The organism is Pantoea sp. X-Soil-ISGK-285, from assembly GCF_059730815.1.
Genome location: NZ_AP035938.1, coordinates 3373673 through 3431343 on the forward strand (window position 1 = coordinate 3373673; position 57671 = coordinate 3431343).

The 57671-nt window shown below is 55.0% G+C and carries 55 protein-coding genes and 1 tRNA gene (2 of these 56 running past the window's edge); 21 read left to right on the forward strand and 35 right to left on the reverse strand.

The features are described 5' to 3' along the window. Positions 1 to 365, reverse strand: the beginning of a protein-coding gene (gene epd / locus AC6I8B_RS15910) for an erythrose-4-phosphate dehydrogenase (RefSeq protein WP_010671063.1). 655 nt of this gene lie to the left of the window's left edge; the window shows 365 of its 1020 coding nt (coding positions 1-365); its start codon is at positions 363 to 365; its stop codon lies beyond the left edge, outside the window. Positions 366 to 679: 314 nt separating this feature from the next. Next, positions 680 to 2674, reverse strand: coding sequence for a transketolase (gene tkt / locus AC6I8B_RS15915; RefSeq protein ID WP_010248841.1), 1995 nt, complete (start codon positions 2672 to 2674; stop codon positions 680 to 682). Positions 2675 to 2945: 271 nt separating this feature from the next. On the opposite strand from tkt, the gene loiP reads away from it, so the two are divergent. Next, on the forward strand, positions 2946 to 3701 hold the full coding sequence (loiP, locus tag AC6I8B_RS15920) for a metalloprotease LoiP (RefSeq protein ID WP_010671064.1): 756 nt from the start codon (positions 2946 to 2948) through the stop codon (positions 3699 to 3701). Positions 3702 to 3756: 55 nt separating this feature from the next. Here the strand turns inward: loiP and AC6I8B_RS15925 are convergent, their stop codons facing one another. The 3 genes from AC6I8B_RS15925 to speA form a co-directional block, all read right to left on the reverse strand. After that, on the reverse strand, positions 3757 to 4167 hold the full coding sequence (locus AC6I8B_RS15925) for a YidB family protein (RefSeq protein WP_010248845.1): 411 nt from the start codon (positions 4165 to 4167) through the stop codon (positions 3757 to 3759). Between the two features lie 197 nt (positions 4168 to 4364). After that, on the reverse strand, positions 4365 to 5285 hold the full coding sequence (speB, locus tag AC6I8B_RS15930; RefSeq protein ID WP_010248847.1) for an agmatinase: 921 nt from the start codon (positions 5283 to 5285) through the stop codon (positions 4365 to 4367). Between the two features lie 169 nt (positions 5286 to 5454). Further along, a complete protein-coding gene (gene speA, locus AC6I8B_RS15935) occupies positions 5455 to 7431 on the reverse strand; it encodes a biosynthetic arginine decarboxylase (RefSeq protein ID WP_010248849.1) in 1977 nt (658 codons plus the stop codon). Between the two features lie 843 nt (positions 7432 to 8274). Here speA and metK point away from each other — a divergent pair. Then, positions 8275 to 9426 (forward strand): methionine adenosyltransferase, encoded by a 1152-nt coding sequence (metK, locus tag AC6I8B_RS15940; protein ID WP_010248851.1) that lies wholly within the window; start codon positions 8275 to 8277, stop codon positions 9424 to 9426. 534 nt (positions 9427 to 9960) lie between these two features. Continuing rightward, positions 9961 to 11358, forward strand: a complete 1398-nt coding sequence (locus tag AC6I8B_RS15945; RefSeq protein WP_033772546.1) for a sugar porter family MFS transporter — start codon at positions 9961 to 9963, stop codon at positions 11356 to 11358. A gap of 81 nt (positions 11359 to 11439) precedes the next feature. On the opposite strand, the gene AC6I8B_RS15950 is transcribed toward AC6I8B_RS15945, so the two are convergent. Both AC6I8B_RS15950 and AC6I8B_RS15955 read right to left on the reverse strand, forming a co-directional pair. Next, positions 11440 to 12672: an O-antigen ligase family protein gene (locus tag AC6I8B_RS15950; protein WP_157353660.1), complete on the reverse strand. Its 1233-nt coding sequence runs from the start codon at positions 12670 to 12672 to the stop codon at positions 11440 to 11442. 25 nt (positions 12673 to 12697) lie between these two features. After that, complete coding sequence (locus tag AC6I8B_RS15955) at positions 12698 to 13846, reverse strand: glycosyltransferase (protein ID WP_052061765.1); 1149 nt, start codon at positions 13844 to 13846, stop codon at positions 12698 to 12700. Between the two features lie 141 nt (positions 13847 to 13987). On the opposite strand from AC6I8B_RS15955, the gene AC6I8B_RS15960 reads away from it, so the two are divergent. From AC6I8B_RS15960 to ruvX, 6 genes are all read left to right on the forward strand, one after another. Then, positions 13988 to 14500, forward strand: a complete 513-nt coding sequence (locus tag AC6I8B_RS15960) for a SprT family zinc-dependent metalloprotease (protein WP_010671067.1) — start codon at positions 13988 to 13990, stop codon at positions 14498 to 14500. 76 nt (positions 14501 to 14576) lie between these two features. Next, on the forward strand, positions 14577 to 15281 hold the full coding sequence (gene endA, locus AC6I8B_RS15965; RefSeq protein ID WP_031594098.1) for a deoxyribonuclease I: 705 nt from the start codon (positions 14577 to 14579) through the stop codon (positions 15279 to 15281). A gap of 70 nt (positions 15282 to 15351) precedes the next feature. Continuing rightward, positions 15352 to 16083, forward strand: coding sequence for a 16S rRNA (uracil(1498)-N(3))-methyltransferase (rsmE, locus tag AC6I8B_RS15970; RefSeq protein ID WP_010248866.1), 732 nt, complete (start codon positions 15352 to 15354; stop codon positions 16081 to 16083). Between the two features lie 106 nt (positions 16084 to 16189). Then, the gene (gshB, locus tag AC6I8B_RS15975) at positions 16190 to 17134 is read left to right on the forward strand and encodes a glutathione synthase (protein WP_010248868.1); all 945 of its coding nucleotides are present in this window, start codon (positions 16190 to 16192) and stop codon (positions 17132 to 17134) included. A gap of 87 nt (positions 17135 to 17221) precedes the next feature. Then, positions 17222 to 17785, forward strand: a complete 564-nt coding sequence (locus AC6I8B_RS15980) for a YqgE/AlgH family protein (protein ID WP_010248870.1) — start codon at positions 17222 to 17224, stop codon at positions 17783 to 17785. Then, entirely contained in the window at positions 17785 to 18204 is a 420-nt protein-coding gene (gene ruvX, locus AC6I8B_RS15985) for a Holliday junction resolvase RuvX (protein ID WP_003853387.1), read from the forward strand. The genes AC6I8B_RS15980 and ruvX overlap by 1 nt, the downstream gene beginning before the upstream one ends. Positions 18205 to 18209: 5 nt before the next feature. On the opposite strand, the gene AC6I8B_RS15990 is transcribed toward ruvX, so the two are convergent. Further along, on the reverse strand, positions 18210 to 19205 hold the full coding sequence (locus AC6I8B_RS15990) for a type IV pilus twitching motility protein PilT (RefSeq protein WP_157353662.1): 996 nt from the start codon (positions 19203 to 19205) through the stop codon (positions 18210 to 18212). 14 nt (positions 19206 to 19219) lie between these two features. Here AC6I8B_RS15990 and AC6I8B_RS15995 point away from each other — a divergent pair, with 14 nt between their 5' ends. From AC6I8B_RS15995 to hemW, 4 genes are read left to right on the forward strand one after another with little or no spacing between them, the layout of a single operon-like run. Continuing rightward, positions 19220 to 19927 carry a YggS family pyridoxal phosphate-dependent enzyme gene (locus AC6I8B_RS15995; protein ID WP_010671071.1) on the forward strand — a complete coding sequence of 236 codons (708 nt, stop codon included), beginning with the start codon at positions 19220 to 19222 and terminating at the stop codon, positions 19925 to 19927. A 12-nt stretch (positions 19928 to 19939) separates the two neighbouring features. Next, positions 19940 to 20494 (forward strand): YggT family protein, encoded by a 555-nt coding sequence (locus AC6I8B_RS16000; protein WP_010248879.1) that lies wholly within the window; start codon positions 19940 to 19942, stop codon positions 20492 to 20494. Positions 20495 to 20515: 21 nt separating this feature from the next. Further along, positions 20516 to 21109, forward strand: a complete 594-nt coding sequence (locus tag AC6I8B_RS16005; protein ID WP_010671072.1) for an XTP/dITP diphosphatase — start codon at positions 20516 to 20518, stop codon at positions 21107 to 21109. Further along, positions 21102 to 22241, forward strand: coding sequence for a radical SAM family heme chaperone HemW (gene hemW / locus AC6I8B_RS16010; protein ID WP_010248883.1), 1140 nt, complete (start codon positions 21102 to 21104; stop codon positions 22239 to 22241). The genes AC6I8B_RS16005 and hemW overlap by 8 nt, the downstream gene beginning before the upstream one ends. A 36-nt stretch (positions 22242 to 22277) precedes the next feature. Here the strand turns inward: hemW and AC6I8B_RS16015 are convergent, their stop codons facing one another. From AC6I8B_RS16015 to trmB, 3 genes are all read right to left on the reverse strand, one after another. Further along, positions 22278 to 22994 (reverse strand): YggN family protein, encoded by a 717-nt coding sequence (locus AC6I8B_RS16015; RefSeq protein WP_010248885.1) that lies wholly within the window; start codon positions 22992 to 22994, stop codon positions 22278 to 22280. A 65-nt stretch (positions 22995 to 23059) separates the two neighbouring features. After that, the gene (locus AC6I8B_RS16020; RefSeq protein ID WP_003853403.1) at positions 23060 to 23386 is read right to left on the reverse strand and encodes a YggL family protein; all 327 of its coding nucleotides are present in this window, start codon (positions 23384 to 23386) and stop codon (positions 23060 to 23062) included. Next, the gene (trmB, locus tag AC6I8B_RS16025; RefSeq protein ID WP_010248887.1) at positions 23386 to 24105 is read right to left on the reverse strand and encodes a tRNA (guanosine(46)-N7)-methyltransferase TrmB; all 720 of its coding nucleotides are present in this window, start codon (positions 24103 to 24105) and stop codon (positions 23386 to 23388) included. Before trmB ends, AC6I8B_RS16020 begins: the two co-directional genes overlap by 1 nt. 154 nt (positions 24106 to 24259) lie before the next feature. Between trmB and mutY the strand changes: the two genes are divergently transcribed. The 3 genes from mutY to mltC are packed head-to-tail and all read left to right on the forward strand — an operon-like array spanning position 24260 to position 26751. Then, on the forward strand, positions 24260 to 25345 hold the full coding sequence (mutY, locus tag AC6I8B_RS16030) for an A/G-specific adenine glycosylase (protein ID WP_033758736.1): 1086 nt from the start codon (positions 24260 to 24262) through the stop codon (positions 25343 to 25345). After that, complete coding sequence (locus AC6I8B_RS16035) at positions 25345 to 25617, forward strand: oxidative damage protection protein (protein ID WP_003853409.1); 273 nt, start codon at positions 25345 to 25347, stop codon at positions 25615 to 25617. Before mutY ends, AC6I8B_RS16035 begins: the two co-directional genes overlap by 1 nt. Positions 25618 to 25671: 54 nt before the next feature. Then, positions 25672 to 26751: a membrane-bound lytic murein transglycosylase MltC gene (gene mltC / locus AC6I8B_RS16040; protein ID WP_010248892.1), complete on the forward strand. Its 1080-nt coding sequence runs from the start codon at positions 25672 to 25674 to the stop codon at positions 26749 to 26751. 1008 nt (positions 26752 to 27759) lie between these two features. Here the strand turns inward: mltC and AC6I8B_RS16045 are convergent. Beyond that, complete coding sequence (locus tag AC6I8B_RS16045) at positions 27760 to 29913, reverse strand: ornithine decarboxylase (RefSeq protein ID WP_157353664.1); 2154 nt, start codon at positions 29911 to 29913, stop codon at positions 27760 to 27762. 565 nt (positions 29914 to 30478) lie between these two features. Here AC6I8B_RS16045 and acuI point away from each other — a divergent pair. Continuing rightward, a complete protein-coding gene (gene acuI, locus AC6I8B_RS16050; RefSeq protein ID WP_157353666.1) occupies positions 30479 to 31462 on the forward strand; it encodes an acrylyl-CoA reductase (NADPH) in 984 nt (327 codons plus the stop codon). A gap of 27 nt (positions 31463 to 31489) precedes the next feature. Here acuI and AC6I8B_RS16055 read toward each other — a convergent pair whose 3' ends face one another. Continuing rightward, positions 31490 to 31987 (reverse strand): CinA family protein, encoded by a 498-nt coding sequence (locus AC6I8B_RS16055; RefSeq protein WP_010671076.1) that lies wholly within the window; start codon positions 31985 to 31987, stop codon positions 31490 to 31492. A gap of 573 nt (positions 31988 to 32560) precedes the next feature. Here AC6I8B_RS16055 and AC6I8B_RS16060 point away from each other — a divergent pair. Then, entirely contained in the window at positions 32561 to 32857 is a 297-nt protein-coding gene (locus AC6I8B_RS16060) for an Rdx family protein (RefSeq protein WP_010248912.1), read from the forward strand. 8 nt (positions 32858 to 32865) lie between these two features. Here AC6I8B_RS16060 and AC6I8B_RS16065 read toward each other — a convergent pair whose 3' ends face one another. From AC6I8B_RS16065 to AC6I8B_RS16100, 8 genes are all read right to left on the reverse strand, one after another. Beyond that, positions 32866 to 33405 (reverse strand): PadR family transcriptional regulator, encoded by a 540-nt coding sequence (locus tag AC6I8B_RS16065; protein ID WP_033758783.1) that lies wholly within the window; start codon positions 33403 to 33405, stop codon positions 32866 to 32868. A gap of 72 nt (positions 33406 to 33477) precedes the next feature. After that, entirely contained in the window at positions 33478 to 34260 is a 783-nt protein-coding gene (locus AC6I8B_RS16070) for a siderophore-interacting protein (RefSeq protein ID WP_033758782.1), read from the reverse strand. Positions 34261 to 34591: 331 nt separating this feature from the next. Continuing rightward, positions 34592 to 34786 (reverse strand): hypothetical protein, encoded by a 195-nt coding sequence (locus AC6I8B_RS16075; RefSeq protein ID WP_010671084.1) that lies wholly within the window; start codon positions 34784 to 34786, stop codon positions 34592 to 34594. Positions 34787 to 35004: 218 nt separating this feature from the next. After that, a complete protein-coding gene (locus AC6I8B_RS16080) occupies positions 35005 to 35874 on the reverse strand; it encodes a helix-turn-helix domain-containing protein (protein WP_010248922.1) in 870 nt (289 codons plus the stop codon). A gap of 218 nt (positions 35875 to 36092) precedes the next feature. Then, the gene (locus tag AC6I8B_RS16085) at positions 36093 to 36266 is read right to left on the reverse strand and encodes a DUF2474 domain-containing protein (protein WP_064689978.1); all 174 of its coding nucleotides are present in this window, start codon (positions 36264 to 36266) and stop codon (positions 36093 to 36095) included. 1 nt (position 36267) lies between these two features. Continuing rightward, positions 36268 to 37272, reverse strand: coding sequence for a cytochrome d ubiquinol oxidase subunit II (cydB, locus tag AC6I8B_RS16090; protein ID WP_010248926.1), 1005 nt, complete (start codon positions 37270 to 37272; stop codon positions 36268 to 36270). Between the two features lies 1 nt (position 37273). Continuing rightward, complete coding sequence (locus AC6I8B_RS16095; protein WP_010671087.1) at positions 37274 to 38686, reverse strand: cytochrome ubiquinol oxidase subunit I; 1413 nt, start codon at positions 38684 to 38686, stop codon at positions 37274 to 37276. Between the two features lie 781 nt (positions 38687 to 39467). Then, positions 39468 to 39848, reverse strand: a complete 381-nt coding sequence (locus AC6I8B_RS16100) for a winged helix-turn-helix transcriptional regulator (RefSeq protein ID WP_010248931.1) — start codon at positions 39846 to 39848, stop codon at positions 39468 to 39470. A 98-nt stretch (positions 39849 to 39946) separates the two neighbouring features. On the opposite strand from AC6I8B_RS16100, the gene AC6I8B_RS16105 reads away from it, so the two are divergent. Both AC6I8B_RS16105 and treF read left to right on the forward strand, forming a co-directional pair. Then, positions 39947 to 40804 (forward strand): SDR family oxidoreductase, encoded by an 858-nt coding sequence (locus tag AC6I8B_RS16105; RefSeq protein ID WP_010671088.1) that lies wholly within the window; start codon positions 39947 to 39949, stop codon positions 40802 to 40804. 351 nt (positions 40805 to 41155) lie between these two features. Then, positions 41156 to 42814: an alpha,alpha-trehalase TreF gene (gene treF, locus AC6I8B_RS16110; protein ID WP_158132144.1), complete on the forward strand. Its 1659-nt coding sequence runs from the start codon at positions 41156 to 41158 to the stop codon at positions 42812 to 42814. A gap of 80 nt (positions 42815 to 42894) precedes the next feature. On the opposite strand, the gene AC6I8B_RS16115 is transcribed toward treF, so the two are convergent. The 5 genes from AC6I8B_RS16115 to AC6I8B_RS16135 all read right to left on the reverse strand — a co-directional run bounded on the left by AC6I8B_RS16115 (position 42895) and on the right by AC6I8B_RS16135 (position 46829). Beyond that, a complete protein-coding gene (locus tag AC6I8B_RS16115; protein ID WP_033758779.1) occupies positions 42895 to 43401 on the reverse strand; it encodes a ferritin-like domain-containing protein in 507 nt (168 codons plus the stop codon). Positions 43402 to 43411: 10 nt separating this feature from the next. Then, positions 43412 to 43894 carry a YciE/YciF ferroxidase family protein gene (locus AC6I8B_RS16120; protein WP_033758778.1) on the reverse strand — a complete coding sequence of 161 codons (483 nt, stop codon included), beginning with the start codon at positions 43892 to 43894 and terminating at the stop codon, positions 43412 to 43414. A 503-nt stretch (positions 43895 to 44397) separates the two neighbouring features. Beyond that, positions 44398 to 44562, reverse strand: a complete 165-nt coding sequence (locus tag AC6I8B_RS16125) for a con-10 family general stress protein (protein ID WP_004571242.1) — start codon at positions 44560 to 44562, stop codon at positions 44398 to 44400. Positions 44563 to 45308: 746 nt separating this feature from the next. Further along, a complete protein-coding gene (locus tag AC6I8B_RS16130) occupies positions 45309 to 46274 on the reverse strand; it encodes a sensor domain-containing diguanylate cyclase (RefSeq protein ID WP_033780705.1) in 966 nt (321 codons plus the stop codon). A 479-nt stretch (positions 46275 to 46753) separates the two neighbouring features. Beyond that, a tRNA-Phe gene (locus AC6I8B_RS16135) sits at positions 46754 to 46829 on the reverse strand. A gap of 223 nt (positions 46830 to 47052) precedes the next feature. Here AC6I8B_RS16135 and AC6I8B_RS16140 point away from each other — a divergent pair. Continuing rightward, positions 47053 to 48372 (forward strand): methyl-accepting chemotaxis protein, encoded by a 1320-nt coding sequence (locus AC6I8B_RS16140; protein WP_187505894.1) that lies wholly within the window; start codon positions 47053 to 47055, stop codon positions 48370 to 48372. A 26-nt stretch (positions 48373 to 48398) separates the two neighbouring features. Here AC6I8B_RS16140 and mrdA read toward each other — a convergent pair whose 3' ends face one another. The 9 genes from mrdA to osmY all read right to left on the reverse strand — a co-directional run. Then, positions 48399 to 50270 (reverse strand): penicillin-binding protein 2, encoded by a 1872-nt coding sequence (gene mrdA, locus AC6I8B_RS16145; RefSeq protein ID WP_033772572.1) that lies wholly within the window; start codon positions 50268 to 50270, stop codon positions 48399 to 48401. A 219-nt stretch (positions 50271 to 50489) separates the two neighbouring features. Beyond that, on the reverse strand, positions 50490 to 51203 hold the full coding sequence (deoD, locus tag AC6I8B_RS16150; protein ID WP_010248951.1) for a purine-nucleoside phosphorylase: 714 nt from the start codon (positions 51201 to 51203) through the stop codon (positions 50490 to 50492). A gap of 26 nt (positions 51204 to 51229) precedes the next feature. Next, positions 51230 to 52453, reverse strand: a complete 1224-nt coding sequence (gene deoB, locus AC6I8B_RS16155) for a phosphopentomutase (protein WP_497817519.1) — start codon at positions 52451 to 52453, stop codon at positions 51230 to 51232. Positions 52454 to 52548: 95 nt separating this feature from the next. Then, complete coding sequence (deoA, locus tag AC6I8B_RS16160; protein WP_497817520.1) at positions 52549 to 53877, reverse strand: thymidine phosphorylase; 1329 nt, start codon at positions 53875 to 53877, stop codon at positions 52549 to 52551. Positions 53878 to 53939: 62 nt separating this feature from the next. Beyond that, positions 53940 to 54719, reverse strand: a complete 780-nt coding sequence (gene deoC, locus AC6I8B_RS16165; RefSeq protein ID WP_010248957.1) for a deoxyribose-phosphate aldolase — start codon at positions 54717 to 54719, stop codon at positions 53940 to 53942. Between the two features lie 248 nt (positions 54720 to 54967). Continuing rightward, positions 54968 to 55765 (reverse strand): TatD family hydrolase, encoded by a 798-nt coding sequence (locus AC6I8B_RS16170; RefSeq protein WP_010671095.1) that lies wholly within the window; start codon positions 55763 to 55765, stop codon positions 54968 to 54970. Beyond that, complete coding sequence (locus AC6I8B_RS16175) at positions 55762 to 56814, reverse strand: patatin-like phospholipase family protein (RefSeq protein WP_497817521.1); 1053 nt, start codon at positions 56812 to 56814, stop codon at positions 55762 to 55764. Before AC6I8B_RS16175 ends, AC6I8B_RS16170 begins: the two co-directional genes overlap by 4 nt. 220 nt (positions 56815 to 57034) lie before the next feature. Then, positions 57035 to 57196 (reverse strand): DUF1328 domain-containing protein, encoded by a 162-nt coding sequence (locus AC6I8B_RS16180; RefSeq protein ID WP_003848537.1) that lies wholly within the window; start codon positions 57194 to 57196, stop codon positions 57035 to 57037. A gap of 111 nt (positions 57197 to 57307) precedes the next feature. Beyond that, positions 57308 to 57671, reverse strand: partial view of a molecular chaperone OsmY gene (gene osmY, locus AC6I8B_RS16185; RefSeq protein ID WP_010671097.1) — the 3' portion only. Its footprint extends 251 nt past the window's final position; only the last 364 of its 615 coding nucleotides appear in the window; the start codon falls outside the window, past its right edge; the stop codon is at positions 57308 to 57310.

Sequence of the window (57671 nt, forward strand, 5' to 3'; positions counted from 1 at the left end):
AAGAGCACTTTTTTGGCGCCAGCCTGAAGATGCGCTTCGCCATCAGCGCGTGAGCCATAGACGCCGGTGCAGTCCAGCACCACATCCACGTCGAGTTCACGCCACGGCAGATCGGCAATGGCTGCACGGTGCAAAATGCGCAGGGTATCGCCACCCACCCACATTACATCGCGCTCCTGGCGGACATCGAAAGCAAAACGGCCATGGCTGGTATCGTATTTCAGCAGATGCGCCATACCGGTGGCTTCTGCCAGCTCGTTAATCGCGACCACGGTGATCTCTGCACGTCGGCCCGTTTCATACAGCGCGCGCAGGACGTTGCGTCCAATCCGGCCAAAACCATTTATCGCTACCCGTACCGTCATTTCTCTCCTGCCACGTCAGACTGAAAAAAACGTGCCGTTAGCCTGAGCGTTTCACTGCATTTTGTACAGGAGATTCTTACCCGGCATTGTCCGAAACCAGGGCGATTTGCCTGGCGACTGAAACGGTTCAGCTACAATAATAGAAGGAAGGAATAACAGGAATGATTGTGATCAATCTGGCTGCTTAAATTTGGATCTGCGTCACAAATTAAGGCAAAAGGCGGTTATTACTGCAGGAATAAAAAAATAAAAGGGACGAAAATCTCGTCCCTCTGTTTTTACAGCCGGGCGGGAACAGGCCCGCCTGACCGGTTTTACGCCAGCAGCGCTTTCGCTTTCGCGACGACGTTGTCGACGGTAAAGCCAAACAGTTCGAACAGCTGATCGGCAGGTGCAGATTCGCCGAAGCTGGTCATGCCCACGATAGCGCCGTTCAGGCCGGTGTATTTGAACCAGTAATCAGCGATGCCCGCTTCGATTGCGACGCGTGCGCTGACCGCTTTTGGCAACACGGATTCACGGTACTCATCACTCTGCTTGTCGAAGGCATCCGTTGATGGCATAGAGACCACGCGCACTTTGCGGCCTTCGCTGGTGAGTTTGTCCCAGGCACCGACAGCCAGCTCAACTTCGGAACCGGTGGCGATCAGGATCAGCTCAGGCGTGCCATCGCAATCTTTCAGCACGTAACCGCCGCGCGCTACGTTAGCCAGCTGTGCCGTGTCACGATCCTGCTGCGCCAGGTTCTGACGGGAGAAGATCAGCGCAGTCGGGCCATCTTTACGCTCAATGGCATATTTCCACGCCACCGCGGATTCAACCTGGTCACATGGACGCCACAGGCTCATGTTTGGCGTGGTGCGCAGGCTCGCCATCTGTTCAACCGGCTGGTGCGTCGGGCCATCTTCGCCCAGACCGATAGAGTCGTGGGTGTAGACCATGATCTGACGGATCTTCATCAGTGCCGCCATACGCGCTGCGTTACGCGCATATTCAACAAACATCAGGAAGGTCGCGGTGTAAGGCAGGAAGCCGCCGTGCAGCGCCAGGCCATTGGCGATTGCGGTCATACCGAACTCACGCACGCCGTAGTGGATGTAGTTACCCGCAGCATCTTCGTTGATCGGCTTAGAGCCAGACCAGATTGTCAGGTTGCTGGGTGCCAGATCGGCTGAGCCGCCCAGGTATTCCGGCAGAATTTTACCGAAAGCTTCAATAGCATTCTGTGAGGCTTTACGGCTGGCGATCTTCGCCGGGTTCGCCTGCAGCTGCTCAACGAACTTCTGCGACTCTTCCTGCCAGTTAGCTGGCAGTTCGTTGCTGACGCGGCGTTTAAACTCGGCAGCCAGTTCAGGATGAGCCTGTGCGTAAGCGGCGAATTTCTCATTCCATGCAGACTCTTTCGCCTGGCCCGCTTCTTTCGCGTCCCACTCAGCGTAGATATCAGAAGGAATTACGAACGGCGCGTGGGTCCAGCCCAGCTGTTTGCGGGTCAGTGCCACTTCATCATCACCCAGCGGTGCGCCGTGTGAATCATGGGTACCGGCTTTGTTCGGTGAACCAAAACCGATAACGGTTTTGCACATCAGCAGGGAAGGCTTGTCGCTGACGCTTTTCGCTTCCTCGATCGCTTTCGCAATCGCATCCGCATCGTGACCATCGACGCCGCGCACCACGTGCCAGCCATAAGCTTCAAAGCGCTTAGCGGTGTCGTCGGTGAACCAGCCATCAATGTGACCGTCGATAGAGATACCGTTGTCATCATAAAACGCCACCAGTTTGCCCAGCTTCAGCGTACCGGCCAGTGAGCAGACTTCGTGCGAGATACCTTCCATCATGCAGCCATCACCCATGAAGACATAGGTGTTGTGGTCTACGATGTCATGACCCGGACGGTTGAACTGTGCTGCCAGCGTGCGCTCAGCAATGGCAAAACCTACTGCGTTAGCGATGCCCTGCCCCAGCGGACCGGTAGTGGTTTCAACGCCCACGGTGTAGCCATATTCCGGGTGACCTGGAGTTTTTGAGTGCAGCTGACGGAAGTTTTCCAGTTCGCTCAGGGGCAGATCGTAGCCGGTCAGGTGCAACAGGCTATAGATCAGCATTGAGCCGTGACCGTTAGAGAGCACGAAACGGTCGCGGTCAGCCCACAGCGGGTTGGTTGGGTTGTGGTTCAGGTAGCCGCGCCAGAGTACTTCAGCGATGTCCGCCATGCCCATTGGGGCACCCGGATGTCCCGATTTCGCTTTCTGTACTGCATCCATACTTAACGCACGAATGGCGTTGGCAAGCTCTTTACGAGAGGGCATTTTCTACTCCAGGTCGGATTAATGCTTCGCACCTTAACTTATTGTTATTAATGAGTTACCGGGCAAAACAAGGAAAAAGTTGCCCATCAATGTACATGAGAAACGGGGCAAAAGTACATGCTGTAAAACGCTAAATGCAGCCGCTTCGTATGGCTTTTCCAGCCATATCTGCTAGCAAAGTGCAGACTGGCACGCTATAACCAAATCGTTTATTCACCTGTCTGAGTTTCAGGTGTTTGTTTTTCTTACCTTGTTATGAATGGGATACAGCATGAAAATCAAAAAAATGGTGTTAGCGCTTGGACTGACGACGCTGCTCAGTGGCTGTCAGGGTTTAGACAATAATGCGCTGATGCAGTCGGGCGCGCAGGCGTATCAGGCTTATACCCTCAGCGACGATCAGGTAAAACAGCTGAGCGATAAATCCTGTGAGCAGATGGACAAAGATAATCAGATTGCGCCTGCTAACAGTGATTATCAGCAGCGTCTGAACAAGATCGCCGCGGCGCTGGGCGATAACATCAACGGCGTACCGGCTAACTACAAGGTTTATCAGACCAAAGATGTCAACGCCTGGGCGATGGCAAATGGCTGTATTCGTGTTTACAGCGGTCTGATGGATATGATGACTGACAATGAAGTGGAAGGCGTGCTGGGTCATGAGATGGGCCACGTCGCGTTAGGTCATACGCGCAAGGCGATGCAACTGGCATATGCCACAACCGCGGCCCGCACCGCAGCCGCCTCGGTTGGCGGCGTGATTGGTTCACTGTCGCAGTCGCAGCTGGGTGAAATGGGTGAAAAACTGGTGAATGCGCAGTTCTCCCAGACGCAGGAATCACAGGCGGATGACTACTCCTACGACCTGATGAAGAAGCGCAATATCGATCCAATGGGCCTGGCCACCAGCTTTGAAAAGCTGGCGAAGATGGAACAGGGACGTCAGAGTTCGATGTTTGACTCGCATCCCGCCTCTGAAGCGCGCGCCGCGCATATTCGTGAGAGAATTGCAGCCGACGGCAAGTAATTCCGCCTCTGAGCGCGCATGCATCCGGCGTGCGCGCTTAGCCGTGCGAAGTCCGCTAGCGCTTAAATATCTGATCCACCATCGAGCCCAGATCCAGCTTGTTGTCATGCAGCGCCTGTTCATCCATGTGTCCCTGCGGCGACATTTTATCAATCAGCTGCGGCAATAGCGCGGCCAGCGTACCCGATGCCCCTTTCACATCGGTGCCGAGTTTGTCGGCCAGTGACTGCAGTTCATCCTGACCAAAAGCAGACTGAATCTCACTGTGGCCAACCGGATGGTTATCGCCGGTGCCGATCCAGGAACCAAACACCTCACCCAGCCCGCCCTGCTGGAATTTTTGCAGCAGCACTTCAATACCGCCCTGCTCCTGCACCCAATGCCAGACAGCCTGTAACTGTCCCGGCGGATGCCCTTCACTCTGGTTGCCATCCAGTGCGCCAGCCAGTTCATCAAGAAAGCCCATGATTATCTCCACTACGCCATTTTTACGCTGTAAGTTTAGTTGCAGATAGGGGTTCGCGCCTGACGGTTACCCGTCGGGGTCAGAAGGGAATCGATCGGATCATGGCAGAGAGAGGAAGATCACAGCAGCGGCGTCCGCCCGACGGACAGGACGCCGCGTTCAGCGCCTGCCGGACTGAAGCCGACAGGCAGCAGGCATCAGCCTTTGTTCACAGCCTGAACATGCAGCATATCCAGCGCCAGCGTAGCCGCTGCCAGTGCCGTCAGATCAGCATGATCGTAACCCGGTGCGACTTCCACCAGATCCATGCCGACAATGTTCATGCCCTGCAGGCCACGGATCAGCTTGGTCGCTTTATCGGTGGTCAGGCCGCCAATCACCGGCGTGCCGGTGCCAGGCGCATGCGCCGGATCCAGACAGTCGATATCGAAGGTCAGATAGACCGGCAGATCGCCGACGGTGCGTTTCACTTCGGCGAGGATATCGTCAACGCTGCGGTCATTGACCTGCGCCGCATCCAGCACGTTGAAGCCCAGGCTCTTGTCGAATTCGGTACGGATACCAATCTGCACTGAGTGCTGCGGATCGATCAGACCCTCTTTCGGCGCGGTAAAGAACATGGTGCCGTGGTCGAAGGTCGGGCCGTTGGAGTAGGTGTCGGTATGCGCATCAAAGTGCACCAGCGCCATCTTGCCGAAGTGTTTTGCATGGGCGCGCAGCAGTGGCAGTGTGACGTAGTGGTCGCCGCCAAAGGTCATCATGCGCTTGCCATTGGCCAGCAGTTTTTCAGCATGGGCCTGCAATTTGTCGGAGAGATCCTGCGAATCACCGAAGGCGTAAACCAGATCGCCGCAATCGACGACGTTCAGACGCTGACGCAGGTCGAAATCCCACGGCCAGCGGCAGCCTTCCCAGGCCAGATTGGTGGAGATCTGACGAATCGCACCCGGACCCAGGCGGCTGCCCGGACGACCCGAGGTCGCGGCATCAAACGGCACGCCGGTGATAACCCACTCGGCGTCGCTGTCGTAAGGCTGAAAATTCAGCGGAAAACGCATGAAACCAAAGGCGTTAGAAACCAGGGAGTTGTCGTACTGATTGCCAAGCGTGTTATACATAATTGCTCTCTCTATGTGCGTAAGTCGGGCCAGCCCGCAAACCATTAAGGTTGAGATGAAAAAAATCCCCTCCGCGTCGTTAGGCCCGACGAGGAAGGGATTGAGTGAGTCAGATTATCGACATAGTTAACGGCAACTGCAATATGCGATTACCGGTCGCCATAATCGATTATTCATCTTCTAAATAGGTATAGCCGTAAAGGCCGCTCTCGAACTCTTCCAGGAACTGCGCGCGCAGCTCTTCGTCGAGATCGGATGCCTGAACCTGATTGCGGAACAGCGCCATCAGCTCGTTGGGATCAAGCTGCACGTAACGCAGCATGTCCGCCACGGTGTCGCCTTCATCGGAGAGCTGCACTTCCACATCGCCATTTTCGCGTGCGTAGACATCCACCGCTTCGGTGTCACCAAACAGGTTATGCATGTTGCCCAGAATTTCCTGATAAGCGCCCACCATAAAGAAGCCCAGCATGGGTGGGTTATCAAGGTCATATTCCGGCATCGGCATGGTCGTCGCGATGCCGTCGCCATCCACGTAGTGATCGATGGTGCCATCGGAGTCACAGGTGATGTCGAGCAGCACGGCACGGCGCTCCGGCTTCTTGTTCAGGCCTTCCAGCGGCAGTACCGGGAACAGCTGATCGATACCCCACGCATCCGGCATTGACTGGAACAGCGAGAAGTTAACGTAGATCTTATCCGCCATCCGCTCCTGCAGTTCGTCGATGATTGGACGGTGTGCACGGTTGCTCGGATCGAGATGCTGCTGAATATAGTGGCAGATGCTCAGATAGAGCTGCTCAGCCCATGAACGCTGCTTGAGATCGTAGGTGCCTGACGAGTAGCCGGTATGGATATCAAACAAATCCATCTGGCTGTCATGCAGCCATTCACGAAGCGAGCGGCGGGTACTTGGCTCGTGCATCTCCTGCCAGGTTTCCCACATGCTGAGGATCGGGCGCGGCGCATCCGCATCCGGCGTTTCAGGTTCGCTGAACTCGTTGCGCTCCACCCCAATGATGTTGGAGACCAGTACCGTGTGGTGCGCGGTTACCGCACGGCCCGACTCGGTGATCACCGTCGGATGCTCCAGACCGTGCTCATCACAGGCAGCACCAATCGCCCAGATTACGTTGTTGGCGTACTCATTCAGGCCGTAGTTGACCGAGCAGTCAGACTGCGAGCGCGTTCCTTCGTAATCGACGCCCAGACCGCCGCCGACGTCGAAACATTTGATGTTGACGCCCAGCTTGGCCAGTTCGACATAGAAGCGCGCCGACTCACGCACGCCGGTGGCGATATCGCGGATGTTGGACATCTGCGAGCCCAGATGGAAATGCAGCAGCTGCAGGCTGTCGATGCGACCCGCTTCACGCATGATCTCAACCAGTTTCAGCACCTGGGTGGCTGACAGGCCAAACTTCGACTTTTCGCCGCCGCTCGACTGCCATTTACCGGAGCCCTGCGAAGCCAGACGCGCACGGATACCAAGACGCGGCACCACATTCAGACGCTCTGCTTCTTCCAGCACCAGCCGCACTTCGGTCATCTTCTCCAGCACCAGATAGACCTTGTGGCCCATCTTCTCGCCGATCAGCGCCAGACGAATATATTCGCGATCTTTATAGCCGTTACAGACGATCACCGAACGGGTCTGACCGGCGTGCGCCAGCACCGCCATCAGCTCGGCTTTTGAGCCCGCTTCCAGTCCCAGCGGTTCGCCGGAGTGGATCAGTGACTCAATCACGCGTTTGTGCTGGTTAACTTTAATCGGGTAAACCAGGAAGTAGTCGCCTTTGTAACCGTAAGATTCACGCGCACGTTTAAAGGCGGCGTTAATGGAACGCAGACGGTGTTGCAGGATCTGCGGGAAGCAGAATAAAGCAGGCAGACGCTGGCCCTGCGCTTCGCGCTCTTTGACCAGACGAGCTAAATCGACGCGCACGTCAGGACGATCCGGATCGGGACAGACACTGATGTGGCCCAGTTCGTTAACGTCGTAATAGTTGTTGCCCCACCAGGCGATGTTGTACGTACGCAACATTTTGCTCGCATCCTGATCGTTCATTGCAACCTCCTGCATGGAGCGGAGTGTACCCTGTTCGCCAGCTGACGAACCTTTGATATTCTTCATGTCGTCAGACATCGCGAACCTCAATTTTCCGTTGAAAGATGAAACTGTTAACCGGCTTTATGGCCGCTAATCTGAAAACCTGTTGCCACATTAAACGCAATGTCCTGTTCACCTGACGTTGCCGTCAGCGCGATTCACGCATGAGAGTTAAGTGTAAAACACCCGGGCCATCTCCGTTTAAACAGAGAACATTTAACTGATCTGTATTGACCATGGATAACCTGCGTCGTTCCGCTGCGCGAACGCAGAGAAGAGACAAAACCGATCGAGCAGAGATAAAGATTAGCCTGCGCCTGTGTCGGTAAAATTACCGCATCGGACATCGCGTCGGCAGGAAAGAGAAACAGATGGGAGGCAGGAGAGAGCCAGCGCAGCGCCGCAGCGCAGAGAACCGGAAGAAGAAAAAGCGTGGTTCATTACTTGTATCACCTCCGCATATGCCAGGGGCACATGGAAAACAACCTGGGTGAAAGCCAGACCAGAGTCTGACAGGCGCGACGCAAACAGTGGCGTCATCCTTGCTGCTGCTATCAAAGCAGCGGCGTTTTATACAGTTTACCGCCGTAAAATGCAAAAATATTATCGGGGAATTGCGTGTAGCGTCAGCAAATTATGCCGATAACAGAGACAGGTTAAATGCTGAAACAGAAAAAGGGCTGGTAATTGGTTTACCCTCTATCCTAAAATAGCCGTCCAGATGGTTTTCCATCTAAACAGGTTACTATCCAGGCGGTGTTGGCCTGCTGTGCTGACACAACCTCACTGCTCGCGGCTTTGCCTGAAGGGGCGTCAGGTCAGACCACCTCACTGGCGCTATGCAGTCGTACTCAAACCATATTTAAGGTAAAGAACAGAATGGCTAAACACCTTTTTACGTCCGAGTCTGTATCAGAAGGACATCCCGATAAAATCGCCGACCAGATCTCCGATGCTGTGCTGGATGCGATCCTTGAACAGGATCCTAAAGCGCGCGTGGCCTGCGAAACCTACGTTAAAACCGGTATGGTGCTGGTTGGCGGTGAAATCACCACCAGCGCCTGGGTTGATATCGAAGAGATCACCCGTAAAACCGTACGTGAAATCGGCTATGTCCATTCCGATATGGGCTTTGACGCCAACTCCTGCGCGGTATTAAGCGCGATTGGTAAACAGTCTCAGGATATCAATCAGGGCGTTGACCGTACCGATCCGCTGGAACAGGGCGCGGGCGACCAGGGCCTTATGTTCGGCTATGCCACTAACGAAACAGACGTGCTGATGCCTGCGCCGGTGACCTATGCGCACCGTCTGGTACAGCGTCAGGCTGAAGTGCGTAAAAACGGCACCCTGCCGTGGCTGCGCCCGGATGCCAAGAGCCAGGTCACTTTCCAGTATGACGATGGCAAAATCGTGGGCATCGATGCAGTTGTGCTCTCTACTCAGCACGCTGAATCCATCAGCCAGAAAGATCTGCAGGAAGCGGTGATGGAAGAGATCATCAAGCCGGTTCTGCCCGCAGAGTGGCTGAGCGCCTCGACCAAATATCATATCAACCCAACCGGTCGCTTTGTGATCGGCGGCCCGATGGGCGATTGCGGTCTGACCGGTCGTAAAATCATCGTAGACACCTACGGCGGCATGGCGCGTCACGGTGGCGGTGCGTTCTCGGGTAAAGATCCATCTAAAGTTGACCGCTCTGCAGCCTATGCGGCACGTTACGTGGCGAAAAACATCGTAGCGGCCGGCCTGGCTGACCGTTGTGAAATCCAGGTCTCCTACGCTATCGGCGTGGCTGAACCCACTTCTATCATGGTGGAAACCTTCGGCACCGAGAAAATCTCTACCGAACAGCTGACGCTGCTGGTGCGCGAGTTCTTCGACCTGCGTCCATATGGTCTGATCCAGATGCTGGATCTGCTGCACCCAATCTATAAAGAGACCGCAGCTTACGGTCACTTTGGTCGTGAACATTTCCCATGGGAAAAAACAGACAAAGCTGCCCTGCTGCGTGAAGCGGCTGGCCTGTAAGGTTACCAGCTGCTGATAAAAACCCTGCCACTGCGGCAGGGTTTTTTATTGCCTTTTCAGCCCCATTGCTAACCGGAGCAATTTTGCTCCCGCTACCCTTCTGAACGAACAGGCCAGCGCAATTTCTGGTGAGCGCGTGACGACAAAAAAACGCATCTGCCCGACATCTTCTTCTCTCTGCAGCAAATTTTCAGTTCTCAGCTACACTTCTTTTCGCTTTTTCTGACGACTAAATGTTAACGATTACAAATTGAAATGCTTTGTTTATCCGATATTTAGGAATTAACGCACGTAGTTATTCTGCTGAAAATGCGTTATTTTCAGCGTCGTCTGATAGCCAGTAAATAGAGCATTGTCAGAAACTTAATGAGTGCTATACCTCACTGGTTAATTAATCTTTCCGGGAAAAATATGCTGAATTTCAGGGTTTCAGCGTGTGTAAGCGATTACACTGATGTGATCAGGCTCACTTTTTTCCCGCAAAAGGTTTTTTAACATTGATAAAAACAATGATGGATAAACCTGGAGGCTAAAATGCCTGGCAATACACACAAAAGCAGAACTTCAAATAAGGCGATGACCTTATTTGTCTGCTTTCTGGCGGCCCTTGCGGGTCTGCTGTTCGGTCTGGATATCGGCGTTATCGCCGGTGCTCTGCCGTTTATCGCAAAGGACTTTAACGTCACCCCTCATCAGCAGGAGTGGATCGTCAGTTCCATGATGTTTGGTGCGGCGGTCGGTGCTATCGGCAGCGGCTGGATGTCATCCCGCCTGGGCCGTAAAAAAAGCCTGATGGCCGGTGCGATTCTGTTCGTTATCGGTTCACTCTGGTCGGCGATGTCGCCAAACCCGGAAATGCTGATCAGCGCCCGCGTTCTGCTGGGCCTGGCAGTCGGTATCGCCTCTTATACTGCCCCGCTTTATCTTTCTGAGATCGCTCCGGAAAAAATTCGCGGCAGTATGATTTCGCTTTATCAGCTGATGATCACCATCGGTATTCTTGGCGCTTACCTGTCCGATACGGCGTTTAGCTTTACCGGCAACTGGCGCTGGATGCTGGGCATCATCACTATTCCGGCACTGTTGCTGCTGGTCGGCGTTTTCTTCCTGCCAAACAGCCCACGCTGGCTGGCGGCGCGAGGCAACTTCCGCGATGCACAACGCGTACTGGATCGTCTGCGTGACACCAGCGAGCAGGCAAAACGTGAGCTGGAAGAGATCCGTGAAAGCCTGAAGATCAAACAGTCTGGCTGGGGTCTGTTCACCAGCAGCAGCCACTTCCGTCGTGCGGTCTATCTCGGCATCCTGCTGCAGGTGATGCAGCAGTTTACCGGCATGAACGTCATCATGTATTACGCGCCAAAAATCTTTGAAATCGCGGGCTTCACCAACACCACCCAGCAGATGTGGGGCACGGTGATTGTGGGTCTGGTTAACGTACTGGCGACCTTTATTGCCATTGGCCTGGTGGATCGCTGGGGTCGTAAACCTACCCTGATTCTGGGCTTTATGGTGATGGCAGCCGGTATGGGCGTTCTGGGTACGATGCTGCACTTCGGCATTCACTCGGCGGGCGCACAGTACTTTGCGGTAGGTATGCTGCTGATGTTCATCATCGGTTTTGCGATGTCAGCCGGTCCGTTGATCTGGGTACTCTGTTCCGAAATTCAGCCGCTGAAAGGCCGCGATTTCGGTATCACTGTCTCCACCACCACCAACTGGATCGCGAACATGATCGTAGGTGCGACCTTCCTGACGATGCTGAATACGCTGGGCAATGCGAACACCTTCTGGGTCTACGCACTGCTTAACCTGTTCTTCATTCTGCTGACGGTGATGCTGATCCCTGAGACCAAAAACGTCTCGCTGGAACACATCGAACGTAACCTGATGGCAGGTAAAAAACTGCGCGACATCGGTTCACGCGACTAACTTTACCCGGTAAAAAACGCGGTAACAAAAACGGCGGGGTTTCTCTGGAAACCCCGCCGTTTTTATTTGTTCAACGCCCCACTACGCTGTGGTTACCCGCGTTACCGGCAGGGGCCGCCGTATGCAGCAGAGCGCCAGCGCCATAATGAAAATGGTCGCGGTCTGATTATAGGGCAGCACCGAATCGGTCAGTCCGGTGGTAAATAGTGCCACCATCGGCAGCGCCACGCCACGCAGATCACACTTCTTCAGCCAGCCCGCCAGCACCGTCAGATAGAGCAGCGCCAGCGACGCCGTACCCAGCCAGCCCTGCAATGACGTCACTTCGAGGAACTCGTTGTGCATGTTGTATTTAACGTTGGTAAAGCCTTCAACATTGAGAGGATAGTGCGCAGTGATGAACTGACGCGCCTCAGTGGTGCGCGCATCCGGCGTCGCAAAACCGCCATGGTGCTCAATAAAGTTGACCGCCCCGCCCCAGATGGCGACACGTGCGCCCAGCGAGGTCGAACTGTTTGAACCAAAGTTCTCAATATCCTGCACTCCCTCTACCCAGCGGTTGCTGGTCATCAGAATCAGCACCGCCATTACGCCCACCAGCAAAGCGCTAATCCGCCAGTTAGTCAGCAGCGACAGCCGGTAGGTCTGCACCAGGAACAGCAGCCCCACTGCAATCAGCGCAATCAGAGTCACACGGGTGCCGCACAGGTAGAGCAAGGCAAAGGTCACTGCCAGCACAGCGATATCGGCCACCTTCCAGTAAGCGTGCGTCTCATAGCGGCTTAGCCAGAGCCAGGCACAATAGATAAACAGAATCATGTAGGAGGACATGGAGGCGGCTTCGGTGGTGAGCTTGATGCGGATATTCTCAGTGTAGAGATGCTCGTGGATACCAAAGCCCAGCGTAATCAGCAGGCCAAGAAGGATGAGCCCTTTTCCGACGCGTAGCGTGGTCAGGGAGACCCGATCCCCATAAACAGCCAGACTGAGCAGCACAAAGGCACCCATCAACAGCCGCTTCGCCCCCAGCAGATAGTTGCCCATATTAGTGATGGCATCGCCTGAGGGCGCGGTTTCGATCCCCTTCACGTGAATCGCCCAGAACAGCCGAATCAGGGCAAAGATAATCAGCACAGCAAACAGGGCGATATAAAAACCGTTCTCTTTAAACTCCACCCGCCTGCGCACCAGGCCATACAGCACGGACGCGACAGAGAGATAAGAGACCAGATAGAATATTTTTTGCGGCAGGCCGGTAACAAACATATTCAGCGACAGCGCCAGGCAGAGCGCAATAACTGAAAAATTAACCATTAACGTTAATCCATTGCGACTGATTTTATTCGTCATGCTTAACCTCAGTAAGGCGGTTAAACACACTCATCAGGTGCTTCATATAATTTTCCTCATAAAAACCGGTGATGCTCGCTTTAATAGCCTGATGATCGGGGAAGTAGAAATCCCCGCTCATGGCGTTGAGAATCGCGGCCAGCGCCATGCTGTCATGGGTGGGATAGAGCTGACCATTAATACCGTTCTGAATAATTTCCGCCGGGCCGCTGATACAGTCGGATGAAACACAGTAGACGCCGCGTGACATCGCCTCAAGCAGGATCAACGGGAAGCCTTCGAAGTTAGAGGTCATGACCAGGCAGGTGACCTGTCTGATATGGCGGATGACATACTCCCAGGCATTCTCCTGCCAGCCATGCCAGGTGATGCGATCCTGGATGCCGAGTTGCGTCACGTAGTGCTGACATTGCGTCAGATCTTCCCCGTCACCCACTATCTCCAGCGTCCAGGGCGCATCCAGCTGCTGCAGGGCATCAAACAGATCTTTAAGCTGTTTTTGCCGCTGATAATGGACGCGACCAATATAGAGAAACTTCAGCGCCTGGGGTCTGCCGATTACCGTGTCATTGCGTTTGATCGGGTTATAGATCACGTCAACGTCAGTGGCGCGTGCGCCCAGTTCCACCAGCTGCTCTTTAATCTGATTACTGATCGCAAAATGGTGATCGGCCCGCAGCAGATAATGGGGACGATAACGTTCACGCGGAGGCAGGTGCATCCAGCTCGACAACACGATTTTACGTCCTGAAAGCGTGATTGCCCGGCGCGTCATCAGGCAGGGAATGGTGTTGAGGGTCAGGACATGATCGGGCTGATAACGACGAAAGAAGGCGGCCATTCTCAGCGTATGAATAAGATTTTTTATTTTCTTATTCCGCAGCGTGCAGACGCTCTCAGCCAGAACAGCATTGGCGGTCCAGGCGCGGGAGTGGCTCTCCTCTCCGCTGTTGATAATAAACAGCCCTGCTTCGGTACCGGGTTCCGCATTCAGGGCCGTGATCAACTGACCGGTCACATTTTCCATCCCACCACGACCGGCCATCAGATCCGTCACCAGCACAATCCGTTGTTTCCTGACGTTATCATTATTTTTCATTGGTTTATCCATGCCCTGTGCCGTTCGCTTTTCATCCATCCACTCTGCGGTGAATGTCATTAATAGAATATTCTAAAAAAGCCCATAACAATATTTAAACCAGAAATTTTCCCCCAGCCAGAACCACACTTGTCGCTGGCGACGTTGAGTTCCTGCGCGGCGGCGATTATTCTGAGCGCCATGAAAACGCCTCGTCTCCCCATTGCCCTGCAGCAGGCCGTAATGCGCTCGCTGCGCCAGTCGCTTGAACGTGCGAATCAGGCGCTGAAAACCCGTTATCCGGAACCGAAGCTGCTCTACCAGCAGCGTGGTACGGCGGCGGGCACCGCCTGGCTGGCGTCCTGGGAAATTCGCATCAATCCTGTGCTGCTGCTGGAAAACCAGCAGGCATTTATCGATGAAGTAGTGCCGCATGAGCTGGCGCATCTGCTGGTCTGGAAGCAATTTGGTCGCGTTGCGCCGCACGGCAAAGAGTGGAAGTGGATGATGGAGCAGGTGCTGGGCGTTCCGGCACGGCGTACTCACCAGTTTGAGATCGCATCCGTGCGCAGCAACACCTTTGCCTACCGCTGTCAGTGCCAGCAGCATCAGCTGACCGTGCGCCGCCACAATCGTATACTGCGCAAAGAGAGTGAATATCGCTGCGTGCACTGTGGCAGCCTGCTGATCGCGGGTGAATTTGTCGCGTCCTGAGAAGAATCCCCATTCCGCCCTATTCCACATTCTGTTACCCTGCCGCCCTTTTTCGTACTGAGTAGAAATCTGGAATATGTCTCGCATACTAAGTCTGGCGGTTGCGCTGCTGTTTGCGCCCGCCGCTGACGCCCTCAACCTGAATAACTATCATCAAAATAACTTTCAGCAGGCCAAAACCTTTGCGGCGGCGATCAACGCCGATGCGCCGGGTTCTTTTTACTGTGGCTGTAAGATTCAGTGGCAGGGAAAAAAGGGGATTCCCGATCTCAACAGCTGTGGCTATCAGGTGCGCAAAAACGCCAATCGCGCCGCACGCATTGAGTGGGAACATGTGATGCCCGCCTGGGAGTTTGGTCATCAGCGCCAGTGCTGGCAGGATGGCGGTCGTAAAAACTGCAGCAAAGATCCCGACTACCGCCGCATCGAAACCGACCTGCACAACCTGCAGCCTGCGGTGGGTGAAGTGAATGGCGACCGTGGCAACTTCGCCTACAGTCAATGGAACGGCAGCGAGCAGCAGTACGGCCAGTGTGAGATGAAGATCGACTTTAAACTCAAACAGGCGGAGCCACCTGCGCGGGCGCGCGGTGCCATTGCCCGCACCTATTTCTATATGCGCGACCAGTATCATCTGCGTATTTCGCGCCAGCAGACGCAGCTGTTTACCGCCTGGAACAAGCTCTATCCCGTGACTATTTGGGAGTGCGAACGCGACCAGCGCATTGCAAAGGTTCAGGGCAATCACAATCCTTATGTGCAGCAGGCTTGCCAGCGCTAAAATCCCTGCCCTACACTAGCTCTTTTTCCAATGACGCCGCTGCAGCGCGGCGTCCGGTCTCAGGAACCTTATGCGCATACCTCGCATCTATCACGCCGGTCCATTAAGCATCGGCAGTGAAATTACCCTGGATGAAGATGCATCCAATCATGTGGGCCGGGTGCTCCGGATGACGGCAGGTCAGCGTCTGGAACTCTTTGATGGCACTAATCTGACTTTTGCAGCAGAGATCACGCATGTAGATAAAAAGCGTGTAAAAGTATCGGTCACAGAGAGCCAGCCGGACGATCGCGAGTCACCGTTACATCTGCATTTAGGTCAGGTGATGTCGCGCGGTGAAAAAATGGAATTCACTATCCAGAAATCGATCGAACTGGGCGTGAATGTCATTACACCCTTGTTTTCCGAGCGCTGTGGCGTAAAGCTTGATGCTGAGCGTCTGGCGAAGAAGATCCAGCAGTGGCAGAAAATTGCTATTGCCGCCTGCGAGCAGTGCGGCCGTAATCGCGTGCCGGAGATTCGTGAAGCGATGACGCTGGAAGCCTGGTGTGCAGAAGCAGATAGCGGACTGAAGCTTAATCTGCATCCGCGCGCCAGCCACAGCATCAACACGCTGCCCCAGCCTGTTGAGCGGGTAAGGTTGCTGATTGGCCCTGAAGGCGGTTTGTCTGCGGACGAGATTGCGATGACGGCGCAGCACGATTTTACTGACATTCTGCTTGGCCCACGGGTATTGCGTACCGAAACTACCGCGCTGACGGCCATTACGGCACTTCAGGTGAGGTTTGGCGACCTGGGTTAAGCGATACTTTCAGCGGAAAGAGAGCAGGCATGATGTCCTGACCGATCGGCCCACTGCAGACCGAACCAGACGAGGCGGTAAATGCCGCCTCACCGAGGAGATAATAATGATTAAACTTGGCATCGTGATGGACCCTATTTCGTCCATCAATATTAAAAAAGACTCCAGCTTCGCTATGCTGCTGGAAGCACAGCGCCGTGGTTATGAAATTCACTACATGGAGATGCACGATCTCTCCCTGCGCGGTGGCGTGGCCTCGGCCCGCACCCGCCTGCTGACCGTCGAGCAGAACCCTGAGAACTGGTATCAGTTTGGCAGCGAGCAGGTGATCCCGCTGGCTGACCTGAATGTGGTGCTGATGCGCAAAGATCCGCCATTCGATACCGAGTTCATCTATGCGACCTACATTCTGGAGCGCGCTGAAGAGCTGGGTACGCTGATCGTGAACAAACCGCAGAGCCTGCGTGACTGTAACGAAAAGCTCTACACCGCCTGGTTTGCCGAGTTTACGCCTGACACCCTGGTGACCCGCAGCAAAGCGCAGCTGCGCGCCTTCTGGCAGGAGCATGGCGACATCATCATGAAGCCGCTGGATGGCATGGGTGGTGCGTCGATTTTCCGCGTGAAGAAAGATGATCCTAACTTTGGCGTGATTACCGAAACCCTGACCGAGCATGAGAGCCGTTTCTGCATGGCGCAGAATTATATTGCGGCGATCACCGAGGGTGACAAACGCGTGCTGGTCGTCGATGGCGAGCCGGTGCCTTACTGCCTGGCGCGTATCCCGCAGGGCGGTGAAACGCGTGGTAACCTCGCCGCCGGTGGTCGCGGTGAAGCGCGTCCGCTGAGTGAAAGCGACTGGGAAATCGCGCGTCGTGTTGGTCCGACGCTGAAAGCAAAAGGGCTGATTTTTGTCGGTCTGGACATCATCGGTGATAAACTGACTGAAGTTAACGTGACCAGCCCAACCTGCATTCGTGAAATTGAGGCTGCGTTCCCGATCTCCATCACCGGCATGTTGATGGATGCCATTGAGAAGCGCCTGGGCTGAGCATGACGCCGGGGCGAAGCTCCGTGATCAACCCAATACCGGTGCGGCCGTCGCGTGCCGGTTATTTTTTTGGTACATCGTGTGAGAATGAATTTACAACATCACTTTTTGATTGCCATGCCTTCATTGCAGGATCCTTTCTTCAAACGTTCCGTGGTTTATCTCTGCGAACATAACGAAGAGGGTGCAATGGGACTGATCATCAATAAACCCATGGAAAACCTGACGGTTGAAGGCATTCTGAAGAAGCTCAAAATCTCTGCTGACGATCGCGATCCGGCGATCAAGCTGGATAAACCGGTGTTTACCGGCGGCCCGCTGGCGGAAGATCGTGGCTTTATCCTGCACTCCGCGCAACGCACCTTTACCTCCAGTATTCGTGTTTCAGATAACACGATCATCACCACGTCCCGTGACGTGCTGGAGTCGATCGGTACGGCGTCTCAGCCCACTAACGTGCTGGTCGCGCTGGGTTACTGCGCCTGGGAAAAAGATCAGCTGGAGAATGAGCTGATGGAAAATGCCTGGCTGACCACGCCTGCTAACAGCAACATCCTGTTCCAGACGCCGATTTCAGAGCGCTGGCGCGAAGCGGCGCGCAGTATTGGCGTCGATATTCACAACATGGCCAGCGACGCCGGACACGCCTGATGTCAACTCAAACTCTGTTAGGATTCGACTTCGGCACCAAAAGTATTGGTGTCGCCGTAGGTCAGCAACTCACTGGCAGCGCCCGTCCGCTGACCGCCCTGAAAGCGCAGGATGGCATCCCGGACTGGCTGGTAATTGAAAAACTGCTGAAAGAGTGGCAGCCCGATTTCGTGGTGGTGGGATTACCGCTGAATATGGATGGCACCGAGCAGCCGCTAACCGATCGCGCACGTAAATTTGCCAACCGCCTGCACGGGCGCTTTGGCATCCGCGTGGAGCTGCAGGATGAACGACTCAGCACGGTAGAAGCGCGTGCTGGCCTGTTTGAACGCGGCGGCTATCGCGCGCTCAATAAAGGATCGGTCGACTCACAGTCTGCTGCCATCATTTTGCAGGACTGGTTCGAAAACCATTACTGACATCCTCACTCAATCAGTCCGGTTGCCTGACGCGCCAGCCTGCTCTGCTCAAACGTCTGCATACCGGCCTGTGCGCCGGTTTGTAACAGCGCAGGGATCTGGTGCATCTTGCCTTCTCTGATCAGATTGGTGATGCCAGGTGTGGCGATCAGTACCTCAAACAGTCCGATGCGCGAACCGGCAACTGACGGCACCAGCCGCTGTGCAATTACCGCTTTCAGGCTGCCCGCCAGCTGAGTACGCACCAGCTGTTTCTCCTCTGCCGGAAAGACATCAACCAGCCGATCCACCGCCTGCGCTGCGCCACGCGTGTGCAGCGTCGCCAGCACCAGATGGCCGGTCTCCGCAGCTGTCAGTGCCTGACGAATAGTCTCGCTGTCACGCAGTTCGCCCAGCAGTATAACGTCGGGATCTTCACGCAGTGCTGCCTTTACTCCCAGCGAGAACGAACCGCAGTGCAGGCCGATTTCACGCTGCTGTATCAGCGACTGCTGGCTGTGATGGATAAATTCAATCGGATCTTCCAGCGTGATGATATGCCGCGCCTGCTGGCGGTTCAGCGCATCGACCAGCGCCGCCAGCGTGGTTGATTTACCGCTGCCGGTCGCACCCGTCACCAGAATCAGCCCATCCTGCTGCTCCAGCAGCGTCGGGACAATGGCGGGCAGTTGCAGGCTTTCCAGCGTCGGGCATGCCGTGGCGATGATGCGCAGTGCCAGTGACAGGCCGTTGCGCTGCATAAAGAGATTCGCGCGCAGACGCTGACCATCGGCCAGGCTCAGAGCGAAATCGAGCTGCCCTGCGCGCTCCAGCTCCTGACGCTGCGGGTCACTTAGCCAGCGGGCCATAAACTGCGCCATCCATGCACCAGAAAGCGGGCACTGCTGCGGCATCGCCTCCAGCCTTCCCTGCCGCCGCCAGTAGGGCAAATGTCCGCTGCAAAGGTGCAGATCGGCGGCATTATGCTTTACACTAAGCCCCACCATTTCATCCAGATTCATAATTTCTCCTGACTATGACCTCAATCCAGCAGAACCTACAGCAAGTGCGGCAGCGAATCGCTGCTGCTGCCGCGAGTTGCGGCCGCGCACCAGAAGAAATTACCCTGCTTGCAGTCAGTAAAACCAAACCTGCGAGCGCGGTCGAAGAAGCCTTTGCCGCTGGCCAGATTGCCTTTGGTGAAAATTACGTTCAGGAAGGGGTTGAAAAGGTCCAGGCACTGGCCGCACATCCTGAGCTGGAGTGGCACTTCATCGGCCCGCTGCAGTCCAATAAAAGCCGTCTGGTGGCAGAACATTTCGCCTGGTGTCACACCATTGACCGTCAGCGCATCGCGCAGCGGCTCAACGATCAGCGGCCTGCTTCGCTGCCACCACTGAATGTGTTAATTCAGGTAAATATCAGTGACGAGAACAGCAAATCTGGCATCATGCTGGAGGCCGTTTCCGGGCTGGCGGAGCAGATCGCTGCCCTGCCGCAACTGCGGCTGCGCGGATTAATGGCGATTCCGGCAGCAGAGAGTGATTACGCGCGGCAGCTGGCGGTGTGTCAGCAGATGGCGGAAGCCTTCCGGCAGCTGCAACAGCACTATCCGCATGCAGACACGCTTTCGCTGGGAATGAGCGATGACATGGAGGCGGCAATCGCCGCAGGCAGTACGATGGTGCGTATCGGCACCGCCATTTTTGGCGCACGAGATTATGCGCACAACTCACAACAATAACAGAGGAACTTCATGTTAACACTGACGTTTTTAGTAAAAACGCTGATCGATCTCTACGTCATGGTGCTGCTGTTACGCATCTGGATGCAGTGGTCCCGCTGCGATTTTTACAATCCAGTGGCGCAGTTTGTCGTAAAAGTGACACAGCCGATTGTTAAGCCGCTGCGCCGTATACTGCCGGCACTGGGACCGATTGATACCGCCTCGCTGCTGCTGGCATTTGTGCTGACTACGCTGAAATACCCGATTTTATTGCTGATTCAGGTGGGCGTCTTCTCGGTCGACCCAACCAATCTGCTGGTCGGCCTGCTGTCGCTGGTTAAATCCGCCGGCTATCTGGTCTTCTGGGTGATTATTATTCGCTCCCTGATGAGCTGGATCAGCCAGGGCCGGGGTCCTGTCGACTATCTGCTGGTGCAGTTAACCGAGCCGATGATGGCACCTGTTCGCCGTATTCTGCCTGCGATGGGCGGTATCGACTTCTCAGCGATGATCGTCATCCTGGTGCTGTATGCCCTGAACTTTCTCGGCATGGACCTGTTCCCGGGTCTCTGGTATCTGCTGTAAATGAATCAAACTGGAACTGTTATGCAAAAAGTTGTCCTCGCAACCGGCAATCCCGGCAAAGTGCGTGAGCTGGCGGAGTTACTCTCCGCCTTTGGTCTGGATATCGTCGCACAGACCGACCTTGGGGTTGAATCGGCGGAAGAGACCGGCCTGACCTTTATTGAGAACGCGATTCTCAAGGCGCGTCACGCGGCACAGATCACCGGATTACCGGCCATTGCCGATGATTCCGGCCTGGCCGTAGATGCGCTGGGCGGCGCGCCCGGCATCTACTCGGCGCGCTACGCCGGTGAAGAGGCCAGCGATCAACAGAACCTGGAGAAGCTGCTGCAGGCGCTGGAAAACGTTCCAGACGGTCAGCGCCAGGCACAATTTCACTGCGTGCTGGTCTATCTGCGTCATGCGGAAGATCCGACCCCGCTGGTGTTCCATGGCAGCTGGCAGGGTGAGATCACCCGCGCCGCCGCTGGTGCCGGTGGTTTTGGTTACGACCCGATTTTCTTTGTCCCGGCACTGGGTAAAACCGCGGCCGAACTGAGTAAAGCGGAAAAAGGTGCAGTTTCTCACCGGGGTAAAGCATTGACGCTGTTGCTGGAAGCGATGCGTAATGCCTAATCTGCCGCCGTTAAGTCTCTATATCCACATTCCGTGGTGCGTACAGAAATGTCCCTACTGTGATTTTAATTCCCACGCGCTGAAAGATGAGGTGCCGCACGTTGAATACGTGCAGCACCTGCTGCGCGATCTGGAGATCGATTTACCGCTGATCAATGGCCGGGAAGTGCGCACGATCTTCATCGGTGGCGGCACGCCCAGCCTGCTGAGCAGCAGCGCGATGCAGATGCTGATGGATGGTGTGCGGGAGCGTCTGACGCTCTCGCCCGATGCGGAAGTGACCATGGAAGCCAATCCGGGCACCGTGGAAGCGGACCGGTTCAGCGCCTATCAGCGCGCCGGTATCAACCGTATTTCGATTGGCGTACAGAGTTTCAGTCCGCAAAAGCTGCAGCGCCTTGGCCGCATTCACGGTCCGGAAGAGGCGGTCCGCGCCGCTGAACTGGCCGAGTCGCTGTCGCTGCGCAGTTTTAACCTTGACCTGATGCATGGCCTGCCCGATCAGTCGCTGGAAGAGGCGCTCGATGATTTACGTCAGGCGATTGCGCTTAATCCACCGCATCTCTCCTGGTATCAGCTCACGATTGAACCCAACACCCTGTTTGGCTCACGCCCGCCGGTGCTGCCGGATGATGATGCGCTATGGGATATTTTCGAACAGGGCGATCAGCTGCTGCAGGCTGCCGGTTATCAGCAGTATGAGACCTCTGCCTACGCGAAGCCGGGTTATCGCTGTGAGCACAACCTCAACTACTGGCGCTTTGGCGACTATCTGGGGATTGGGTGTGGCGCACACGGTAAGCTGACGCAACCGGATGGCCGCATAGTCCGCACGGTGAAAACCCGTCATCCGCGTGGATTTATGCAGGGGAACTACCGCGAAAAGCAGTATGACGTTGCCGATAGCGACAAGCCGTTTGAATATTTCATGAACCGCTTTCGCCTGCTGGAAGCCGCGCCGCGTGACGAGTTCAGCCGCTATACCGGTTTATCAGAGCAGGTGATCCGTCCGCAGATGGATGCCGCGATTGCCGCGGGTTACGTGACTGAAACCGCGGAGCAGTGGCAGATTACGGAGAAAGGGAAACTGTTCCTGAATTCGCTGCTGGAGCTGTTCTTAGCGGAAGAGTAACAAAAGCGCCTCAGCCCGACAGGCTGAGGCGTTGACCTATTTTTTCAGTGCGCCGGTAAGCTGTTTACGCTGATCTTCCAGCGAAATAACGCGATTACACACCTCGTGACCGAAGTTCTGGAAATCCTGCTCCTGCTTGCTCCACTCAGCCTGAATCGACTGCTGCAACCCGCCCAGATTACCCATAATCGCCTGCAGCGGATTACTGCCGCCGCTGCCCTGCTTACTGCCCATCTCGTTCAGGCTATCCTGCATCACGCCGCCAAGGGTCGACTGCACCAGCCTTTCACCTTCGGCGCGAACCTGATCAATCGCCTGATGGTGGAACGTCAGCCCATCTTCACGGTGTTCAATGATGCGGTTCATCTGCTGTTTCAGCTGACCATTCAGCGTGGTCAGGCGATTACGCACGTTGCTGTCGGTGCCCAGTTTTTCGACGATGACCTGATCCAGTGCCGCACGCCCTTTCTCCAGACGTGATGTCGCCCCGCTGTCGATCCACGGCAGATCGCGACGCAGCGCGTTCTGATAGTCGATCGCTTTCTGGCGTCCGGCCGTGTCGAGCGTGACCTTCTGTCCATTGAACTGTACGTCGCCCTGCGGCGAGATTTCCATATTGCCGTTGGCACCGACCACCTGCACGCTCTGCGGCTTAATCACCACATCGTCCTGCGGCTTAACGCTGCATTCATAGGCTGCCTGAGCCTGGGTTGCTGCTACCAGCAGCACAGCAAGAAGCGCTTTACGCATCATATCTACTCCCTAAGATCGGGTCTGAAACCCTTTGATCGGGCCTCAGCCCGACACTGTGTGACGACTTAGTCCCACCAGACGTCAAAGAGTTCAGTCATCTGAACGTCCTGCAGCTTGCGATCTTCCAGCCATTTACGAACCAGAGCACGATGCTCATCGGTGCATTTGCCGGTTTTCTGCAGGCAAACCAGACCTTCCCACACCAGGTAACCGCTGCCATCGAAGGCCAGGCCGTTAGGGTCGATCGCTTCATTGATGAACTGGTTCAGCGTCTCATCAATTTCGCTTTCGCTGGTGCCTTCCGGGAAGCGCCAGGCAACCGAGAAGCCCAGTTCCTGAAACTCATCAATGTGCAGTTTTTTACGTAAACGGCGGCTGCGTTGTGTGGCCATTATTTCACCCTCTCAAACATTAAATCCCATACGCCGTGGCCTAAACGCTGCCCGCGCTGCTCAAACTTGGTCAGTGGACGCGTCTCAGGACGCGGCACATAATTCTGTTGTTCTGACTGGTTGCGGTAACCATCGATGCTGTTCATCACTTCCAGCATATGCTCCGCGTAGGCTTCCCAGTCGGTTGCCATGTGGAAAACGCCGCCCAGCTTCAGTTTACGCATCACCAGCTCGGCAAAAGGCACCTGGACGATACGGCGTTTATTGTGACGCGCTTTATGCCACGGATCGGGGAAGAAGAGCTGAACCATGCGCAGCGAGTTATCCGGAATCATCTTCTCCAGCACTTCCACCGCGTCATGGCACATCACCCGAAGGTTCTGCACATCGGCTTCTTTGGCGGCGGCCAGACAGGCACCCACGCCCGGCGCATGCACTTCAATACCCAGGAAGTTCTGATGCGGCGTGTTCTGCGCCATCGTTACCAGCGAAGCGCCCATGCCAAAGCCAATTTCCAGCGTCACCGGGGCTTCGCGGCCAAACAGCGCGGGCAGATCGACAGGCTCCGGCTGATATTCCACCCCCATGACCGGCCACAGGGTGTCCAGCGCCTGCTGCTGGCCTTTGGTTAAGCGGCCCTGGCGGCGCACAAAGCTGCGGATCCGGCGTAATGGCCGCCCGTTCTCATCAAATTCTGGGGTGATGACGTCATTAATCATGTAAAAGCCTGCTGGTTAGCCTGTTCCGGGAAACGGGCATTATGCAAAGTTCATAAGCAGAAGCAAGCCTTTGCAATCTTCCGGTTTACACCCAGGTGCGCATGTGCTGGAATTCCTGCCTGAGTGTAGAGTAAACACGGAAAATTTCCTTCTTATGATGCAAGCGCCGCAGTTCGCGCAACAGGTGCTGGACTGGTATCAGCGCTTTGGTCGCAAAACCCTGCCGTGGCAGCTGGAGAAAACGCCTTACAAGGTGTGGCTCTCCGAAGTGATGCTACAGCAAACCCAGGTTGCCACGGTTATTCCCTATTTTGAACGCTTTATGGCGCGCTTCCCCACGGTCACCGATCTGGCTGCGGCTCCGCTGGATGAGGTGTTACATCTCTGGACCGGCCTCGGCTACTACGCCCGTGCGCGTAATCTGCATAAAGCCGCAAAGCAGATTGGCGAGGTTCATCAGGGCGAGTTCCCGCGTAATTTCGATGATGTCTCTGCCCTGCCCGGCGTAGGCCGCTCCACGGCGGGCGCGATCCTGTCGCTGTCACTGGGGCAGCATTTCCCGATTCTGGATGGCAACGTCAAGCGCGTGCTGGCCCGTTGCTATGCTGTCAGCGGCTGGCCGGGTAAGAAAGAGGTCGAAAAGCGGCTCTGGCAGATCAGCGAAGAGGTCACACCCGCCGAGGGCGTCAGCCAGTTTAATCAGGCGATGATGGATCTGGGTGCTATCGTCTGTACCCGATCAAAGCCGAAGTGCGAAATCTGCCCGCTGAACAGCGGTTGTGAGGCGTATGCCAGCAGCAGCTGGGCGAGCTATCCCGGTAAGAAGCCTAAGCAGGTGCTGCCAGAGCGCAGCGGCTGGTTCCTGATGATGCAGGATGGTGATGATGTCTGGCTGGAGCAGCGCCCGCCTGTGGGCTTGTGGGGCGGCCTGTTCTGCTTCCCGCAGTTCACAACGGAAGCGGCGATGACCGACTGGCTGGCGGCCCGCGGCATCCATGCAAAACCGCAGCAGCTTACTGCGTTCCGTCACACCTTCAGCCATTTCCATCTCGATATCGTGCCAATGTGGCTGACGTGGCCTTCTGTCGGGGCGGCGATGGATGAAGCAGGCGGTCTCTGGTATAACTTAGCGCTGCCACCATCTGTGGGATTAGCCGCACCCGTTGAGCGCCTGTTACACGAGCTGCGCCATCCCCGACAACTGGCTTTGAACAGTTGTGAGATTAATGAGGAAGAATAATGAGCCGCACTATTTTTTGTACTTTTTTACAGCGCGACGCGGAAGGACAGGATTTTCAGCTCTACCCGGGCGATCTGGGTAAGCGCATTTACAACGACATTTCCAAAGAAGCCTGGCAGAAGTGGATGGCGAAACAGACCATGTTGATCAACGAGAAGAAGCTCAACATGATGAATCCCGAAGATCGTAAAGTGCTGGAGAAGGAGATGATCAATTTCCTGTTCGAAGGTAAAGACGTTCATATCGAAGGCTATACACCGCCAGAAGCGTAAACATTCCGGGCCTCATCGCTGAGGCCGGTTATCCAGGTCAGGCTTGCATTCCCAATGAATAAAAAATTAATCGCCCTGCTGGTGATAGCACCACTTTTGGTTTCCTGTTCCGGGTCAAAGAAACAGCAGTCCCACGAGGAGTGGGTAAAAGATACCAACGCCTTTGATATTCTGATGGGGCAGTTTGCTCATAATATTGAGAATATCTGGGGTATCAATGAGGTCCTGATCGCCGGACCCAAAGATTACGTCAAATATAGCGACAACTATTACACCCGCAGCCACATTAACTTTGAAAGCGGTAAGCTGACCATCGAGACGATTTCTGGCACCGATCCTATGGCCAGCCTGCGTCAGGCGATCGTGACGACCCTGTTAATTGGCGAAGATCCGGGTAATGTCGATCTCTACTCTGACGCCAACGATATTGAAATCAGTAAAGAGCCGTTGCTGTATGGGCAGGTGCTGGATAATACCGGTCAGCCGATTCGCTGGCAGGGTCGCGCGGAAGCTTTTGCTGACTATCTGATTCAGAATAAATTGCAGCGCCGCACCTCGGGTCTGCATGTGATTTACACCATTTCAATTCCGATGGTGCCGAACCACCTGGATAAGCGTGCGCACAAATACCTGCCGATGGTGCGTAAAGCCGCCGATCAGTATGGTGTCGATGCCTCGTTGATTCTGGCGATTATGCAGACCGAGTCGAGCTTTAACCCCTACGCCGTGAGCCATTCTGATGCGCTGGGTCTGATGCAGGTGGTGCAGCATACTGCCGGTGTTGACGTGTTCCGCATGAAGGGTAAATGGGGCAAGCCGAGCCGCAGCTATCTGCTGGATCCGGAGAACAATATTGATGCGGGTACCGCTTATCTGTCGCTGTTGCAGCGTAGCTATCTGGGCGGCATTCAGGATCCGGTGTCACGCCGCTATGCGGTGATCACCGCCTATAACGGCGGCGCAGGCAGCGTGCTGCGCGTCTTCTCCAGCGATAAAGATCGAGCGTTTTCGATGATTAACGGCATGTCACCGAGCAAGGTTTATTCGACCCTGGCGAACCAGCATCCGTCGGCGGAATCGCGTCGTTATCTTTATAAGGTGAGTACCGCGCAGAAGAGTTATCGGGGATTCTGATTGGCTCAGCGCTAAAGCCGGGGGGAGTGTTCGCTGCGCGAACGGGCTTGGGTGCAGCGCCTGAAGCTGGGATTGTTCGCTGCGCGAACAGGCTATGAGAAGGTTTCGTTCGCTTAGCAGCGGGTATGCACTGAGCGGGTTCCGCCCGCCAGGCGATCAGGAGTGCAGCGCCTGAAGCTGGGATTGTTCGCTGCGCGAACAGGCTATGAGAAGGTTTCGTTCGCTTAGCCGCGGGTATGCACTGAGCGGGTTCCGCCCGCCAGGCGGTCAGGAGTTTCAGATCGCCCGAGCAGGCGGACGTATTAAGGGGCGGACGCCCGCCCCTTAATAATCCCGGCGTCCGGCTGCCTGCGCGCCCCGCTGTGCGGGGTACCTTCGTCACGCCCTGCGGCCGACGGACCGTCCGGACTCGCCATCCCTGGCTCGTGCCGTCCTTTCGCCGACGTCCTGTCGGCTCATCCTGGCCTCCGGTTGTTCCTCAGCGCTTCGGACGCCTCTCCCAAACCCCCGCCTGTAATTATCTTTTCATTTCGCTGTTGCCGTGCTGTCTGATGGTCTGATAGCGAAGACCATCCCGGAAACTTACAGCGACAGCGAACCTGCCATAAAAAAACAGAGATAACAGCGAGGGGGGTAGGGAGGCCGTCAGAACCGCTGAGCGGATGAGGGATTTCAGGACGAGCGACAGGGATGTCGCGAAGAGGCGGGTTCGCGCCATGGATGGCGCGTCCCGCCGGTCCGTGAGAAATCCTGAAGTAGCGAAGGGACCGCGAAGCGGCGGTGAAGCAGGCCGGAGCCCGGGGTCAAGGGGGCGCGGCGACTGGCGCCCCCTTGTCGGTCGCCTGCAGAGGCGAATCTGAAACTGCCCGGCTTACCAGGCGAACGAAAATCTCTCATAGCCCGTTCGCGCAGCGAACCCAGGGCCTGCCAGGCGAAACCTTCTCAGCCCCGTTCGCGCAGCGAACAAAAAGGCAGGCGGGCCGCTACCCGCCTCTGCCTACGCTCAGATCAGCGCCCCACTATCATATTGGCCACCAGATACTTCCGTCCCTGGTCATCCTCTTCGGTGTAAACGCCCTGCAGCTCTGGTGAGAAGCCAGGCAGCAGATTAAGCCCCTCTTCCAGCGCCAGGAAGTAACGCTGCACCGCGCCGCCCCAGACTTCCCCCGGGACGACGCACAGCACACCCGGTGGATAAGGCAGTGCACCTTCCGCGGCAACCCGGCCTTGCGCTTCGGCTATCGGCACCAGCTCTACTTCGCCGCGAATATAAGCCTGATGCGCATCCTGCGGATTCACCCTGACCGGCGGGAACTCCGCGGCGCGGAACATCAGGCGCTGCAGATCCTTGACGTTGTGACTGACGTAAAGGTCGTGCATCTCCTGACAGAGGCGACGCAGGGTATACCCGGCATAGCGTTCGGCATTTTTGCGGTAAATGGTCGGCAGCACTTCGGCCAGCGGCGCATCCTCTTTGACGTGCTGCTCGAACTGCGCCAGCATCGCCACCAGACTCGCCATCTTCTCCGGACTCTCTGCCGGGGTCAGCAGGAACAGGATTGAGTTGAGATCGCACTTCTCCGGCACAATGCCGTTTTCGCGCAGATAGTTCGCCAGAATGGTCGCCGGAATCCCGAAATCACTATACTCACCGCTGGCCGCATCAATCCCCGGCGTGGTCAACAGCAGCTTGCAGGGATCCACCCGATACTGATCGCGCGCATAACCCGCGAAACCGTGCCACTTCGCCTGCGGTTCAAAGCTGAAGTAGCGCAGATCGCGGGCGATCGTCTCAGTGGGCGCATCCTGCCAGCGCTGGCCATCTACCGTCTCCGGCACAAACGGCAGGATCATCTCACAGCGATCCAGGATCGCTTTACGCGCCTCAATACCCAGCGTGACGCACTCATCCCACATGCGACGCCCCGCTTCGCCCTGATGCATTCTGGCGTTGATATCCAGCGCGGCAAACAGCGGATAAAACGGACTGGTGGATGCGTGCAGCATAAAAGCGTTATTCAGTCGCTTATGCGGGCAGAAGCGGCGCTGTCCGCGAATATGATTATCTTTTTTATGGATCTGCGAAGTCTGCGAAAAACCTGCCAGCTGCTTATGCACTGACTGCGTGACAAAAATGCCGGGATCGTTCTCGTTCAGTTGCAGGGTCAGCGGCGAACAGCCTTCCATCAGTGGAATGAACTGCTCATAGCCGAGCCACGCGGAATCAAACAGGATGTAATCACACAGATGGCCGATGCGATCCACGACCTGGCGCGCGTTGTAGACCGTGCCGTCATAGGTGCCCAGCTGGATGATCGCCAGACGGAAAGGCCGCTCTTCAGCCGCGCGCTGCGGAGCCACGGCCGCGATCTGCTCGCGCAGATAAGCCTCATCAAAACAGTGCGCGTCAATGCCGCCAATAAAGCCGAAAGGATTGCGCGTCGCTTCAAGATAAACCGGGGTCGCGCCCGCCTGAATCAGCGCACCATGATGGTTCGACTTGTGATTGTTGCGGTCGAACAGCACCAGATCGCCACGCGTCAGCAGCGCATTGGTCACCACTTTGTTGGCACTTGAGGTGCCGTTGAGCACAAAGTAGGTTTTATCGGCGTTGAACACCTTTGCCGCATACTTCTGCGCATCTTTGGCCGAGCCTTCGTGGATCAGCAGATCGCCCAGTTTGACATCGGCATTGCACATATCAGACCGGAAAACATTCTCGCCGTAGAAGTCATAAAACTGTTTGCCCGCCGGATGCTTTTTAAAGAACGCACCGCCCTGATGTCCGGGACAGGCAAAGGTGCTGTTCTGCATATCGACATAGCGGGTCAGCGTCTCGAAGAAAGGGGGCAGCAGCGCCGCTTCATACGCCTGCGCAGCCGCTTCCAGCGCGATCCACTCCTGCGGATCGCCATTCAGCTCACCGCTGACGCCGGGCAGGTGCATCACCTCTTCTTCAAACGCGTTAGCGACAAATACCGGCAGATTAAAGCCGGTATGACGCAGCAGCGCCAGCACGCCGCTACGGGTATCCGCCAGCGAGACGACAACCGCCGCCACATCGGTGAAGTCGGTGTTATCCAGCGTCACCACGTCTCGCGCAGTGTTCAGGGTCAGACTGGGCGCCACAGCGGCGCTGGCAGCAATTTTCAGTGGAGTCATAACAGAATCCCTAACGTCAGGGAGGAAGTGCCAGAGGCACAATTATGGGGACAGTGCCCCGGCGAATACTTAACAGTCAGAAGGCGTTACGCAGCCCGTGGAGAGCAGATCCATAGCCGCTGCCTGGCTGGCCTCACCGCATGGTGAATAACGGAGATATCGGAAAAGAGGATAACCCGGTGAGCGCCGGAAAAAGCGAACGGTAATCCGGGCGGATGCGCGGTGAACCGGACATGGCGACGTCCTCTGTGGCAAAGAAGCAGGGTCAAAAAGTGGCGGTCATAATGTCATCTTTTTCAGGCATGGACAACCCGAACCAGGTAATTATTCAGTCACCCTCTTCGCATGTAACAACATGATTTTTATAGTCTATTTATCATAAAAAATTCACAATACGACTAATTATCTGAATTATATGCAGATTTATGCACTTAACTCACTGCCGCTGTCAGCCTGTTTTTCCGCTCGTGTCGTCTTCATTGCCGGGAGACGGGGCCATTGCCCTACCGCATTGCATCTGCCAGGCGTAAACTGATCTTCTCTTTCCCACTCTGCCGGAGGCTGCATGTTCAAGGCACTGGTCATTGAAAATGACGAACAAGGTTACCGTTCCCTGCTGAAAGATCTCCCCGAATCTCAACTGCCTGACCACGATGTCACGCTCGACGTCAGCTACTCATCCCTGAACTACAAAGATGCCCTGGCTATCTGTAACAAAGGCCCGATTGTGCGCCACTTCCCGATGGTGCCAGGTATCGATTTTGTTGGCCGGGTGACGGCCAGCCGCCATCCCGACTGGAAAGAGGATGATGTGGCGCTACTGACGGGCTGGGGCGTGGGCGAAAAACAGTGGGGCGGCCTGGCACAGAAAGCCAGCGTCAGTGGCGACTGGCTGGTGCGCCCGCCCGCCACGCTGAGTCCGCTGCAAACCATGGCAATCGGTACGGCGGGACTGACCGCAATGCTCTGCGTGATGGCGCTGGAAAAACAGGGCATTACACCTGAACAGGGGCCGGTACTGGTAACCGGTGCCAGTGGCGGCGTCGGCAGCTATAGCGTCAGCCTGCTGGCGCGTCTGGGTTATCAGGTGATCGCTTCCAGCGGGCGCACCAGCGACCATGCCTATCTGATTGATACGTTAGGCGCGGCATCGGTCATTGACCGTGAAGAACTCTCCCAACCCGGCAAGCCACTGGCAAAAGAGCGCTGGGCCGCCGCGATAGACAGCGTAGGCAGTCACACCCTGGCGAATGTGCTGGCCGCCACCCAGCGCGACGGCGCGGTGGCCGCCTGTGGTATGGCGCAGGGACTCGACCTGCCAGCCAGCGTCGCACCCTTTATTTTGCGTGGCGTTACGCTGGCCGGTGTCGATAGCGTGATGTGTCCGAAGCCGCTTCGTCAGCAGGCGTGGCAACAACTCGGTGAGCTGATGGATAGCGAACGGCTCAGTATGCTGAGCCGGGTGATCCCGCTAAGTGAAGCCAGAGAAGGTGCGCAGGCATTGCTGGATGGCAAAGTGCAGGGACGTCTGATTGTCGACTGCCGCTGAGCCTGTTTAAAGGCGCGTTTCGCGCCTTTAACGATCGGCCCGCTGCAGCCGTTTTATGAGTCCTTCCAGCGCGAACTGTGTCCCCTGCTCCATCACCGATTTCGGATCGCCGCTGAACTGATGGCACTCCGCTTCGTCTCTGCCGTCGGGCAATACCCAGCCAAACCAGATGGTGCCCGCCGGTGTACCATCTTCGCCGCCATCCGGCCCGGCATAGCCGGTAATGGATAATCCCACCGGCTCGCCGGAGCGGGCACAGGCGCCCTGCACCATCTCCCGCGCCGTCTGTTCGCTCACCGCCGTGTGCTGTTTCAGCGTATCAGGGCGCACCCCCAGCAGACGGATTTTGGCATTTTCGCTGTAGGTCACAAAGCCGCTGGTATAAAAATCTCCGCTGTTTTCCACCGCGGCCAGCGTCATGCTGATCAGCCCGGCGGTACAGGATTCGGCGGTCGCCAGATGAAGTCCGGAAGAGAGTAAAATATTACCCAGTTGCTCAGCGGTCTGATCTAATGATTTTGCCATTATGGTCTCCTTGAATCTGTCCGGAACTCCAGGTATAGCGCAAAATCAGCGAATAAAACCGCGCAAGGCGATGTTTTTAAAGCGAAACGGTCGGATTTACCCGCAGAATAACGGTCACTTTACTCGTCGCCTCTATCCCTCAGCAATAGAGGATGGGAGCTGTGCGTCAGCATTTTTTGAATCTTTGTTCGGTACTGTGGTTTCAGTTGTCAGCGCGGGTCACCCCGCCGGATGGCCTCTCTGCGACAGATGCACAGGCGGCCTGAAACAGGGTGGCGAGCAACATCTGCTAAAACTGACGCGGTTGCGTCAATCTCCGAAAACGTGGTGACATAGGCGCGAATTGCCTGATTAATTGTTAGTATTCGCTCACTTGCTTGCTGGCATCACAAAAACGGCTCTGCATAAAAGCCGTAAAAAAGCAGAACAGCATGTGGATGAAGTAAAGATCGCACCTGGTCAGACGCAATTAAGCATTTTTTTAAATAGATTTATGAATTCATAAATAACCACAGCGCACAAATTGTTAACCCGAATGCATTGGCATTTATCAACACGTAAAGGAATAGAGTTATGGCGCAAAAACCTGTGGTTGTTATTCACTACTGTATGCAATGCAACTGGCTGATGCGGTCAGCGTGGATGGCACAGGAACTTCTGCATACCTTCGCTGAGGATCTGGCGGAAGTGACGCTGAAACCGGGCACCGGCGGTATCTTTGAGATTACGCTGGATGAGCATCTGCTGTGGGAACGTAAGCGGGATGGTGGCTTCCCGGATGCAACCACGCTGAAACAGCGTGTGCGGGACATCTGCTTCCCGGATCGTACGCTGGGCCACATCGACAAACACAAAACTGAAGTCAGCTAAGTCCGCTATTAGCTGTGGGTGATTTTTTCTGCCGCGTCGTGCAGCGCCTTAATCAGCGTCTGCAGCGCGGCTTCTGAGATATCTTCCTGCGCAAGCCGCCGGTTCAGCGCGACCTTCAGCCCATGAATCGCCTGCTCAACAGCAGGAATGCTGCGGTTATTGACCAGAATTGCCAGCGTAGAGAGCCGTGTAATCAGGCTGGTGACCGTTTCACGATTCTCTGCCAGCTGCGCTTCTCCCGATGCCGTCAGGCGGTAGGCTTTACGCGTTGCCTGCGCATCCACCACCTGAATCGCCTCCATCTCTTCCAGCAGCGTCAGGTTGGGGTAAATGATCCCCGGACTGGGCGAATACTCTCCCTTTGACAGCTCCTCAACAGACTTGATCAGCTCATAGCCGTGCGCAGCATTCTGCGCCAGGAAATGAAGCATCAGCAGGCGAATCTCACTCGCTTCCAGCATCTTTTCACGTCGCTTGCGCCGTCCGCTGCAACTGCCTGCGCGCGCAGTTTGATCGTCAGATGAAGTGGAAGTCGGATGCTGTTTCATGGCCTGCCCTGCTGCGAAAAAGTGGGATTGATGGTAGTGCGCCGCCTGGCAAAACTCAATTGCCTTAGCGACTTACTTCTGGTGCCAGTAGGCCACCGCCCGTACGAAGTCACTGTTGAGGCCGCGCTGCACCGTGAAGTAGTCACACAGCGCTTTAACAAACTCACCTTCGCCGGTCAGCCAGACAAAGTAATCTTCCGTCGGGATAGTGATCTGATCCAGCCGGGCAATCAGCTGGCTGAGCTGCGCTTTCTGCATCTGGCCGCTGCCGAGCCAGTTTGTCGTCACATCAGCCGTATCAGATAAATAGTCGCGGCCCGTCGCTTCATCGGTAAAGGCATAGAGATGCAGCGCCTGCGCCCGGGCGTCACGCTGACGGCGCGCAAAAGCCGGCAGCCCGGTTTCATCACAGACATAGAGCTGGAATGCGTAATCGGTCGGCACCACCAGCGAGCCGCGTGGCCCGCCGACAATCAACCGAACGCCAGGCTGCGCCTGAGTTGCCCAGTCACTGGCTACGCCCTGCTCATGAATATAGAAATCGAGGGTCAGTGAAGATTCACCATCGAATTCCAGCGGTGTGTAATCACGCGCCTGCGGACGCACCCCTTCCGGCCAGACAATCCCCGCATCGGTGATTTGTGGCAGAGCCAGTGTGGCTCCTTCAGCGGAAGGGAAGAAAACCTTAATGTGGTCATCAAAGCCTGGCGACGTAAAGCCCGCCAGATCGCTGCCGCTGAACCGGATACGCCAGAATTTACCGGCAATGTTAGTTTTACTCGCGACCTGAATATGACGGAAACGCAATTCATTACGGACGCGCTGTGGTACACGCTGATCGGCTGATACAGGCAAAATTTCTCTCCTGAAACGGGATGGATGCCCGTGACTCAAGGGCATGCTGATAATAATGGAATAACAATCATTCTCATCTGAAGTGCCAAGATTAGCTATGATATATCTTCACTACAAGAACGAAAAATGCGATCCAGCGGCTTAAGATATATTTTATGCCGGTACGGGTGTGCGTAGTGCAGACGAAGAGCGGCCCTGATAAGAGCATTCAGAGAGAGGTAAGCAGCAGGTGCGGCGTGTTTACGGGGGCAGGCAGAGAAGGCGGAAACTGTCCGGCTCCTGACGAGCCGGGCATGATGTTGCGCCGCACATTCTGGCAGCGCGTGACCACTTACAGTGTGTCGTTGAATCCTGAGAGGGAAGGATTGCTGCTGGTGTGTTCCGGCAGCTCACCATCACCCAGAATTTCATGCTGGGTGGCCTGAGAGTGCGGATGCAGTCCGGCAGGAGGTGAAAAAGGTTCAGCCTGTTGTGCCATCGCCATGACAGGCAATGCCAGGATCAGTGAAATCATTAAGCGTCGCATAGTTGTCTTCGTTTATTTTTTTGACCAGAAAAGGCCTGAAATGCAGGTAAATATTCCAGCCCTGGCACAGATGCACGATGATTCAGGCATGGCAGGGTTTCGGGAGAGGATTTTACGCCAGAACGGCGAGTTATTTTATAAAATCGTGCGGTTTGTCACGGTTTACCGCACGAATTATGCATTAACAGGGTCGGGAGCCACACACCCTGCCCTGCTGGCTACGCCTGCATCACCGGAATAGAAAAAACGCCGCTCAGCCAGTCAGGCTTACAGTGCGCAAAATCGAGACGCAGCAGATCTTTACCTGGACGACGCGATACACCCAGTGCTGGCAGATGCTGATAGTAGATATCCTCGATAAAGCGTGTCAGCTGCTCCGGGCTGCCGCTCCAGCGGATCGACGCATAGAGTCCACGAACCTCGCTCCAGCTGGCGGTGTTGTCACCCAGCAGCCCGGCATGTTGCGGCTCCAGCGCCTGAAACAGGCTGATATTTTGCTGATCAGCAGAGCTATGGCCGGGGCCATACTGAAAGCCTAACCAGCCCTGCGACACGCGGCCGCCCGCCAGCGCCACCAGTTGCCGCGCCTGTTCAGCCACCCGGTGATCGCGATCGGCAATGTAATCGCCAAACTTACACTCCCACTCCAGCGTTTCTCCGCACAGATGTAGCTCTTCCTCACGCTCCACCAGCGTTGCACGCTCTGCCAGCGATCGCACCAGAATGCGGCCATGGAAGTTTTTAACCGGCAAATGGGGAATACGGCGAAACGCGCCAGGCGTCAGCGAAAAGTGACCTTTGAATACCCGGGTAAAATTTTGCTGGTTATCAAAACCAAAACGTACGGCGATATCGATCAGCGTCATGCGGGTCAGACGCAGCGCCATAGCGGCCATCGTCAGACGCCGTTTACGGGTGTAAGCCGCCAGGGTCTGTCCGGTCATCTCCTTAAACATGCGCTGCATGTGCCATTTGGAATAACCTGACTTGAGGGTAATCTGATCGATATTAAGATCGTCGGTGAGATTGGCTTCAATCCACTCGACCAGATCGTTGATGTGCTGTTTTTTAATGGCCTGACTGAGCATGATGGCGATTTACGACGCGGGTTAGGACTGGGATTTCAGTTACAAAAGGATAACAAAAATCGCAAATCGGTGTAAGGAAAGGGTAAGCATTGCGCGCCCGTTCAGGGCGTTTCCGCATTAATTGCTTAGGTTACTAACTAAAAAAGGCTGACTGTCGTCAGCCTTCTGATTATTGATAAAAACTGCGCCGGATAGCTGTAAGATGGAGCCTGCGACAACTAATGACTGCGCATTCCGGCCGCTGTCATCATCATGCGGAACAGCGAGGCGACAACGCCCAGCGCCAGTACGCTGGCGGCATAGATAAACACCAGCCACATCACACGCTTCCACCATGGCGCTTTCGTTTCTTGATTGTGATTGTGGTCTTTCATGCTGCTGAGGCTTTTCATATCAATGATATCCTGCGTCTGCTTTGATTTTTCCACGGAACACGTAGTAGCTCCAGAAGGTGTAGCCCAGGATCATCGGGATAATCAGCAGGCTACCCACCAGCATAAAGGCCTGGCTCTGCGGCGGTGAGGCGGCAGCCCAGATGGTCACTGATGGCGGAATAATGTTTGGCCAGATACTGATGCCCAGCCCGGAGAAGCCCAGGAAGATCAGCGCCAGCGTCAGCAGGAACGGTGAATAGTGCGCCTCGCGTTTAATGGCGCGCACAATGCCCCACGAACAGAGCAGCACCAATACCGGAACCGGCAGGAACAGGAACAGGTTGGGTTTGCTGAACCAGCGATGCGCGATATCCGCATGCGCAAACGGTGTCCACAGGCTGATGATGCCGATAATCACTAACAGCGCAATCACCAGCGGCGTAGCCAGCGCAGACATTTTACGGTGCAGCTCGTTCTCGGTCTTCATGATAAGCCAGGTGCAGCCCAGCAACGCGTAGGCAACAACCAGACCCACGCCGCAGAACAGCGGGAACGGTGCCAGCCAGTCCATTGCGGAACCGGCAAAACGGCGTCCCTCAACCGGAATACCATCCAGCAACGCACCCACGGCCACACCCTGACTGAAGGTGGCGATGACTGAACCGGCAATAAATGACTTGTCCCAGAACGCCCGATGGCCTTCTACCGCCTTGAAACGGAACTCAAAGGCGACACCACGGAAAATCAGGCCAATCAGCATAGCGGTCAGCGGAATCGACAGCGCATCGGCAATCACCGCATAGGCCAGCGGGAACGCGCCGAACAGGCCAGCACCCCCCAGAACCAGCCAGGTTTCATTTCCGTCCCAGACCGGCGCGACGGTGTTAACCATCATGTCGCGCTCGCCAGCATCTTTATTGAACGGGAACAGCAGACCAATACCCAGGTCGAAGCCATCCATCACGATATACATCAGGGTTGCGAAAACGATAATCGCAAACCAGATAACGGAATAATCGATCATCTTAGTGGTCTCCATCCTTAAAGGTGGCAGCGGAAAGCGGACGCGCCGGGGTTTTCTTCTGACCAGGACCACCCTCTTCAGTGATATGGCCTTCGCCGGTAACCGGTCCCTGCTTAATCAGACGCATCATGTAGTGATACCCCACGCCGAACACCGAGCTGTAGACCAGAATAAAGGCCAGCAGGCTGATGCTCATGTGCATATCCCCATGTGCCGAGACCGCATCAATCGTGCGCTGCACGCCATAGACCACCCACGGCTGACGACCGATTTCAGTGGTAAACCAGCCTGCCAGAATCGCAATCAGACCCGATGGCCCCATCAACAGCGCAAACCACAGGAAAGGACGCGACTCATAGAGACGCCCTTTAAAACGCAGCCACAGGCTGACTACGCCCAGCGTAATCATCAGCAGGCCCAGCGCCACCATCACGCGGAAGGACCAGAAGATGACCGTTGAATTAGGCCGGTCCTCTTTCGGGAAGGACTTCAGCGCCGGGACCTGCTTGTCCAGGCTATGCGTCAGAATCAGGCTGCCAAGATAAGGCACCTCCAGCGCATACTTGGTACGTTCCTGCTCCATGTCGGGGATCCCGAACAGGATCAGCGGTGTGGCTTCCCCCGGTGGGTTTTCCCAGTGCCCTTCAATCGCCGCGATTTTGGCAGGCTGGTGTTCCAGCGTATTCAGACCATGAGCATCACCAATCATCGCCTGAATCGGCGCGACAATCAGTGCCATCCACAACGCCATTGAGAACATCTTGCGGATTGCGGGATTGTTATTCCCCTTCAGCAGATGCCAGGCCGCCGACGATCCCACAAAGAAAGCACTCGCCAGGAACGCCGCTACAGACATATGGAACAGGCGATAAGGGAATGAGGGGTTAAAGACGATTTTGAACCAGTCCTGCGGAACCACGATGCCATTCTGAATGATGTAGCCCTGAGGCGTATGCATCCAGCTGTTAGAGGCCAGGATCCAGAAGGTGGAAATCAGCGTACCGAGGGCGACCATGCAGGTGGCAAAGAAGTGCAGCCCGGGACCCACGCGATTCCAGCCAAACAGCATCACGCCCAGGAAGCCCGCTTCCAGGAAGAACGCCGTCAGTACTTCATAGGTCAGCAGCGGACCGGTGATACTGCCAGCAAACTCCGAGAAGCCGCTCCAGTTCGTCCCGAACTGATAAGCCATGACCAGTCCTGATACCACACCCATGCCGAAGTTAACGGCAAAGATTTTCGACCAGAAGTGGTAGAGATCGCGATAGGTGTGATCGCGGGTTTTGAGCCACATACCTTCGAGCACGGCCAGAAAACTGGCGAGACCGATGGTGATGGCGGGAAAGATAATATGGAAGGAAACAGTAAATGCGAACTGAATCCTGGCCAGATGAAAGGCATCTAATCCGAACATTGCTTACCTCTTTGCCACATAGAACACCATGTATTTACTTATAATTAACAACTTAAGCCTGATGCGCCTGGTTCTCTGCGCTTATTGAAATTCCCGCCGCAAATTTAAAACTATTCGCGGCGAGGAAATAGAAACAGTGGGGTTAATGAAAACTATAACAGTCTTTATTGATTCTGATCATTGTTTTTGACGGGAATTATTTATTTAAAAATAAGGCCTAAAGGTTAATCAGAGCGTGTTTATGTGTCGTTAATGTTACGGTAATTTGTACTTTAAAAATCGATAGCGCTAAAGCGAACCTTGCCTGAAAAATGCCTTCAACAGGCTGTTTTCAGGCACTATTTTGTTATAAACCCTGATTGAGTAAAGGTCAAATTTTAGAGCCTCCAAATTAAATACCCTTATTTTTTAACAGGTTAAAAGAGTAAATAGTTACCTCTGCCGCTTTGTTTGCTTTTTTGCTTTTGCCTAGCTAATGCAGCTATAACTTCTGACAGAAAAAACGCAGAACGGCGCTTTTAAGCGCCATCAGAGATGTTAATAAAATGAGTCAAAAAGAAGGTATGAATTAACAGCGCGCTGCGGGTAGTCGATTATTCCGGGCCAGAGATTCATAAAACGATTTAATAACCAGCAACCGTGCGAAAAGATCGACTGGATTATTTTCGCTGCCGTTACGTTATCGCGCTTTCAGGAAGTGAGATGACAGACAAATGGGGTCAGAAATTTTGCAGCGAGTATACCCATGCCGTCACGTTATGACGGCTGATACAGGGTGATTTTACTCTGCCGCAGATTTTTCGCGCTGTGCCAGAATCCGGCTCAGGTTCAGCTCCAGCCAGTCAGCCAGCCCCACAACCTGTTCACCGACTTCGCGTCCAAGCGGGGTTAAGCGATATTCCACGTGCGGTGGCACCACATCGTAGGCGATACGCTGCACGAAGCCATCTTCTTCCAGGTAGCGCAGATTCTGCGCCAGCATCCGCTCGCTGACGCCACCGACCGTCCGGCGCAACGCGCTGAAGCGCAGCGTCTGGTCCTGCAGGGCCAGCAGAATTAATACGCTCCAGCGGCTGGTTACGCGTTTCAGCACGTCACGTGACGGGCAGTTGACGTTGAGCAATTCGCCGCGGATAAATTTTTCACTCATTTTTTCAGACATTTAACTTATCCACCTCAAACTAACAATTCTGTAAGTACTTACTAAAAATTAGTTTATACACTAGTCTGAATTTCACCAACAGCCACAGGAGTATTAACATGATTGCAGTTACAGGTGCCACCGGCCAGCTGGGCCGTTTCGTGATTGATGCATTACTGAAAAAAGTCCCGGCGGGAGAAATTGTTGCCGCCGTCCGTACGCCTGCCAAAGCGGCCGATCTCGCAGCGCTGGGCGTCATTGTCCGCCAGGCCGATTATGGCCAGCCAGAGACGCTGGAGGCCGCTTTTGCAGGCGTGGATAAGCTGCTACTGATCTCCGGTAGTGAAGTAGGCCAGCGTGAAGCGCAGCATAAAGCCGTCATCGAGGCTGCTCGGGCGGCGGGCGTGGGCTTTATCGCCTATACCAGCCTGTTGCATGCGGATACCTCGCCGCTGGGCCTGGGCGTTGAACACCGTGCAACAGAAGCGCTGCTGAAAGCCTCTGGCATCCCGTTCGCCCTGCTGCGTAACGGCTGGTACAGCGAGAACTACGCAGCCAGCATCCCACCGGCGCTGGCGCATCATGCGTTTATTGGCGCAGCAGGCGAAGGTCGTATCGCCTCGGCAGCGCGTCAGGATTACGCCGAAGCGGCGGCAGAAGTAATGACCCGTGAGGATCAGGCGGGCAAAGTGTATGAACTGGCAGGTGATGACAGCTACACGCTGGCGCAGTTTGCTGCGGAGATTGCCGCGCAGAGCGGTGAGAAGGTCGATTACGTCAATCTCTCTCAGAGTGAGTTTGCGGCGGCGCTGAAAAACGCAGGCCTGCCAGAAGGTCTGGCGGAAATGCTGGCGGATTCTGATGCCGGTGCAGAGAAAGGCGGTTTGTTCGATGACTCCCGTCAGCTAAGCCAGCTCATCGGTCGCCCCACCACCACCTGGCAGGCAGTCATTCGCGCGGCGCTGGCAAATCGTTAATTCTGACGTTCATGAGCGGACAATCGGGTCCGCTCACCTCACTCTCCTGTCCGAATTCCCGTTGGGTATGCCACTTTCTGCACTCTTTGCGGCTGCTGTTTCTTTTACAAAATGTGAATAAACGCCAGTTTTCTTCAGGTTAAATTTTTTTATTCAGGTCGCTAAGAGATTCATCTGAAATGCGTTTTTTGTGAACAGCGTTATATTTGGTTGAATTGTCTGGAATTTATCCAAAAACCTCGATTAATCGACAATATTTATTACGTTCATAGATATTCTGCATTGTTGTTCCGGGGGAGGAGAGGTCTATAATTTGTCCTTTGTGCAACCACGACCGCTCAGGAGGCCGTTATTAATACCCATCGCCAGCAACAAAATGCACTTGAAGAGGTTCGTGCCGGGGCGGAAGTTGAGTATCAATACGATCCCCATGAACTGAAGCTGGATCGCATGCAGGATTCTGAACCGGAGCCGGAGCTGATTGAAGGCTTGCCGGCGCCGGATGCGCTGACCCCTGCCGATCGTTATCTGGAACTGTTTGAACATGTTCAGATGTCGCGGATTTTCGAGGACAGCAAAACCTTCCCCGACTGTTCGCCCAAGTACGATCCGCTGGATGTGCTGATGCGCTATCGTCGACAGAAACGCAGCAGTGATTTCGACCTGTCGCGTTTTGTCGCCGATCACTTTTATCTGCCTGGCGTAAACGAAAGCTTTTATGTCTCCAACCCGGATAAAACGCTCAATGAGCATATCGACGACCTGTGGCCGGTTCTGACCAAAATGCCGCAGCAGCATATGCCGCACTCATCGTTGCTGCCATTACCCAAACCCTATGTGGTGCCGGGCGGACGTTTTGGCGAAACCTACTACTGGGACTCTTACTTCACCATGCTCGGCCTGGCAGAATCGGGCCGCGACGATCTGCTGCGTCACATGGCGGATAACTTTGCCTGGTTGATCGATAACTACGGTCATGTGCCAAACGGCAACCGTACCTATTATCTCAGCCGCTCGCAGCCACCGGTGTTTGCCCTGATGGTTGAGCTGTTCGAAGAGGATGGCGTGCGCGGTGCTAAGCGCTATCAGGAACAGCTGATGAAGGAATACCAGTTCTGGATGGACGGTGCCGGTTCACTGATGCCGAACCAGGCTTATCGTCACGTAGTGCGGATGCCAAACGGCTCACTGCTGAACCGCTACTGGGATGACCGCGATACGCCGCGTGATGAGTCATGGATTGAAGATGTGGAAACCGCCCGCGAATCGAAACGTCCGGCCAGCGAAGTGTATCGTGACCTGCGTGCCGGAGCGGAATCGGGCTGGGATTACTCCTCGCGCTGGCTGCGTAACCCGAAACGGCTGTCGAGCATCCGTACCACGCAGTTTATTCCTATCGATCTGAACTCGTTCCTGTACAAGCTGGAGCTGATGATCGCCACCCTGTCGCACGCGAAAGGCGAAGAGCTGACCGCGCTGGCCTGGCAGAAAAAAGCGGAAGCGCGCAAACGTGCGATTACCCGTTATCTCTGGGACAGCACCGCCGGTGTGTTCCGTGACTACGACTGGCGTCGGGAGCGTTTCGGTGCCTTTACCGTCGCCTCCGTGGTTCCGCTGTTTGTCGGTCTTGCAACGCCGCATCAGGCGCACCTGCAATCGATCTCGCTACGCCATCTGCTATTGAGCAACGGCGGCCTGCTGACCTCAATGGTGGAAAGCGGTGAGCAGTGGGATCGACCCAACGGCTGGGCACCGATGCAATGGATGGCGGTTGTTGGCCTGAATAACTACGGTGAAGAGACGCTGGCGACTGAAGTGGCAGTGAACTGGCTCAACACGGTCAGCAACTTCTATCAGTTGCACCATAAGCTGGTAGAGAAGTATGACATCAGCGGCGAGCGCGCCCGCCCAGGCGGCGGTGGTGAGTATCCATTACAGGATGGATTCGGCTGGACTAACGGCGTTACACGTAAGCTGATGACGATGTATGGGCATTTAATGGCTGACTGAGTATCGCAGCCTGTAAACCTTTAAAACGCAAAAAGCCGGGTTATCCCGGCTTTTTCATGTTTCATGCAGGCTATTCAGCGCTACTTCTTCGCTTCAGTACCTGGTTGTGACGCACGTTGCAGGAACTGCTGTGTCACTTCAGGCAGGTGCTGCAGCAGCCACTCCGCCATCGCCACTTCCTGATCGCGGATCTCATTCAGTATGCGTACGCCCTGCGCATCACCGACCTGCTCAGCCGCGGCGATCAGGCTGGTGTAGCTGGCGATCTCGGCATTTTCGAATACATAGCCACTGATAGCGCCCTTCACCACTTCATCTGAGTTAAACATGCCGCCCACGGCCTGGCCGGTGGCTGCCATTTTGCCCATCGCATCTTTCATTACAGAGTGATCGATACCGTGGCTGTCGAGCAGCTGTTCCAGCAGAGTCAGCTGATGTTTAGTTTCATCGAGATGTTGCGCCAGACGCTGTTCCAGCGCCGGATAGTGTTCAAGACGACCTGACATCTTGCTCAGCATGCTTTCTGCTTGTTTTTCCATCGCATGCGCATCGCGCAGCCAGTCGTGATAATGTTCAATCGCAGTCATGTGTTGCTCCTTAAGAGACGGTAATAGACTCAGCTACCGAGGTGAGCTTCTCATCCGTTTGCTTCTCTTCATTCAGGGTTTCTTCCAGCAGCTGTGCGGCTTTGGTGTAACCCAGCTTCAGCGCCAGCGCATGCAGCGTACCGTAGGTGGCAATCTCATAGTGCTCAACTTTCTGCGCCGCACCGATCAGCCCCTGATCGCGAATCTCGCCTTTCTCGACCGAGTCGATAATTTCCTGCGCTTCTTCAACCAGACCTTCCAGCGCATGGCATTTCATTCGTTTGATTTTGACTTCAGGTGTTACTTCCACCAGTTCGTCGAGTCGTTCAATCTGAGCACGGGTCTCTTCCAGATGCTGATTAAACGCAGCGATAAGATTTTCGTCACTGGCTGCACGCGCCATTTTAGGCAATGCACGGGTTATCTGCTTCTCAGCGCTGTATACATCGGATAAGTCATGGATGAACAGATCGTTTAACGTTTTCACTGTCATAAGATAGCCTCATTGATTAAAAAGCTGCGTCTGTAATAACGCAGCGCCAGTCATATCGTTGACACCTGAAAAGTCTAGTGGAGATTCTTAATATCGCACGCAGCATCAGTATGAATTTAAGACAAAAGTGGCATATAAAATGCATTTTCCTTTTTACAGCAAAGATTTAGCTGAATAATGTTTTTATCGTTGCCGCTTCGTTAGCTGCGCTGGATTTTGTACAAAGTAATAAATCGTTGTATACATTTTTTAAGATTAACTGCATAAAAAAGTACCAGTCAAAAACTTACCTGTACAAAGTTGTATTTAACCGTATAGCTTTAATCGATCGGAAATAAAAAACCGGAAGGGCAAACCCTTCCGGTTCAATTAACAGCTCCCGCCATTGCCAATGATGGAGCAATGACATAATTCAAGGTGTAATTATCTTCACGAGGAACTAAACAGATTCAAAATGCCCGGCTAACAGAGTAACCCTGCCGTCACAGCAGTGTTAAAGACGTTCAGCTCCGGCGGCTAACCTTACCTCCCTTGCGCCCCGCTTCAATGGCACGTTCAGGATCGTTCTTGAAGTTACCGCCGCTTTTCTGGCCTCCTTTGCGTCCTGCTTCAGCAGCACGCTCTTTGTCGGCCGCAAAATTCCCGGCCCCACCGCGATATTGAGTCATATGCGTCCTCTTTGAATTTTAAAAATTGGAATTTGCACAGTTAACGCTTCATCAGGCCGATTCAGCAACATAAATGTAGACAGAAAATCGGACCGATCAAGTGAGATAAATAAAAAACCCGTCACAGTTCTGGCTTAATGATCGTACTACCCTCAACCGAAATGATAACGCATTCCAACCATCGCTCTTTTCAATTCATAAAAGAGCCGCGGCATGAAAAATCTTTATAACGAAAATCGCCGCGCCCTATTAATCGATCTTTTTCAAAAAAAGTCCAATTGAAAAAAATATAAGCGAAGCGGTAAATAGATAGATTAATCAACATCAGATAGTGAAGATGATCAACAAACGATCAATTTCCCCAAGCGAAGCGCTAAATAGAAATCTGAAACCCTGCTTTTACGTCAAAAATAAGCGAAGCGTGACGCATCGATGGCACCAGTTAAAAATAGCCGGAATCGATCAATAAACGATCAATTCTGCTGATTTAATGAAAATTTTTATTAAAAAGAGAGGTCAGATTTAGCGATGAAATTTGAATCTAAGCGAAGCGGATGAATTTCTGCTTCCTGAGGGCAAAAAACAGGTTTTCGGAATAGTACTAAAAAGCATTTTCTGCGGGGATACGCATAAATTTTGCATGCCTGCGAAAAGGGGAATTCAACGTTATGAATGAGATGGCGCAAAGCCATGAGGGGGAGATTGTGCGTTAATGGCAGGCAAAACATATGCCCTGTTCAGCAGAGTCAGAGGGAGTCGGGAAAAGTGGAATCAAAAGCGACACCGCGCTTGCCATTTTTCTTGATGCGGTACATCGCTTCATCAGCACGCTGCAGTGCAGTATCAAAGTCATCTTTGTCCTGCGCCTGAGACACACCGACAGACGCCCCAATGAGGGCATGCCCGTTTGCCATATCAAAAGGTGTCATTACCGCGTCAAGACAGGCGTGCGCCAGTTTCTTTACCCGCGGATGGTTCAGCGCCCAGGGTATTAACAATACAAACTCGTCGCCGCCCAGTCGGCCAATGATCACTTCTGCCGGAGAGAGTTCCGTAAACCGCTGACTTAACTGGATGAGGACTTCATCTCCGCTACGGTGCCCCAGGGTGTCGTTGACGTGTTTGAAGTTATCCAGGTCAATAAAGACCACGCAGAGCGGACCCTGAGCTTTCATTTCACAGAAATAATTCTGCAGAGCATGACGATTGTTGAGCAGCGTAAGGGGATCGTGCAGCGCCAGCAGGGCGAGCTGCTCCTCATATTGCTTCTCTTTGGTCATATCGATGTGAGTGCCGATCACTTTAACCGGCTCTCCGTGCGCATTCCATTCGCTGACCCGGCCCCGATCCAGCACCCACGTAATGCTGCCATTTTTGGCGATCATGCGGTGCAGAGCCTCGTAATAAGGCGCTTTCCCGGCGATGTGGTCGTTGAATGCCTGTAGAACGTCGGCGGCATCATCGGGATGCAGGCTCTCTTTCCAGGATTCAAAGTTGGCGTCGGTCTCTTTCGGCTGGAAGCCCAGCATCGCCCCCCAGCGCCGGTTGAAGATCACCAGTTTGCCGCTGGGAATATCCAGCTGCCACAGGAACAACCCGGTACCATCCAGCGCCGCATTGAGTTTTGTGCGGGCGTCATGCGCTATACGCTTCAGACGCGCATTGTGCTTTTTAAGGTTCTGTATCTGCAGACGCAGCGCTTCTTCTGACATAACCGTGTGAGAGGAGGAAAAAGGGGTATTGTGCCTGTCAGGCTGATTCTGTAAAGGGTGGCTTATAAAACACGATTAGCCGCGGTCAATTGCAGGCTGGACAGGATATCAGGCGGTGCCAGTCTGGCAATGCAGCACAGAGGCAAACCTGGCAATTGGTTTCGCCATGAAATCTGTTTGTGTTGCTACAGGGTTGAGAAGTGGAATGGGCGCGGGAGAGGCGAAATTCGGAATGTTCGGGAATGGCGGGAGTCTGTCGAACCTTCGATAACGGGTTCGCTCCAGAATGCAAAAACCCGCCAGAAGCGGGTTCTTTAAAGATGGTGCCCGAACCCGGACAAAAATGCCGGGCGCATTTTTGCATCGCGTGCCAGCGCGACCCGAAGGGCGAGCCGCAGGGATGTGGCGAGTGAATCGAACCTTCGATAACGGGTTCGCTCCAGAATGCAAAAACCCGCCAGAGGCGGGTTCTTTAAAGATGGTGCCCGAACCCGGAATCGAACCAGGGACACGGGGATTTTCAATCCCCTGCTCTACCGACTGAGCTATTCGGGCAACGGGGCGCATTAAACCAAAGCGGCCCGGCAGCGTCAAACGCTTTTCACCAAAATCAAATCGACTGACCGCTTTTCCATCAACCCAAAGAGTGGGTCTGACCTGCCGCCATAAACCTCTCTGTTGGCCGGATATATTTTAGTCAGAAAGCAGGCAGAGTCTGCATTGTGACGCGAAATTGCCGATATAGCATGCGAGACCAACACTAATAATAAGGATCGCCATGTTTTCCACCATTACATCAGGTATCGCTTCCCGTCACAGCTGGCAGAAGCGTTCACACTCAGCGGCAACGCTGAGCTCTCTCAACGGCTCCATCGCCATGATTGAATTCTCCCCCGATGGCACCATTCTCAGCGCGAATGCGCTGTTTCTGGCGCGCATGGGCTACGCGCTGGCGGAGATCGAAGACCAGCACCACAGCCTGTTCTGTACCGCAGAGCAGCTTGAGTCTCGGGACTACCAGGATTTCTGGCTGCGACTGAACCGGGGCGAAAGCTTCAGCGATAAGTTCCTGCGCGTGGCGAAAAACGGCCGACCGGTATGGCTCGAAGCCAACTATGTGCCGGTGCAGAACCGCCACGGCCGGGTGATTAAAATCGTCAAACTGGCAACCGACATCACCGATCATATCAACGATGCGCAGGAGCAGCGCGCCATCACCACCGCCATAGAACGGTCGATGGCGGTGATCGCTTTTAACCTCAAAGGTGAAGTGCTGAAAGCCAATGATAACTTCCTGAAAACCATGGGCTACCGTCGTGAGGAGGTAGAAGGTGTGCACCACCGTCGCTTCTGCTCACAGGCGCTGCGCGACAGCCGCGAATATAGCGAGTTCTGGCAGCAGCTGAACCGCGGCGAATTTGTCTCAGGTCAGTTTCCACGGGTCAATAAACGGGGTGAGACTATCTGGCTGCGCGCCACCTACAACCCGGTGTTTGACGAACAGGGCAGACTCTACAAAATCGTGAAATTCGCCACCGATGTGACCGCGCAGGTGGAAAAGAATCAGCAGGAACATGATGCGGCACAGCGGGCTTATCACACCGCGCTGCAAACGGATGAAAGCACAAAGCTGGGTGCCGATGTTATCGCCAGCAGCGTGCAGACCATGAACGCCCTGGCGGGTGAACTGCAGGGGATCTCCGGTGATATTACCGGACTGAGTGAATCCTCAGAGCGTATCGGCGCGATTGTGGAAGGTATCCGCCGGATAGCCGATCAGACTAACCTGCTGGCGTTGAATGCCGCTATTGAAGCGGCGCGGGCCGGAACCCATGGCCGCAGCTTTGCGGTAGTGGCTAATGAAGTCCGCACGCTGGCAGCAAACATCAATCGCGCCACCACCGACATCGAAAATCGGATACAGCAAAACCATCAGCTGGCGAGCCGGGCACTGAAAGGGATTGAATCCAACCTGAAGCGCGCCGATCAGGGCGTACAGCTGGCCCAGGAGGCGGGCGGCGTGATTGCGGAAATCCGTGAAGGCGCAACGGATGTAGTACGCGCCATCGGCCAGGTGACCAAAACGCTTAAAGTCTGACGCTCTGCGGGGGCAATCGCCCCCTTTTAAGGTGTTGCCTGAACCGGCGCTTCTGGCGTCGGCGGGATAAAGATATGATCCAGAATCGCCCGCATTACGGGTGCCGCAGTAATCCCTTCGTTGCCACCATTCTCCAGAATTAACGCTACCGCCACTTTGGGGTCATTAAACGGCGCAAAGGCGGTGTAGAAGATATGGTCACGCAGCCGTACCGGTATCATTTTCGCGTTATAGGTCTGGTTCTGGCGCAGGCTGAACACCTGCGACGTCCCGCTTTTCGCAGCGATGCCATAGGGTGCCGTGTGGAAATATTTATAACCGGTGCCGTTGGGTGCGTTAGCCATGCCAAACATCGCGTGGCGTACCAGCGACCAGTAAGGTGAATGAGGATCGCCAATCTGCGCTTCATGCTGCTGCGGATGATAGTTCTCCACCAGCGTGCCGCGCTGGGTTTTCTCCAGCAGATGGGGGGCAATGACCCGACCGTTATTAATCAGCGCCACCATCGCTTTCACCATCTGAATGGGTGTCGCAATCCAGTAACCCTGTCCGATACCGACTGAAACCGTATCGCCCTGATACCAGGCCTTTTTATGCACCTTCTGCTTCCACTCCCGGCTCGGCAGTAAACCGCTGTACTCCTCATTCAGGTCGATACCGGTCGATTTACCATAGCCAAACTGGCTGAGCATGGTGTGAATGCGATCGATGCCCATCATAAACGCCACCTGGTAGAAGAAGGTATCGGCGGACTCTTCGATTGCCCGCGTCACATCCAGCATGCCGTGCCCGGTTTTTTTCCAGTCGCGATAGCGCCGGTCCGTGCCTGGCAGCGTCCAGGTGGGTGCGCCAAAGAATTGCGACTGCGGCGTAATCACATGAGTCAGCAGCGCCGACATCGCCATGTAAGGCTTCACCGTGGAGGCGGGCGGATAAAGACCCTGCGTGACGCGGTTAATCAGCGGCAGGTCTTTATCCTGTAGCAGCTTTTTGTAGGCCTGATAGCTGATGCCTTTCACAAACGGATTGGGGTCATAGCTGGGGCTGGAGACCATCGCCAGCACGGAGCCGTCGTGCGGATCTTCAATCAGCAGCGCCGCACGCTGCCCCGCCAGCAGGCTTTCCACATACTGTTGCAGGTGCAGATCCAGCGTCAGCGTCAGGTTTTTACCCGCGACCGGCGGCACCTCTTTCAGCACCCGCACAATGCGGCCATGATTATCCACTTCCACTTCCTGATAACCCGGCTTGCCGTGCAGCAGCGCTTCGTAATAGCCCTCAATCCCCTGCTTACCAATGTTATGGTCAGCCGCATAGTTTTCGGCGATGCCTTCCGCATTCAGCCGTTTATAGTCGTTATCGTTGATTTTCGACACATAGCCGATCACATGCGCCAGATCCGCGCCATAGGGATATTCACGATCCTGGTAGGTCTCAATGCTGGCGCCGGTGAAGTGAAACTGATTGACCGCAAAGCGGGCGACCTGCTCTTCAGTCAGCTCCTCTTTCAGCACCACCGGCTTGTAACGGCTGGTCTGCTTCAGCGCATGGCGGAAGGTGTCGATTTCGTCCGGCGTCAGATTAACGATCGGCGTGAGTGCCCGCAGCGTGGCGTCCATGTCGCTGATTTTGTAAGGCGTCAGCGTAATGGCGTACCAGCTGACGTTTCGCACCAGCGGAATGCCGTTGCGGTCATAAATCAGCCCGCGCGTCGGGGCGATGGGGATCATTTTGATGTCGTTCTGGTTAGAGCGCGTCTGGTAATAGCCATGATCACGCACCTGTAAGCGAAAAAGGTTTACGCCAAGAATGGTGAAACAGAGACAGACCAGAGCAAAGGCTATTGCAGCGCGGCGGGCAAACAGCTTCTCTTCAGCTTGGAAGTTACGAAAGTTCATCAGGGGGCATTATCAGGCGATTAATTATTATCTGTTATTGCGCACCATGATAAAGCGCGATCGCGGGCGTGCCAGCGCGAAGATGCACAAGCCTGACCAAAAGTGTGTCATTTGATGTGAATGTTACCGGGACGGCGAGGCGGGAAAATGCAGATCCCCCGGTTAAGGGGGATCTGCGCAAGGGGATCGGGCAGCAGGCGTCAATGCCTGCCACGCTGATTAATCACCCAGCAGAACAGACTCCAGCGCAATCTTGATCATGTCGTTGAAGGTGGTCTGACGCTCAGCAGCGGTGGTCTGCTCGTGCGTACGGATGTGGTCTGATACGGTGCAGATGGTCAGCGCTTTAGCACCGAACTCTGCGGCCACACCGTAGATACCTGCAGCTTCCATCTCAACGCCGAGGATGCCATATTTTTCCATCACGTCGAACATCTGCGGATCCGGGGTGTAGAAGAGATCGGCAGAGAAGATGTTACCTACGCGCGCTTCAACACCCAGGTTTTTCGCCGCATCAACCGCGTTACGCACCATGTCGAAGTCAGCAATCGCAGCAAAATCGTGATCTTTGAAACGCATACGGTTCACTTTGGAATCGGTGCAGGCACCCATACCAATCACGATGTCACGCAGTTTTACATCGGCACGCACGGCACCACAGGAGCCCACACGGATGATCTTTTTCACGCCGAAGTCGGTGATCAGCTCTTTGGTGTAGATGGAGCAGGAAGGAATACCCATTCCGTGGCCCATTACAGAGACTTTGCGGCCTTTATAGGTGCCGGTGTAGCCCAGCATCCCGCGCACGTTGTTCACTTCTACCGGATTTTCCAGGAAGGTTTCAGCAATGTGCTTTGCACGCAGCGGATCGCCAGGCATCAGCACGACGTCTGCGAAATCGCCCATTTCAGCATTAATATGAGGGGTTGCCATTGTTTAATCCTTGTTAAATTGCTGATTTACAGCATGTTCTTGCCATAGTCCATCTCGGACAGGCCAAAATAGTGTGCAATTGTCTGACCAATATCGGCGAAAGTTTCGCGGTAACCGAGTGAACCCGGCTCGACTTTCGGTCCGTAGATAAGAATCGGAATGTGCTCACGCGTGTGTTCAGTACCTTCCCACGTCGGGTCACAGCCGTGGTCAGCGGTCAGGATCAGAATGCCATCTTCTCCGACTAACTCCATCAGCTCAGGCAGACGACGGTCAAACAGCTCCAGCCCGCCCGCATAACCGGCAACATCACGACGATGTCCCCAGGTTGAGTCGAAATCAACGAAGTTAGTGAAAACAATCGCCTGATCCGGCGCAGTTTTCATCTCCTGAATCGTGGCGTCAAACAGCGCATCCAGACCGGTCGCTTTGACCTTTTTGGTAATGCCCTGCTCAGCATAGATATCGGCGATTTTACCCACGGAGATCACGTGACCGCCCTTCTCATCCACCAGCTTTTTCAGCATGGTGGCGGATGGTGGCTCAACTGCCAGGTCGTGACGATTGCCGGTGCGCTCGAACTGACCCGCTTTGTCGCCCACAAACGGACGGGCGATAACCCGGCCAATGTTGTAGCCACCTTCGGTCAGCTCTTCACGGGCGATTTCGCACAGCGCATAGAGTCGATCCAGACCAAAAGTCTCTTCGTGACAGGCTATCTGGAACACCGAGTCCGCAGAGGTATAGAAAATCGGCTTGCCGGTTTTCATATGCTCTTCGCCCAGTTGGTCGAGGATCACCGTACCTGAAGAGTGGCAGTTCCCGAGATAGCCCGGCAGATCTGCACGCTCAACCAGTTTGTCCAGCAACTCCTGTGGGAAGCTGTTCTCTTTGTCGCTGAAGTAGCCCCAGTCAAACAGCACCGGCACACCGGCGATCTCCCAGTGGCCTGACGGCGTATCTTTACCTGACGAAAGCTCGCTGGCGTAAGCGTACGCGCCGGTGATTTTCGCCTCAGGATCCAGACCTGCCGGGAAGCGGCCGGTCGACAGCTCTGCGGCTTTGCCCAGACCCAGCGCGGTAAGATTAGGCAGATGCAACGGGCCTTTACGTCCCTTGTCTGCTTCACCCCTGAAACAGGCTTCGGCGATGTGACCTAAAGTATCCGAACCTGCGTCGCCGAATTTATCGGCATCTTTACTGGAGCCAATTCCAAAGGAATCGAGAACCATAATAAAAGCACGTTTCATGCAAGTCTCCTGCGCATTGGCGCGTGACAAGTCAAAAAAAAGCGATCAGATCAGTATACCCGAATGCATCGCAGCTGGCACCGGTTACCGGTCAGTTAGCTGATATCGCTCACACGGCGATAGACAACCGGCGTCTCAGCCGGGGCGGAATTACCGAGCACCAGCGCGGCTTTGACCGCGGCGGCGGCCTGCTGCCATTTGTCTTCGCTGCTGGCGTGAATGATCGCCAGTGGACGCTGCGCATCGGCACGTTCGCCCAGGGTGATCATGTCGCTTAAGCCGACGCTGTAATCAATACTATCGCTGGCACGCTGACGTCCGCCACCCATTGCCACCACCGCCAGACCCAGCGCACGGGTATCCATGCTGCTGACGATGCCTGGCTGGTCGGCATACACCGGCTTGCTCAGCATGGCTTGCGGCAGATAAGCGTCGTAGCGTTCCACGAAATCGGCAGGTCCCTGCTGGGCAGCGACCATACGACCAAATATCTCGGCTGCTTTGCCGTTATCCAGCACCGTCATCAGCTTCTGACGCGCTTCGGTGTCGCTGGCGGCCAGTTTGCCGGAGACCAGCATTTCGCTGCAGAGCGCCAGCGTCACTTCCAGCAGGCGCGGATTCCGCTCTTCGCCGGTCAGGAAGCGAACCGCTTCACGCACTTCCAGCGCGTTACCGGCTGAGGAGGCGAGAACCTGGTTCACATCCGTCAGCAGTGCGGTGGTCTGGCAACCTGCGCCATTGGCGACGCCAACAATTGACTGCGCCAGACTTTCTGACGCCTCATAGGTTGGCATAAACGCGCCGGAACCCACTTTGACATCCATCACCAGTGCATCCAGCCCTTCTGCCAGCTTCTTCGCCAGAATCGAGGCGGTAATCAGCGGGATCGAATCGACGGTGGCGGTGATGTCACGCGTGGCGTAGAAACGCTTATCCGCCGGTGCCAGCGAGCTGGTCTGGCCGATAATCGCCACACCCACCTGCTTGATGATCTCGCGGAAGCGGTCATCGCTCGGGAAGATATCGAAGCCCGGGATCGCTTCCAGTTTATCCAGCGTGCCACCGGTATGGCCAAGGCCACGACCCGAGATCATCGGGACATATCCGCCGCAGGCCGCGACCATCGGCCCTAACATCAGCGACGTCACATCGCCGACGCCGCCGGTCGAGTGCTTATCCACCACCGGGCCATTGAGATTAAGTGATTTCCAGTTCAGTACCGTACCGGAATCACGCATCGCCATGGTCAGCGCGACCCGCTCAGGCAGCGTCATGTCGTGGAAATAGATGGTCATCGCCAGCGCGGCAATCTGACCTTCCGAGACGGTGTTATCACGCACGCCATTGATGAAGAAGCGAATCTCCTCTTCAGTCAGCGCATGGCCGTCACGTTTTTTGCGAATAATTTCTTGTGGCAGGAACAAGGTAACCCCCTGGTTCAGGGAAATCAGGATGGGGAACAGGCGGTCAGCGACCGCCTGAAGGATCAGTAACCCGCTTTGCTGGTGTCGCTGTCATGACCCAGGGTGTTGAGCAGGCTCGCCAGCAGGCTTGATGCACCAAAGCGGAAATGACGCGCATCGGCCCAGTCGGCACCCAGCGTCTCTTCCGCCATTTTCAGATAGATCGCGGCATCTTCAGCGGTGCGCACGCCACCAGCGGGCTTAAAGCCAACCTGCTGGCTGACGCCTTTATCGCGGATCACGTTCATCATGATCTGCGCCACTTCAGGCGTGGCGTTAACCGGCACTTTACCGGTAGAGGTTTTAATGAAATCGGCACCGGCATCAATGGCAATCTCAGAGGCCTGACGGATCAGCGCTTCCTGCTTCAGTTCACCGGTTTCGATGATCACTTTCAGCAGCACATCTGCTTCGGCACAGGCGGTTTTACAGGCTTTTACCAGATCGAAACCGACCTGACTGTTACCGGCGATCAGCGCACGATACGGGAACACCACATCCACTTCATCGGCACCGTAGGCGATAGCGGCGCGGGTTTCTGCCAGCGCAATATCAATGTCGTCATTGCCGTGCGGGAAGTTAGTCACCGTGGCGATGCGGATCTCCGGAGTTCCCTGCTCGCGCAGCGTTTTACGGGCAATCGGAATAAAACGCGGATAGATACAGATTGCGGCGGTGTTGCCTGCCGGGGATTTGGCCTGATGACACAGGGCGATCACTTTTGCGTCGGTGTCGTCGTCATTCAGGGTGGTTAAATCCATCAGTTTCAGGGCGCGCAGGGCAAGGTCTTTGATATCGGTCATGAGGCTCTCCAAAGGATCGGGGTGCAACCCACCGGCTCGCCGGCGGAATGTTATAATAATAACACTCTGATGCGGCCTGATATGTGCCAGGAGTCACATAGGAATAAGAAATTAGTGCAACATTGCCACGTTTACTGTGACTAACATTACAGATAACAGGGCTTGGTGGTTATTATACGCCAGCGGGTGCAATGTTACTATTATCACATTTAAGCGCGAAAGCTGCAGGTCGGGTGAGACGCGGGCGGTCAGTTGCGCAGCGCCGGGAAAGCGGGATCGAGCTGAAATAGCTGCTGACTGTTGTGCCACAGCGCATCAGCAATCTCCTCCGGTGACTCTTCTCGCAGGCTGCAGAGCACCTCCCACACCTGACGCGCCCGCTCCGGACGATTAGGCTGGCCCTGAAAGCCCTGCAGCGGCATATCGGGTGCATCGGTTTCCAGCAGCAGCGAAGAGAGCGGCAGCTGCGCCACGGTCTGACGGGTTTTGCTGGCGCGTTCATAGGTAATGGTCCCGCCGATGCCAATCGCATAACCCAGCTTAATAAAGGCCTGCGCCTGCTGCAGGCTGCCCGCAAAACCATGCACCACGCCACGGCGCGGCAGATCGTAACGACGCAGAATCTGAGCCAGCTTGTCATGAGTGCGGCGCGAATGCAGGATCACCGGCAGCTGATACGCTTTCGCCAGCTTAAGCTGCGCCTCAAGAAAGCGTTGCTGCTTATCAAACTGCGGATCGTCGCGATAGAGATCCAGCCCGATCTCGCCGATCGCCACCAGCTTACGCGGCCGCTGTTGCAGTAAGGTTTCCAGCTGGTCGAGATGGGCCTCCTGATGATTTTCGATGACAATTGGATGCAGGCCCAGCGCGGCATAGAGCGCCGGTTGCGCCGCGGCTAACGCGCAGACCCGCTCAAAGCGGCTGGCATCGATCGCCGGAACGATAATCTTTTCCACGCCAGCTTCTGCAGCACGTGCCAGGCTGCCAGAGATATCCCCTTCAAACGGCGGAAAATCGAAGTGGCAGTGCGTATCGATAAACTTCATGCCAGCGATCCTTTGTCGTAATCAGCATCATTATCCGCCAGCGGCGGTGTGATGATGAGGCGGGTATCGGGTGCATTGGCTACCGGTGCAGGCGGCGTAACGATACGCGCCGTGGTCATCGGTTCCGCATCGCTCAGCCACTGGCCCAGCGTGGCAAGAAAATAGCGACCACAACGCCGTCCCAGATGATAATCCTGATTCAGTGAAGCGATGCGGCTCCCCAGCGCACTGCTGGCCAGCGCATGCGGCGGAAAGATTTCGATAATGCGCAAATCATCGGGCGGATTCTCAATGAACTGCTGAATTTCCCGATAGCTCTGTTCATGCTTATTCAGCACGTTGATCATCGGCTGCAGTGCGCCGGTGCTGAGCCAGCGTTCCATCCGCTTAAACCATTTCGGGGTATAGAACATCTGCGACGGCACGGTGCGGATCACCACAATGGTATCAGCGCCACGGCGGGCGGCTTCACGCACCGGAATCGCATCGCTGATGCCGCCATCGAGATAGCTGATCCCTTCCAGACTGACCCCCAGCCGGTAAAACCCGGGAATGGCACTGGAGGCTTTGATCAGATCCAGCCAGTTATCGGCGGTCGGGTTGAAGTAGCCAGGCGTGTAGTCGTCACTGCGGCAGGCGCACATATAAAACTCGCGGCCGCTGGAGAACAGCTGTTCCGCGCTGCTCATCGCCAGCGGAAATTCACTGCGGGTAATATCTATCAGCCAGTCGAGGTCGATCAGATTGCCACCACGCACAAAGCGCAGCGGATCAAAGAAGCGTTTACTGGTGGTATAGCGGGTAATCACACGCCGGGCATAGCCGGGCTGACCACAGACAAAGGCAGAAAGATTTTGTGCACCGGCAGAGGTGCCGAGCATCAGCTGAAAAGGGTTGAATCGGGCACGCTGAAATTCATCTAATACGCCTGCGGTGAAAATGCCGCGTTGACCGCCGCCTTCACAAACCAGCGCAATCTTCTGAGATTTAAACGGAGTCAGGGCCAGAGGTTCAATGGCGCCGAGCGTGACAGGAATGCGTATACCCACAGTACGAACCTCAAAAAGGGGTTCCGGGTCTGCTGGAGGATCGATCCGTTAAAGACGGCAGCATTCCGGAGAACCAGTCATATGTTCCTTTAACCGGCAGGCCAGCTGGGCTGGCTTGCCTTGCAGCGATGTGAAGGTGTCCCTCTCTTCACGTCAGTCGCTACAGATGACTGGTCTCCGCTCTATGCTTTGCGTTGCATTACACTGCAGGACTCATCGGCTAAAGCTTTTTACGGCCGGTAAACAGGCTGATGAGGAACAGGATAATACCAACGACGAAGACAACTTTAGCTGCCCATGCTGCTGTGCCCGCTAAACCGCCAAAACCTAACGCTGCAGCGATCAGTGCGATCACCAGAAAAATAATGCCCCAACGAAACATAAGCCTCTCCTTACCCTATTTAAAAATCGAATATTTAAAATCGATCTGCTTATTTCATCCCCGGATGGGTATCTTTTATTCGTACGGCCACAGAAGTGGCCGCACGCAAGCTTAAGATTTAACCGTCAGGTCATTCTTAACGCTTTTCACGCCTTCAATGGCTTTAGCAATGCTTTCTGCACGATCTGACTGTGCCTGATTAGCAACCTGCCCTGAAAGCTGAACAACGCCGTCTGTGGTCTCAACTTTTACGTTGCGCGACGGAACAATGTCATCCGCTAATAGCTTAGCTTTAATTTCGCTGGTCGTGGCGGTATCGCCCGCATAACCTTTCATTGATGATGCTTTGCTGTCTCTGACGTGTAGTTTGTCACTGACGGATTTAACACCTTCGATTTTCTGCACCACAGCCACAGCCTTCTCAGCCTGATCCTGTGAGGTGACGAAACCGCTTAAGGTCACGACGCCGCTATGC

Coding starts and splice junctions, on each gene's coding strand:
- tkt (WP_010248841.1), bottom strand. CDS start 2,674: ATGCCCTCTCGTAAAGAGCTTGCCAACGCCATTCGTGCGTTAAGTATG.
- loiP (WP_010671064.1), top strand. CDS start 2,946: ATGAAAATCAAAAAAATGGTGTTAGCGCTTGGACTGACGACGCTGCTC.
- AC6I8B_RS15925 (WP_010248845.1), bottom strand. CDS start 4,167: ATGGGCTTTCTTGATGAACTGGCTGGCGCACTGGATGGCAACCAGAGT.
- speB (WP_010248847.1), bottom strand. CDS start 5,285: ATGTATAACACGCTTGGCAATCAGTACGACAACTCCCTGGTTTCTAAC.
- speA (WP_010248849.1), bottom strand. CDS start 7,431: ATGTCTGACGACATGAAGAATATCAAAGGTTCGTCAGCTGGCGAACAG.
- metK (WP_010248851.1), top strand. CDS start 8,275: ATGGCTAAACACCTTTTTACGTCCGAGTCTGTATCAGAAGGACATCCC.
- AC6I8B_RS15945 (WP_033772546.1), top strand. CDS start 9,961: ATGCCTGGCAATACACACAAAAGCAGAACTTCAAATAAGGCGATGACC.
- AC6I8B_RS15950 (WP_157353660.1), bottom strand. CDS start 12,672: ATGGTTAATTTTTCAGTTATTGCGCTCTGCCTGGCGCTGTCGCTGAAT.
- AC6I8B_RS15955 (WP_052061765.1), bottom strand. CDS start 13,846: ATGGATGAAAAGCGAACGGCACAGGGCATGGATAAACCAATGAAAAAT.
- AC6I8B_RS15960 (WP_010671067.1), top strand. CDS start 13,988: ATGAAAACGCCTCGTCTCCCCATTGCCCTGCAGCAGGCCGTAATGCGC.
- endA (WP_031594098.1), top strand. CDS start 14,577: ATGTCTCGCATACTAAGTCTGGCGGTTGCGCTGCTGTTTGCGCCCGCC.
- rsmE (WP_010248866.1), top strand. CDS start 15,352: ATGCGCATACCTCGCATCTATCACGCCGGTCCATTAAGCATCGGCAGT.
- gshB (WP_010248868.1), top strand. CDS start 16,190: ATGATTAAACTTGGCATCGTGATGGACCCTATTTCGTCCATCAATATT.
- AC6I8B_RS15980 (WP_010248870.1), top strand. CDS start 17,222: ATGAATTTACAACATCACTTTTTGATTGCCATGCCTTCATTGCAGGAT.
- ruvX (WP_003853387.1), top strand. CDS start 17,785: ATGTCAACTCAAACTCTGTTAGGATTCGACTTCGGCACCAAAAGTATT.
- AC6I8B_RS15990 (WP_157353662.1), bottom strand. CDS start 19,205: ATGAATCTGGATGAAATGGTGGGGCTTAGTGTAAAGCATAATGCCGCC.
- AC6I8B_RS15995 (WP_010671071.1), top strand. CDS start 19,220: ATGACCTCAATCCAGCAGAACCTACAGCAAGTGCGGCAGCGAATCGCT.
- AC6I8B_RS16000 (WP_010248879.1), top strand. CDS start 19,940: ATGTTAACACTGACGTTTTTAGTAAAAACGCTGATCGATCTCTACGTC.
- AC6I8B_RS16005 (WP_010671072.1), top strand. CDS start 20,516: ATGCAAAAAGTTGTCCTCGCAACCGGCAATCCCGGCAAAGTGCGTGAG.
- hemW (WP_010248883.1), top strand. CDS start 21,102: ATGCCTAATCTGCCGCCGTTAAGTCTCTATATCCACATTCCGTGGTGC.
- AC6I8B_RS16015 (WP_010248885.1), bottom strand. CDS start 22,994: ATGATGCGTAAAGCGCTTCTTGCTGTGCTGCTGGTAGCAGCAACCCAG.
- AC6I8B_RS16020 (WP_003853403.1), bottom strand. CDS start 23,386: ATGGCCACACAACGCAGCCGCCGTTTACGTAAAAAACTGCACATTGAT.
- trmB (WP_010248887.1), bottom strand. CDS start 24,105: ATGATTAATGACGTCATCACCCCAGAATTTGATGAGAACGGGCGGCCA.
- mutY (WP_033758736.1), top strand. CDS start 24,260: ATGATGCAAGCGCCGCAGTTCGCGCAACAGGTGCTGGACTGGTATCAG.
- AC6I8B_RS16035 (WP_003853409.1), top strand. CDS start 25,345: ATGAGCCGCACTATTTTTTGTACTTTTTTACAGCGCGACGCGGAAGGA.
- mltC (WP_010248892.1), top strand. CDS start 25,672: ATGAATAAAAAATTAATCGCCCTGCTGGTGATAGCACCACTTTTGGTT.
- AC6I8B_RS16045 (WP_157353664.1), bottom strand. CDS start 29,913: ATGACTCCACTGAAAATTGCTGCCAGCGCCGCTGTGGCGCCCAGTCTG.
- acuI (WP_157353666.1), top strand. CDS start 30,479: ATGTTCAAGGCACTGGTCATTGAAAATGACGAACAAGGTTACCGTTCC.
- AC6I8B_RS16055 (WP_010671076.1), bottom strand. CDS start 31,987: ATGGCAAAATCATTAGATCAGACCGCTGAGCAACTGGGTAATATTTTA.
- AC6I8B_RS16060 (WP_010248912.1), top strand. CDS start 32,561: ATGGCGCAAAAACCTGTGGTTGTTATTCACTACTGTATGCAATGCAAC.
- AC6I8B_RS16065 (WP_033758783.1), bottom strand. CDS start 33,405: ATGAAACAGCATCCGACTTCCACTTCATCTGACGATCAAACTGCGCGC.
- AC6I8B_RS16075 (WP_010671084.1), bottom strand. CDS start 34,786: ATGCGACGCTTAATGATTTCACTGATCCTGGCATTGCCTGTCATGGCG.
- AC6I8B_RS16080 (WP_010248922.1), bottom strand. CDS start 35,874: ATGCTCAGTCAGGCCATTAAAAAACAGCACATCAACGATCTGGTCGAG.
- AC6I8B_RS16085 (WP_064689978.1), bottom strand. CDS start 36,266: ATGAAAAGCCTCAGCAGCATGAAAGACCACAATCACAATCAAGAAACG.
- cydB (WP_010248926.1), bottom strand. CDS start 37,272: ATGATCGATTATTCCGTTATCTGGTTTGCGATTATCGTTTTCGCAACC.
- AC6I8B_RS16095 (WP_010671087.1), bottom strand. CDS start 38,686: ATGTTCGGATTAGATGCCTTTCATCTGGCCAGGATTCAGTTCGCATTT.
- AC6I8B_RS16100 (WP_010248931.1), bottom strand. CDS start 39,848: ATGTCTGAAAAAATGAGTGAAAAATTTATCCGCGGCGAATTGCTCAAC.
- AC6I8B_RS16105 (WP_010671088.1), top strand. CDS start 39,947: ATGATTGCAGTTACAGGTGCCACCGGCCAGCTGGGCCGTTTCGTGATT.
- AC6I8B_RS16115 (WP_033758779.1), bottom strand. CDS start 43,401: ATGACTGCGATTGAACATTATCACGACTGGCTGCGCGATGCGCATGCG.
- AC6I8B_RS16120 (WP_033758778.1), bottom strand. CDS start 43,894: ATGACAGTGAAAACGTTAAACGATCTGTTCATCCATGACTTATCCGAT.
- AC6I8B_RS16125 (WP_004571242.1), bottom strand. CDS start 44,562: ATGACTCAATATCGCGGTGGGGCCGGGAATTTTGCGGCCGACAAAGAG.
- AC6I8B_RS16130 (WP_033780705.1), bottom strand. CDS start 46,274: ATGTCAGAAGAAGCGCTGCGTCTGCAGATACAGAACCTTAAAAAGCAC.
- AC6I8B_RS16140 (WP_187505894.1), top strand. CDS start 47,053: ATGTTTTCCACCATTACATCAGGTATCGCTTCCCGTCACAGCTGGCAG.
- mrdA (WP_033772572.1), bottom strand. CDS start 50,270: ATGAACTTTCGTAACTTCCAAGCTGAAGAGAAGCTGTTTGCCCGCCGC.
- deoD (WP_010248951.1), bottom strand. CDS start 51,203: ATGGCAACCCCTCATATTAATGCTGAAATGGGCGATTTCGCAGACGTC.
- deoB (WP_497817519.1), bottom strand. CDS start 52,453: ATGAAACGTGCTTTTATTATGGTTCTCGATTCCTTTGGAATTGGCTCC.
- deoC (WP_010248957.1), bottom strand. CDS start 54,719: ATGACCGATATCAAAGACCTTGCCCTGCGCGCCCTGAAACTGATGGAT.
- AC6I8B_RS16170 (WP_010671095.1), bottom strand. CDS start 55,765: ATGAAGTTTATCGATACGCACTGCCACTTCGATTTTCCGCCGTTTGAA.
- AC6I8B_RS16180 (WP_003848537.1), bottom strand. CDS start 57,196: ATGTTTCGTTGGGGCATTATTTTTCTGGTGATCGCACTGATCGCTGCA.